The sequence below is a fragment of the Desulfacinum infernum DSM 9756 genome (assembly GCF_900129305.1).
Taxonomy (GTDB): Bacteria; Desulfobacterota; Syntrophobacteria; order Syntrophobacterales; family DSM-9756; genus Desulfacinum; species Desulfacinum infernum.
The window spans coordinates 1-57,541 of the sequence record NZ_FQVB01000024.1 but is presented as its reverse complement, the minus strand read 5'-3'; the positions used below and the strand labels follow the sequence as shown (position 1 = coordinate 57,541).

The following is a 57,541-nucleotide window of genomic DNA, read 5'->3' as shown; positions in this document are numbered from 1 at the left end:
TCGTGGGTGTGCTGGGCGGCGAGGTCTTGCGTCGATGGATCTTTCCGTTTGTCACGCGCTTGAAGGATCCGGCCCTTCCCGGCGTGACAGCCTTTGCCGCCGCGCTGGGCGTCTTCTATCTGTCGAACCGGTTGGCTGAGAACTCCGGCCCCTTGGCGGCGGCCATGGCCGGTTTGGTTTTGTCGGTCAGAAAGGCGCCGGCCATCGAGGACATTCGGCATTTCAAGGAACAGATCTCCATCGTCTTGATCGGAAGCATCTTTGTGATGCTTTCCTCGACCATCGATCCCCTGACCGTCATGGACCATTGGCCCGGGATGCTGGCCGTGGCGTTCCTTTTGGGCGCCGTGGTTCGCCCGGCATCCGTCCTGGCCGGCCTGTCCGGAAGCCCCCTTCCCTGGCGGGAAAGGCTCTACGCGGGGATCGTGGGCCCCCGGGGGATCGTGGCCCTGGCCACGGTGGCCTATGCGGATATTCTGCTGAAAGGCGACCCGGTCATGCCCGTCATTACCAACCTCACCTTTGCTATTATCTTCTTTTCCGGCGCCTTCGCCACCTTGGTCGGACGCCCCCTGGCCTCCCTGCTGGACGTGGCGGTCCCCTCCAGCGGCTTGGGCATTCTCATCGTGGGCATTCATCCCTTGAGCTCGGAGATCGCCCGGTTCGCGTCCCAGCGGATCCCGGTGGCCTTTTTGGATACGAACCCTTCCGCCTGTTCCCTGGCCCAGGGCTTCGGCCACGAGACGGTGTGCGCCGACGTATTGGACAGCCATGTTTATGAGGAGGCGCTGGAACAAGGCTACGGCAGGCTGCTGGCCGTCAGCACCGACGATGCCCTGAATCAGCTGGTGACCCAGGCGGCCGCCGTTCACCTGGGGCCGGACCATGTCTTTCGGGCCCAGGCCGATGCGGCCGGGGACCCCCTTCTCATCGAGACGCCGCTTCCGCCCCGAAAGGCGTTCGGATCCGACTTCACGGTCCGGGAAGCGCTCCGCCGGTTGTCGGACGGAAGGGCGTCGCTGGAAGTGATGCCGGTCTCGCCCGGTTTGCCCGATCGCGTGATGCCTCTCGTTGTTTGGACGGAAGACGGAAAGGGCGTAGAGATCGTTCGACCCGGAAGAACCTTTCGCGGGACCGCCCTCTGCCTTGTGCCGTCGACTCCGGACTCCGTCAGCTCAAAGGACACTTAATCAGGAGGCTTTCGTTGACCTGCATTGGACGATTCTCTCTCAGGGTGCGCTTCGGAAGGGCAGGCATAAAGCACGTCCCTCCAAGATCGCAATGCCCCTCGGGTAGGAGCGGGGTTTATCCCCGCCCGCTCATCCCGCGGTGACAGAAAAACCGATGGGAAAATCGCTCAGTTCAGGTTCCAAGTAAGGCTTACCCTTGTTTGTCTCTGCCTGTCGCGGTGGCGGCGGATGGATGTGGCGGTGTGAACGGAACACCGTGATGGTCAACGGGAAAGAGAAGAGCGCTGGAAGGCCGATGCCGTTCGGAGAGAGGGAGACGGAGATGAGGATTCTTTCGCTGGCGCCCACGCAAACGGAAATCCTGGGCTGGCTCGGCGCCGCCAACGAGATGATCGGTCGTTCGGAAGATTGCGATTATCCGCCCGGGGTCCTTCAAGAAGTGCCCTCCTTCGGCACGTGGGCCTCTCCCGACCTCACCGCCGTTCTGAAGGCGCAGCCGGATCTGGTCTGCACCTTCGGAAAGCACCAGGAAGAGGTGGCATCCTGGCTGGAGGAACAAGGACTGGAGGTCTTTCACAGCGATCCTCCCACCGTGGCCGATTCCCTGGCGGCCATGGAGTCGCTGGCGCGGCGGATCGGGCGCGAAAAAACGGGGGAGGCGGCCGTCCGATCCTTGAAAAACCGACTGGAAAAGGCGCGGGAGGCCGCGGCGAGCACAACGACGGACAGGCGCCGCCCGCGGGTCCTTCGCATCATGCACTGGGAACCACTGATCACGGTGGGGCCCGGATCCTTCCAGCACGATGTGATTAGCATGGCGGGAGGCGCCAATATCTTCGAAGGAGATGACGTTGCCCCCTATGTGCGGGTGGATCCGGAACGGGTGGTTTCCTGGAATCCCGACGTGGTTTTCTTCTGCGAACCCTTCATCCTCAAGGAACTGCAACGCAGCTCGGCCTGGTCCGCCTGCAACGCCGTGAAGCAAGGCCACATCCACGTCTTCGATTGCGGCCTCACCTGCCGATCCGGTCCCCGCATCGTGGACATGGTGGAAGTCTTGGCACAGGTCGTCCAGAACTGGGCTGGGAGATGAGAAATTCCCCCGGTGGTTCGTCCCCGGCCGGTCATCACGGGGAGGACAATAAGACGTGGGAGCGGCCTTGGCCGCGTTTCGGACTGGCTGCTACGAACTTTCGTCCGGGAGCGCCTGGGGCTCCCACGGGCGGGGCTCCAGAGAACAGACGCGACGCCTGTCCGCCAAGACAATGAGGTCCTTGAGGGCCTGGGCGTTCCGTGCGCGGCGCCATCGGCTGTCGAATTTGGGATCCTGAAGAACCTGGGCGAGGGCGGCCACGGCTTTGAGCTGGAAGTCTTTTTCGTCCGATCCCACCAGAAAAAAGAAGAGGGCGTGCAGCGGTGCCGCAGCCCCGGGAAAGGAGATTCCAGCCCGACTGCGCACCAAGACCACGTCGAACACGTCCGGGCGGCTCGCAGCCGCCTCGGCCACCCCGATGCCCTCAAAGATTTCAACAAATTTGACCCGTGGCTCCTCGCCCTCCAGATCCTCGACGCCTAGAGGCCGATCCAACCCCCTTTCCAACAGCGCCGGATTGAGCTCCCGAAGCAACTCCTCGACCCCGTGAATCCGCCCCAGATCAACCACATGGGAGGCCTCGATAATGCGATCGAAGCGGTCCAGGCACATTTCATCGCGCTGGCGAATGATCTCTTTCAGCTCCGACTCCAGGGCGTTGCGCACCACCTTGCGAGCCGACATCCGCTCCAGGATGTGCAAGAGAGCGTATTCCCGTTCCTGTTTCAATCGGCCGTAAAACCAGAAGAAGACGAGACCTGCGCCCACAAAGATCAAGCCGATGAGAAACGTTTGCAGGCCGATCTCGGCAAGGAGGAATAGGATGCCGGCAAGACTGGTGATCTGGAGCCAAGGGTACCAAGGGGCTCGAAAGGTCGGACGGTAATTGTGGATGCGGCTTTCACGAAGGATGATGACGCAAGCGTTGGTCAATGCCTGCGTCAAGAGAATCACCATGGAAGCCATCTTGACGAGGGATTCCAAGGGGACAAAAAAGAGGCCGATGAGGAAGGCCCCGGTGGTGAGCACCGCCGGCACGGGGGTTTGCGTCCCGGGGTGCACACGCCCGAAGAATGTGGGCAGCAGCTCGTCCCGACTGAGGCTCAGCAGGTAACGCGAAGCCGACAGAATCCCTGCGTTGGCCGTTGTGAGAAAGGCCGTCATGGCGGCGATGGTCAGGGCGATCTCCCCGGTTTTCCCCATGACAAGCGCCGCCGCATCGCTGATGGGGGTGAGGGAATGGTCCAGGGATTCGGATCCCAGAACTCCGGACGTAACGAAGACCACGAGGCAATACACGACCACCGTGGACAGGAGGGCCAGCAGCAGCCCCAATGGGATGGTCCGGGAAGGATTCTTCACCTCCTCGGCCAGGGCGGAGATTTTCAGCAAGCCGCCGTAGGAGACGAAGACGAAGGCGGCCGTGGCCAGGACGGAGTTCCAGCCGTGTGGGGCGAACGGCACGAAATAGGACACCTGGACGCGGGGAAAACCGACAATGACATACAGCCCCATGAGACTGAGCAGAAGGACCACGAAGATCGTCTGAAACCGGCTGGATCCCTTGGTGCCCAAAAGGTTGAGCGCGGTGAAAAAGACACCCAGGCCCACCACCACAGGACGGGCATCGAAGGGCAGAAGCTTGTGGGCGAAGGCCCAAATGCCCACCAGCGCGAAGGCGCTCTTGAGGGTCAGGGCGAACCAGCTGAGCAGCCCCAGCACCGTGCCCACCGCCGGCCCCATGGCCCGAGCGATGAAAAAATAGTCCCCGCCGGCTTTCGGCATGGCGGTGACCAGTTCGATGGTGCTGAGAGCCGCCGAAGCCATCAGGCAGCCCGCCAAAAAGTAGGAAAGCAAGACGGCGGGCCCGGCCATGGCGTGGGCGATTCCGGGCAGGACGAAAATCCCGGAACTCACCATGGCACCGACGGCAATGCAGAAGATGTCCAGAACACCCAGGTGCTTGGCCAAACCCCGCCCCGACATGGACCCTGCTGCCTCCCCTTGTGGTGTGGCCCCCAAAAGACCGCGCCAGGATGATCAGACCCGGGGGCAAGAGAATCGGCCCTGGGGCGATCGCCCGTGAATCGTCGGACGACATCCGGATCCGCGGCGGGTCAGGCAACGATCAGGCCGCCGTGTCCCAGGGGGCGGCGGGTACGGTCCCGGCCATGGGCGAGCCGGACATCTTTTCCCGCCACTCGCGCTTGATGGCTTGGATCCGCCTGTCTTTGGCTTCCCAAAGATCGTTCAGCCACTGCTGAAAATGCTTTCTGAATTCCCGGTCGTTGTAGTAGTCGCCAAGGAGCTCCTGACATACCGGAATGGATTCCACGTGGACCCGAATCTCGCGCATCTTTCCGCACAGGAAGGCCCAGAAACTGGGCGGCCCCTCCGGGTAGACGATGGTGACATCCAGGATGCTGTTCAGGCGATCCCCCAAGGCCGCCATGACCAGAGCCGTTCCCGCCGCCTTGGGCCGAAGCAGGTGCTTGTAGGGGGACTTTTGGGCCAGGATTTTGGCCGCCGTGGCCCGGGTGCCCTCGGCGAAATTCATCACCGAGATGGGAATGGTCTTGAACTTTTCGCAGGCCTTGATGGTCTCCCGCAGATCGCGTCCCTTGAGGTGCGGCTTCTTTTTCAACACGGACTTGGGCGTGCGCTTCATGAAGGGAAAGTCCATGGCCCACCAGGCCAGCCCCAGGATGGGCACGTAGATGAGCTCCTTCTTGATGAAGAATTTCAGAAAGGGGATCCGGCGGAGGAAGACCTTCTGGAGCACCACGATGTCCGTCCAGCTCTGGTGATTGGCCAGCACCATGTACCAGCCCTTCCGCTGCAGCCCCTCCAGGCCGGTGACGTTCCATCGGATCTTCTTGGTCAGGGCCAGACCCGCGTTGTTCACGGCGATCCACGTCTCGGCGATGCCGTTCAGGATCCGGTCGCAAAAGGCTCGCCATTGCTTCTGAGGAATGATCCACTTGAAGAAGGCCACCATGAAAAGCGGGGTGCAGCATACCACGGTGTTCACCGACAGGAGTCCCAGGGAGACAAGGCCGTTGAGGGGCCCGGGCAACCAGTGCAGCATGGAATTTATTCCTTTCCTTGTTCTCGATCCGGATCGCGGCCAAGGCCGCTCCTGAAGCCGGTCCAAAGGCCTTCGCTTCTATTGGCGTTCCTTGGCGGTTCCCGTCCGGTCGCAGGCCCGAGCCCTGCGACCTGGAAAATTCGACGTTCAACACCGCCCATCAACCGGCTCCGGAAACGGAATAGCTTTCGTCGATGAACTGCTTCACGAACCGTTCCAGCTCCATATTGATGAGCGAACAGCGGTTACCCGCCATGCACTGCTTCACGTCGTCGATCCCCAGCTTGAAGGATGCGGTGCGGCCGTCCTTTTCCAGGGTCACGTCGTAGTTGTCGGCACCCAGGAGCTTTTCCTTCTTCACCGCAAGAAAAATCCCGAACTTGTCGATGTCCGGATAGAGTTCCCGGATCTTCGCTTCCACGTCCCGCTGTTCAAACATGCCGCTCCTCCTTTCGTTTCAGCTCCGCAACACCTTTTCAATTTCCCGCTTGATGAAGTTGATGCTCTTGGTGACGGGAATCTCCTTGGGGCACACCCTCGTGCATTCGAAATGGTTTCGGCATCCCCAGGCGCCGTCTTCCGTATCCACCTTCTGCAGCCGGTCCTCCTTCTCCCGATCCCGCGTGTCGAAGATGTACCGGAACGCCCACACCAGCGGGGCCGGCCCCAGAAACCCTTCGTTCACCCCCACCACGGGACAGGAACCCATGCAGCAGGCGCACAGGATGCACCGGATCACCTGGTCCAGTTTCTTCCTTTCCGAGGGATCCTGCAACCTCTCCTTCTCCGGATCGCCCTCCCCGGCCAACAGGTAGGGGCGCACCCAGTTGACCTTCTCGAAAAAGGGCTCCAGGTCCACCACCAGGTCCTTGAGCACCCGAAAGGAAGGCAGGGGTTCCACCACGATTTCCGGCTCGCCCTCGTAGTCCTGCACCAGCTTTTGGCACGCCAGAGCGCACCGGCCGTTGAGGCGTACCGCGTCGGACCCGCACACCCCATGGCCGCACGACATGCGGAAACTCAGGCTCCCGTCCTGCTCCCACTTGATGCGGTTCAGGCAATCGAGAATGCGCTCTCCGGGTTCCGCCTCCACCTGATAGGTTCGGTAGTGGGGCTCCGAATCCCGCTCCGGGTCGAATCGATAGATTCTGAAGGTCAATTCCATCTCAGTACACCCTCGGCTTGGGTTGGAAGCGCGTGATGGAAACGGGTCTGGTGGCGTAGCGCACCCGGTCCCCGTCGCGATAGACCAGGGAGTGGCACAGCCAGGCGGCATCGTCCCGTTCCGGAAAATCCTCGCGATAATGAGCCCCGCGGCTTTCCGTGCGCTTTTGAGCGGCCAGGAGCATCACTTCCGCCAGACCCAGGAGCGACTCCAGCTCCAGCGCCTCCATGAGGTCGGTGTTGTACCGGTCTCCCTTGTAGTCCAGAACCAGCCGGGTTCGGCACTCCTCCTGAAGCCCCCGGATGAGGCCCAACGCCTTCTCCAGGCCCCGGGCGGTCCGGTAGACGCCGCAATGCTCCATCATCTCCTGCTGCATCCTCTGGCGAAGCCGGGCCGCCCGCTCCCCGGAGCGGCGCTCCTTGAGCCTCCCGATCCTTTCGCGGCACGCTTCCAGAGCCTCCCCGCCCGCCTCCGTGAACGACAGATCGGAAACGTCCTCTAGGATGCGCCGTCCCGTGCGCCGCCCGAAGACCACCAGGTCCAGCAGGGAGTTGCAGCCCAACCGGTTGGCCCCGTGCACCGACACGCAGGCGCATTCCCCGGCGGCGTAGAGGCCCGGCACGGGATTCCCGGCCGCGTCCAGCACCCGTCCGTCCACGTCCGTGGGGATGCCTCCCATCATGTAGTGGCAGGTGGGCTGTACCGGGATGGGCTGGGTCGCCGGGTCGATCCCCAGGTAGATGCGCACGAAGGAGGAGATGTCGGAAAGGCGTTCTTCCAACCGGTCCTTTCCCAGGTGGGTGAGGTCCAGATGGACGAAATCGCGGCCGCCGATGCCTCGTCCTTCCCGGACTTCGCTCATGATGGCGCGGGATACCACGTCCCGGGCCGCCAGGTCCTTGATGGTGGGGGCGTAGCGCTCCATGAACCGCTCGCCGTCCCGGTTCCTGAGGATCCCGCCTTCGCCCCGGGCCGCTTCGCTGATGAGCACCCCCAGCCCGTAAATGCCGGTGGGATGGAACTGGATGAACTCCATGTCCTGAAGGGGAAAGCCGTGGCGAAAGACCATGTGGGCTCCGTCCCCCGTATTGGCGAAGCAGTTGGAGGTGGTCTTGAAGACCTTGCCGAAGCCGCCCGTGGCCACCAGGACCGCCTTGGCGTGGAAAAGATGGAGTTCGCCCGTGGCCCATTCGTAGGCCACCACGCCGCGGACGGCACCGTCCGTGACCACCAGGTCCATGACGGACAGCTCGGGATAGACCCGGATGCCCTTCTGAACGCTCTGTCCGTAGAGGGTGTCCAGGATGACGCGGCCCGTGCGGTCAGCCGCATAACAGGCGCGTTTCACCGGCGCCTCCCCGAAGTTCCGGGTGTGCCCGCCGAAGGCCCGCTGGGCGATGGTGCCGTCCGGATTGCGGTTGAAGGGAACGCCCATGTGTTCCAGTTCATAGATGGCCCGCGGGGCGTCCCGGGCCAGGACCTCCGCCGCGTCCTGATCCGTCAGGTAGTCCCCCCCCTTCACCGTGTCGAACATGTGCCATTCCCAGGAATCGGGCTCCTCGTTCCCCAAGGACGCGGCAATGCCCCCCTGGGCGGCCCCGGAATGGGACCGGGTGGGAAAGACCTTGCTCACCAGGGCCACGTCGCACCGGCCCGCCGCCTCCACCGCCGCGCGAAGCCCCGCCAGCCCCGAGCCCACGATGACCACGTCATGCTTGTGTCGGATCGCCATGGATCATCCTCTTTTCCGGGAAACCCGTCGTGAGTTTTCGCCACACCTCGTCCACCTGACGACGGGTGTTTTCGAGATCGTGGGAATTGTCGATGACCAGGTCCGCCCAGGCCTTCTTGTGTTGAATGGGAAGTTGAATCCTCAAGGTCTTTTCCGCTTCCTCGCGGGTGACGCCGTCCCGGGCGCAAAGCCTCCGGATTTGCACTTCCGGATGGGCATAAACCAGGAGGACGCAATCGAAGGAGGACTCCAATCCGGCTTCGTACAGCAGGGGGATATCGAAAAGGACCGGCCTGTGAGGGTCGGCTTGAACCGAACGGTCCCACGCCTCCTCCATCTCCTGAAGAACGTGGGGGTGGATCGCTTCGTTCACTCGCCGCCGGAGATCGTCGTCTTCCAGAATCGCCCGACGGAGCCTCCGGCGGTCCAGCTCCCCGGAGTCGGACAGGAAGTAATCCGCCGGCAGGAACTCCCGGAGCCGCCGCCAGGCGGGCTTTCCGGGCTCCACGGCCCGCCGGGCCGCCCGGTCCGCGTCCAGCACGCGGGCGCCCTTGGCTTCCAGCATGCGGGCCACGGTGCTCTTTCCGCTGGCGATGCCTCCCGTCAGGGCGATCCGGCGCGCCCGGAGGTGCCGAACACGCCCGGTATCGTTTCCAACCCGACTATCGTCTGAAGACTTCCGTTCCGGCATACCGGGCCGCGTCCCCCAGCTCCTCCTCGATGCGCAGCAGTTGGTTGTACTTGGCCACCCGGTCCGTCCGGCACAAGGATCCCGTCTTGATCTGGCCCATGCCCGCCGCCACGGCCAGATCCGAGATGGTGGTGTCTTCCGTTTCGCCGGAACGGTGGGAAATCACGGCGCGGTAGCCCGCCTTGGCGGCCATGGAAATGGCCTCGAAGGTCTCCGTCACCGTGCCGATCTGGTTGAGCTTGATCAGGATGGCGTTGGCCACGCCCTCCTCGATGCCCCGGGCCAGGATCTTGGTGTTGGTGACGAAAACGTCGTCTCCCACGATCTGGATCCGGCCGCCCAGCCGCTGGGTCATGAGCTTCCAGCCGTCCCAGTCGCCTTCCGCCATGCCGTCTTCGATGGAGATGATGGGATAGCGGCCGGCCCAGTCTTCGTAGAGGGCCACCAGCTCTTCAGCGGACTTTTCCGGCTGTTTTTCGGCCTTCAACACGTAGCGGCCGTCTTCGTAGAATTCGCTGGCCGCGGCGTCCAAGGCGATGAACACATCCTCTCCCGGCACGTATCCGGCCGCCTTGATGGCGTCCATGAGGAGTTCCAGGGCTTCTTCGTTGGACTTCAGGCTGGGCGCGAATCCCCCCTCGTCGCCCACGGCCGTGTTGAGCTTCTGGGCCTTGAGCACCTTCTTGAGGGTGTGGAAGATCTCCGCCCCCATGCGAAGAGCTCCCCTGAAGGTGGGCGCTCCCGACGGCACGATCATGAACTCCTGGATGTCCAGGTTGTTGTCGGCATGGGCGCCTCCGTTCAGGACGTTCATCATGGGAACGGGCAGGATGTGGGCCGCCACGCCGCCCAGGTAGCGGTAGAGGGGCAGTTCCGCCTCCTCCGCGGCCGCCTTGGCCACGGCCATGCTGACCGCCAGGATGGCGTTGGCTCCCAGACGGCTCTTGTTCTCCGTGCCGTCCAGAGCGATCATGAACCGGTCCAGGGCCACCTGGTCCTGGGCGTCCATCCCCACGATCTTGGGGGCGATCTCATCGTTCACGTTTCGAACCGCGTTGAGAACCCCTTTGCCCAGGTAGCGCTTGTCGTCGCCGTCTCGAAGTTCCAAGGCTTCCCTGGATCCCGTGGACGCACCGGACGGAACCGCCGCCCGGCCCATGACCCCCGTTTCCAGAAAAACGTCGGCCTCCACCGTGGGGTTCCCCCGGGAATCCAGGATCTCCCGCGCCCGTACCTCGATGATCTCACTCATGGCCCCTCGCCTCCTTCCGTGTCCGGTTGCTCGCTTCTTTTAGACCGTACCGTCACCGGGCGGGCATCCACCCCGCCCCTACCTTGCCGTTCTATCGAGTTCCATCCGTCCCTCCACCCGCGTTCATCGGCGGCTCCCTTTCAAACGAGCCGCGTCACTCTGCGGGGAGAACCCGCTCCAGGCAGATCCGTTCCGGACTCACCCTGGCCTGCACCGCCACCACCTGCACCCCCTGGTTCACGGCCCAGCGGTAGCGCTCGGCATAGACCGGATCGATGACCTCGGCCGGAGCGAACCGATCCGCATCCCCGCGCTGCACCACGTAAATCATGGCGGCCCGGTGCCCTTGACGGACCTTGTCCACCAGCACCTCCAGGTGCCTGGCTCCCCGGCTGGTCACGGCGTCCGGAAAGAGCGCCGCCCCGTCCTCCACCAGCGTGACGTTCTTCACCTCCACCCAGAGCGGTTCCCGCTCCGTTTCCACCAAAAGGTCCAGGCGGCTGTGGTTACCCGCCGGCACCTCCCGGTGCACTTCCACCCTGTCGCCGAAAACCGGCAGGGCGCGGAGTTCCGCGGCCAAGGCGGCCAGCTGGTTGGGAATGCCGGTGTTGATGCCCACCCAGCCGCCGTGGATCTGGATCATCTCCCAGGTGTAGGCGGTCTTGCGATTGGTTCCGGGTGGCGCCGGAGTGAGTCGAACGGGCGCTCCCTCCTCCAAACACCCCTTCATGGAGCCGGAATTGGGGCAGTGAACGGTCACCCGGCGGCCGTCTTCCAGTCGCACGTCGGCCAGAAATCTCTTGTAGCGTCGGATAAAAAAGCCCTTTTCCAAGGGCTCGGAAAAAGAGACGCACACATCCCCAAGCGGGTTCTGTTTCATCGCTGTTGATGCTTTCTCCGGTTCGATCCCGTCTTTTCGCACACGTATGCATGCATTATAGGTCCCCGCCCCTTGCGGGTCAATCCGCACAGTCCCTGGACGCCGGTGTCCAGCCGCGCCCGTTTGTCAGCGGGAAAGCCTCCGTGCTATAAGACGGCTTCGTTCACCCGCAGGGAGGGAGCTCATGAACGGACCTTGGATCCGGCGCCTGCCGCCGCCCTTGCTTCCCGTCGCAGGATTTCTTTTCATCATCGTGCTGGGGGCCTCGGCTCTCAAGGCTTTTCCCATGGCAGACGGGGCGCGCCTTCCCTGGATCGACGCCCTCTTCATGGCCACCTCGGCCACGTGCGTCACCGGATTGAGCCTCTACGACATCGGCACCCAGTTCACGGTGTGGGGACAGGGGGTCCTTTTGGCCCTCATCCAGGTGGGCGGTCTGGGCATCATGCTCCTTTCCACCGTGTTTCTCATGGCCCTGGGCCGCAGGATCTCCTTCCGCTCCCGGATGCTCCTGCAGGACACCTACACCCACGGCCCCAGCGCCCACCTGCCGCACCTGCTCCGAAACATCATCGTCTTCACCCTCCTGTTCGAAGCGGCCGGAGCCCTGGTCCTTTTCACCCGATTTTCCCACCGGTATCCGGAACTCCGGGCCTTGTACCTGGCCGTGTTCCACAGCGTGAGCGCCTTCTGCAACGCCGGGTTTTCCCTCTTTTCCGACTCCCTGACCGGGTTTCGAAGCGACGTCCCGGTGAATCTCACCATGGCCGTCCTGATCATCGTGGGCGGCATCGGCTTCCTGGTGCTCCACGAGGCGGCCTTCGCCCTCCGTAAGCGGAAGCGCTGGAGGCTGCTGTCGCTCCACACCAAGCTGTCCCTTTCCACCACGGGCGCCCTGCTGGCGGCCGGAACCCTGCTCTTCCTGCTGAGCGAATGGTCGGACACCCTGGCCCACCTGCCCTTCCAAACCAAGCTGCTGGCCTCCTTCTTCCAGTCGGTCACCACCCGAACGGCCGGATTCAACTCCCTCGATTTCACCGCCATGAACAACGAAACGCTCCTGGCCACCCTGGTGCTCATGTTCATCGGAGCCTCGCCCGGGTCCACGGGGGGCGGCATCAAGACCACCACCGTGGCGGTGCTGGCCGCTCTCAGCCGCTCCCGGCTGGGGGGAAGCCCCTGCGTACACGCCTTCAAACGATCGGTTCCGGACGAAACCCTGCGGCGCGCCTTTTCCGTCTTCGTTCTGAGCGTGGTGGTGGTGCTCCTGGGCACGGCCTTCCTGCTCTGGTCGGAACTGGGCCAAGTGCCTTACATGGAAAGCCGGGGACGGTTTCTGGAGATCCTCTTCGAGGCCACGTCGGCCTTCGGCACGGTGGGCTTGAGCATGGGGGCCACCCCGACCTTGAGCTTCTGGGGCAAATGCATCATTATCAGCCTGATGTTCACGGGGCGCCTGGGGCCGTTGGTCATCGCCATGGCCATCCAGCCCAGGGAGCGCCGGAGCATCTACGAATACGCGGAAGAACCGGTCATGATCGGCTGAAAGGACGATCCATGAAGAGGGTGGCCATTATCGGCCTGGGAAACTTCGGCTACTACCTGGGAAAGGAGCTTTCGGAGCGCGGCTTCGACGTGCTGGGCCTGGACGTTCGAAAGGACGTGGTGCAGAAGGCGAAAAACGACATCGCCGTGGCCGTGGTGGCCGACGCCACGGACAAGGACACCCTCAGGGACCTGGGCGTGGACCAGGTGGACCTGGCCGTGGTGACCATCGGCACCAATATGCTGGCCAGCATCCTGTCCACCTTTCTCCTCAAGGAGATCGGGGTGCGGGACGTGTACGCCAAGGCCCTGAGCGAAGAGCACGAGCGGATCCTGAGGCGCGTGGGCGCCGATCAGATCCTTTTCCCCGAAAAGGATCTGGCCCTCAGCCTGGCACGCCGGATCACCACGCCGAACATGCTAGAGTACCTGCCTTTTATCGAAGAGTACAGCATCTTCGAGCTGGAGCCCCCGGCCAGCTTCGTGGGCAAGAGCCTCAAACAGCTGGACCTGATCAACCGGTTCGAAACCCAGGTTCTGGCCGTCCGCGACGGCCGAAGCCAGAAGCTTATCTTCATTCCCAAGGCGGATTTCACCGTGCGCCAGGGGGACATCCTCATCCTGCTGGGCCCCAACGAGGCGATCCAGCAACTGGCCAAGTTGGAGTGACCCGGGCCCGCGGAGCCTGTCCGACAATGCCGGGGATGACCGCTTTTCCCGTAGCGCAACCCTTCAGGGCTGCGGAGGAGTAATTTCCGGCAACATAGGGACTCCCGCTTGCGCGGGAGTGACGGGTGGGGGAGTTCTCAGACGGCCTCCAGGGACGGAGCCGAGAGCCCGCCGACTGGAAAGAGAAAGGAACGGAGAAGATGATCGAACGCTACACGCGCCCCGAGATGGGACGCATCTGGACCCAGGAAAACAAGTATCGCAAGTGGCTGGACGTGGAACTGGCGGTGTGCGAGGCCCGGGCCGAGCGGGGGGAGATTCCGCCGGAGGCCATGGACGAAATCCGCCGGAAGGCGGCCTTCACCGTGGAGCGGATCGACGAGATCGAGCGGGAGACCCAGCACGACGTCATCGCCTTTCTCACCTGCGTGGCGGAGCACGTGGGGCCGGCCAGCCGATTCATCCATGAAGGGCTCACGTCCTCGGACGTCCTGGACACGGCCAACGCCCTCCTTTTCAAGGAAGCCTCGAAACTGCTCCTGGAGGACATGGATCGCCTGCTGGAGGTCCTCAAGCGCCGCGCCTTCGAATTCAAGGACACGGTCATGATGGGCCGCTCCCACGGCATCCACGCCGAACCCGTGACCTTCGGCCTCAAGTGGGCGCTGTGGTACGCCGAGATGCAGCGAAACCGCGCCCGCCTGGAACGGGCGGCGGAAACCATGCGGGTGGGAAAGATCTCGGGGGCCGTGGGCACCTACGCCAACATCGATCCGGAAATCGAAAGGCGGGTTTGCGAAAGGCTCGGGCTGAAGCCGGCTCCCATCAGCACCCAGGTGATCCAAAGGGACCGGTACGCCGAATTTTTTACGACCCTGGCCATCATCGGAGCGAGCATCGAAAAGATCGCCGTGGAGATCCGGCATCTCCAGCGTACGGAAGTGCGGGAAGCGGAGGAATATTTCGCTCCGGGCCAGAAGGGTTCGTCGGCCATGCCCCACAAAAGGAACCCCATCGCCTCGGAAAACCTATCGGGCCTGGCCCGGGTGCTTCGCGGAAACGCCCTGGCGGCCATGGAAAACGTGGCCCTGTGGCACGAAAGGGACATCAGCCATTCTTCGGTGGAACGGATCATCGGCCCGGACTCCACCATCCTGCTGGACTACATGCTCAACCGGCTGACGAGGGTCCTGGACAAGCTGACGGCCTATCCGGAAAACATGCGCCGGAACATGGAAATCACCGGAGGACTTCTCTACTCCCAGCGGGTTCTGCTGGCCCTGGTGGGCAAGGGCCTCACCCGGGAGGACGCCTACCGGCTGGTGCAGCGAAACGCCATGGCCGTCTGGAACGAAGGCGGGCATCTGAAGGAACGGCTCAAGGCGGACCCGGAGGTCACGGCCCATCTGAGCGAAAGCGAACTGGAAGGGCTCTTCGACCTGGGCTACCACCTGAAGCACGTGGACACCATCTTCCGGCAGGTCTTCGGGGAGTGAGTTCCTGCCGATTTCGGCCGCGCTCCGGTGGACAGAGGCGGTTCCCAAACCGCCTCCATCTCGGCGATCCGCTCTTTCGAGAGGGCGCACCGCAAAGCGCAAGTGGGAAAGAGACCTGATCCTTGCGTGGATCGGCTTTTCGAACCGGGAGGGATGGACGAACCATCAGACGCCTCTTGAAAGCCGTCTCACCCTGAAGATGCCGCTCAAGGCGAGGATTTCAGGGTCACCGGTAAAAAGGACCCCTCCCGTCTTTTCGGCCAGAGAGACGGCAAAGGCGTCGGCATAAGACAGCCGGTGGTTCGCCTTGATCCTTGCGGCAGCCAGGATGTCCGCCTTGGAGGGCACGTGAAGGGTCAAGGGAAGCATTTGGATGTCTTTCAAGACCTCGTCGGCCGTGTTCGTGCCTTTCTTCCGGCCCAACATGTAGTAGACCTCTCCCAGGTTGACCCATGACATGTGAACATGGGACCTGGAAGCATCCTCTTTTTCGAAGATCTCCTTCACCGTGCTCGCCGCCGGTTCCTCCCCGAACACCAAGGCCAGCAAAGCCCAGGCATCAAGCACGATTTTCTCCGGAGATCTCGTTGGCATGTTCCTTCTCCAGTTCCTCCAGAATGCCTTCCCCCGCGTATCGATGGTACAGCCGCTCCAGGGGAGTCGCCTTCAAGGGGGTCAGGATGATCTCGTCCTTTTCGATGCGGACACGGAAGTAGGTGCCGGGGTCGATCTTCAGCCGCTCCCGGACTTCCTTGGGGATCACGATCTGCCCCTTGGACGAGATTTTCGCCGCCAGCATCTTTGCACTCCCCGCCTGTTGGACTCAGGTTGAGCCGAAATAAAACCGATGGTGTCCCTTGGTTTACCTTTCATTCCGATCTTACTTGTGTCTATCGTAAACCGTGCGGGAGGTCAACGCAAGGAGAGGGGCTCTCGCGGAGGCGCTGGGAGGATCCGGGGAAAGATGATATGGAAGGGCTTTTCTTGGTGCCTTGGCGCGAGGTGAAAAAAGCCTCGCACCAAGACGCCAAGACTTGGATACACTCCTCATTCAGCGGTTGTACGACGCGGCGGGGGCGGGCTGGCGCATGGGCCTTCCGGGGCCGCCGTCCGGGCGCCTGCGGGCTCGCTTGCGGGCCCTTCGCGCCAGCAGGTTGTCCAACCAGTCCGGATCCATCTCGGGGACCGACGAGAGCAGCAGCTCCGTGTATTCGTGGTGGGGCGGGGTGAGGACCTCTTCCTTGACCCCTTGTTCCACGATGCGCCCCTGCCACATGACCACGATCTCGTCGGCGATGGCCTTCACCGTGGCCAGGTCGTGGGTGATGAAGAGGTAGGACATCCCGAACCGGTCCTGAAGCTTCTGGAGCAGCTCCAGGACGCCTTCGGCGACCAAGGGGTCCAGGGCCGAGGTCACCTCGTCACAGATGACGAGATCCGGCTGTGCCGCCAGGGCCCGGGCGATGCACACCCGCTGCTTCTCCCCGCCGGAAAGCTCCGTGGGGTAGCGGTCGATGTATTCCGGGGGCAGCTCCACCATATCGAGAAGCTCGATGATCCGGTCTTCCTGCTCCTTGCCCTTCATGCCGAAGTAGAACTCCAGCGGGCGGCCCAGGACGGTGCGCAGCTTCTGCCTGGGATTCAGGGCCGTGTCCGGCATCTGGTAGATCATCTGAAGGCGCCTCAGGCTTTCCCGATCGCGGGCCTTGAGGTCCGCCGGCAGTTCCTCGCCGTCGAAGACGATGGTGCCCTTGAGCGGCGGGAGCAGGCCCGTGACGACCCGGGCCAGCGTGCTCTTGCCGCTTCCCGATTCCCCCACCACGGCCACCGTGGTCTTGCGCTTGACCTTCACGTTGATATCCTGGAGCACCTCCACGCCTTGCCCATAGCTGGCCGAAACGCCGCGGACTTCCAGAAGCACGTCGTCTTTCAGTGCGTGGGCGTTGGAAGGCCTCCTCGTCTTTCGCACGGAAAGGAGCGCCCGGGTGTACTCCTCCTGGGGATTGGCCAGCATCTGCCGGGTCTCGCCCTCCTCCACCAGCTCCCCGTCGCGCAACACCATGATCCGGTCCGCCAGCTGGGCCACCACCGCCAAATCATGGGAGATGTAGATGGCGGCCGTTCGGAACTGGCGGGTGATCTCCTTGATGGCGGTGAGCACCTCGATCTGGGTGGTTACGTCCAGGGCCGTGGTGGGCTCGTCGAAGACAATGATGTCCGGCTGACAGGCCATGGCCATGGCCACCATGGCCCGCTGGAGCTGGCCGCCGGAAACCTGGTGCGGGTAACGGTAGCCGATGTTTTCGGGATCGGGCAGCAGCAGGCGCCGGTAAGTGTCCACGGCCTTCTCCGCGGCCTCCTGGTAGCTCATCAGCCCGTGCTGCACCGGAACCTCCACGCATTGCTTGAGGAGCGTGTGGGCCGGATTGAAGGAAGCCGCCGCGCTCTGGGCCACGTAGGCGATGCGGACTCCCCGGATATTACGCAGCTCGGACCGGGACGCCTTGGTCAAATCCTTGCCGTCAAAGACGATGGAACCCGAAGCGATGCGGCATCCCCCGCGGGTATAGGCCATGGAGGCCAGCCCTAAGGTGGACTTGCCCGCCCCGGATTCCCCTATGAGGCCCAGCACTTCCCCTCGGTTGAGATGCAGATCCACTCCCTTGACGATCGGCTGCCATCGCCTTCCGGAAAGCCCTTCGATCACCACGTTTTTCATTTCCAGTAGATGACTCATATGTCCTCCAAGTATCAGGTTTTATTCTTTCAGGCCGCTGGCCATGTGGAGGAACCAGTCCACCACCAGGTTCACCCCCACGGTGAGGAGCGCGATGGCCGCAGCGGGCCACAGGGGGATGAAGATGCCGAAGGTGATGGCGCCGGCGTTTTCGCGGACCATGCTCCCCCAGTCGGCCGTGGGCGGTTGAATTCCCAGCCCCAGAAAGCTCAGCGACGCCACGAAAAGAAAGACGAAACAGAAACGCAGCCCGAATTCCGCCACCAGCGGCGGCATGGCGTTGGGAAGGATCTCGTGGCGCATGATCCACCAGATCCCCTCCCCTCTCAGCCGGGCGGCCTCCACAAATTCCATCACCTCGATGTCCATGGCCACCGCCCGGGACAGGCGGAAGACGCGCGTGGAATCGAGAAGCGCAATGACCACGATCATGGCCGGAATGGACGTGCCCACCACGGAAAGCACCATGAGAGCGAAAATCAGGGTGGGAAAGGCCATGATGATGTCCATGATCCGGCTCAGGAGCATATCGACCCAGCCGCCCAGGGTGGCAGCGAAGAAACCGCATAACGATCCCACGAGAAAAGAGAGCGCCGTGGTGACGAAGGCGAGAGCGATGGTGTTTCGAGCTCCGTAGATCAACCGGGTCAGCAGATCCCGCCCCAGCTGGTCCGTTCCCAACAGATGGTCAGCGCTCTTGGGGGCCCACACGTCCCCGACGATTTCCGTCTCCCCGTAGGGAGCGATGAGCGGTGCAAAGATCGCGGCAAAGACATTGAGGGCGATGATCGCCAGACCGATTCGAGCACTCCACGGTGACCGTCGTACCAAGTTCCAGAAAGCCATTCTTCAACTATCCCTATCTCTACTTCGGATTTCGGAGTCGCGGGTTGCTGATGATCGCAAGAACGTCCGCCAGCAGATTGAGCAGCACATAGGTGGTGGCAAAGATGAGTCCCGCCGCCTGCACCACGGGGATGTCCCGCTTGGACACAGAATCCACCAGGAGTTGTCCCAGTCCGGGATAGACGAAGACCACCTCCACGATCACCACGCCCACCACCAAGTAGGCCAGGTTCAGCGCCACCACGTTGATGACCGGAGACAGGGCGTTGGGAAAGGCGTGAACCACCACCACCCGGAGGCGCTTCAGGCCCTTCAGTTTGGCCATCTCGATGAAGGGAGCGCCCAGGATGTTGATGATGGACGCCCGGGTCTGGCGCATCATGTGCGCGGTCACCACCATAGTCAGGGTGGCGCACGGCAGAAACACCGCGTAAAGCTTCTCCCACAGGGGCATCTGGTCGTTGATGTTCGAAATGCTGGGAAAGAGCCCCAGCTCGGCCGAAAGGATCGCTATCAGGATGTAGGCGATGAAAAATTCGGGAAACGAGATCATGGTCAAGGTGACCATGGAAATCGTGCGGTCGAAAAGGCTGTTTCGGTAGAGCGCGGCCAGGATCCCCAGAAGGATGGAAAGGGGAACCGCCACGGCCGCCGCCGTGGCCGCCAGAAAGAGCGAGTTGGCGAAACGCCATCCGATGAGGCCGGCGATGGGCCGACCGTTGGAAAGGGAATTGCCGAAGTCCCCCCGAACAAAATCGGAAAGCCAGGCCAGGTAACGCTCGTGCGCGGGCAGATCCAACTTGAGCTCTTTTCGAAAAGCCGCCACCGTCTCCGGCGTAGCGTTTTGTCCCAAGACGGCCTCCGCCAGATCGCCCGGGAGCAGTTCCACGCCTACGAAGATGAGCACGGAAATGACGGCCAGGGTCAAGGCGCCAAAAGCAATGCGTTTGAAAATCAATTCTTTAAGTGGACTCATGGTTCTCCGGCGATCTCATCAAACTTTTTTGACGGCCATGGTTGCCCCGTTGGGGGCGTCCAGGGCAAACGGGTCGCAGGGCGGAGCCATGCGACCCGGGGGTTTGACTTGGCGTGGTGCCGTCCATGCCCTGGGATGCCCGTGCACAGGGGTTTCAGGGCGATCCGGCGATGGCCTCCGTATGGTAGGGGCGGTTCGCGAACCGCCCCTACATCAAAATCGACCTCTCCGGTCCGGGCTCCACCTCGGCTCCAGCGGCAAGGGGGCCATTTCCTTCTGGGAAACCCCTTAAGCAAACCACCAGCGCTCGGTCAGGCGGAAACCGTCCAACTCCCAGTTGACCGCCAGCTTGCCGTGGCGAAGCTTGTCGGTGGCCGCCGACAGGTCCGCCGCGAACATGGGAACCACCACCCCGCCGTCGTCGCGCACCAGTTGCTGCATCTCCACGTACATTTCACGCCGCTTCCTTTCGTCCAGCTCGGCACGTGCGGCCACCAGCAGTTCGTTGAAGCGCTTGTTGTTCCAGTGAGTGTCGTTCCACGGGGCGCCCGCGGCGTAGGCCGTGCTGAACATCATGTCCTCCGTGGGCCGTCCGCCCCAGAAGACCGCACACCAAGGCTTCTTCATCCAGACGTTGCTCCAGTAGCCGTCGCTGGGCTCCCGGACCACCTCGATCTCGATTCCCGCCTTGGCGGCGCTTTCGCGGTAGAGCACACCGGCGTCGATGGACCCGCTGAAGGCCGCCTCGGACACATGGAGCTTGAAGACATGCTTTCCAAGTCCCGCCTTCTTCAGATAGAACTTGGCCTTGTCCGGATCGTATTGGCGCTGCGGCAGTTCAGAAGCATAGTAGCGATTGGCCTTGGCGATGGGATGATCGTTGCCCACCGTACCGTAGCCGCGCAGGATGGTCTTCACCATCTGCTCCCGGTCAATGGCGTGCTTGAGCGCCAGGCGCACGTTGTTGTCGTTGTAGGGGGCCACGTCACACAACATGGCGAAAGTGTAGTGCTTGAACCCATGTTGCTCCATGACCTGGATGCCCGGCATGCGCTTAAGCAGGTGCACCGTCTTGAGTTCGCAGCGGTTGATCACGTCCACCTGGCCCGTCTGCAGGGCGCTGGTGCGGGCGTTGACGTCGTTGATGCAGATGACCTCCACCTCGTCGAAGTGCGCCCGACCCTCCTTGAAAAAGTTGGGATTCCGAACGGCGAATCCCCGCACCCCCGGCTCGTAGTCCTTCAGGATGTAGCCGCCCGTTCCCACACCGTCCAGGAAGTCCGTTCCGGCCGGACAGATGCTCAGATGGTAATCGCTCAGAACGTACGGAAAGTCCGCATTCCCGCCCTTGAGGGTGAAGACGACGGTGTCCTTGCCGTCGGACTTGATCTCCTCGACGGAATCCAACAGCGCCTTGGCCGCCGACTTGCTGTCTTTGCCGCGATGGTGGTTGATGGAGTAAATCACGTCTTCGGCGTCCATGGTCTTGCCGTTGTGGAACTCCACGCCTTTTCGGAGCTTGAAGACCCACTTCTTGGCGTCCGGGGTGGCCTCCCAGCTCTCGGCCAGCTCGGGAATGGCCCGGTTGTCCGCGTCGATCTCCACCAGATTGTTCCGCAGGGACGTGTTGAAGACCTGCATCATCATGTCCGTGATGGTGGCCGGATCCAGGGAATCCGTCGTGGAACCGCCGGAGATGCCGACACGCAGCCGCCCGCCCTTCTTGGGGGTTTCCGCCAGGGCTCCACCCGGCAACAACAGGGGAGATACGGCGGCCGTCAACCCCAGTGCCGAAACCTGCCTCATGAAATCCCGGCGGCTGACCTTGCCCTGAGCCAACAGTTTCTCCAATTCCTTCAGCCTAAACATGAAACCCTCCTTTTGAGTTCTCAGGATCCAACTTCATCGCTCCGGGCTTTCTCGTCATTCCCACCACCGGCACGCCCCCGATTCCCCTCGCCATATTCCTGCATTCCGGGGCCCGACCGGCAACATCCCAGACATCAAACGCCCACCGAGCTTGTATCCATGCGTTATCGCGATATGGAGTGAGGTCCTGAGCGGCGGAATCCACGCCGGACTGGGCAAACCGTGCGATGGTGCAGACAAGGCATAGCAATTTTCTAGTGAAATAGTCAAGGCAGGAAACATCTGTACAGGCATCGTATCAACAACATTTGTTTGCATTCACTAAATTTCCGGGCGGTGGGAAAGCTTGTCCTCGGAAGGAAAGACTCGAAGAGGAGGCAGGATGGGGGACGTACCGGATCAGCCGGCTCCATCCCGGACCGACTCGGAGATTCCGAAACGAAAAAAAGGAAATGCTCCCCATTGGGGGCCGGCGGCCAGGGGGCATGGCCTTGTCTGAATGGGTAAGTATCCTGGATAAATGGAGACCGAACGCGAAGATGGGCCCTTGAAGCGCTTGCCGAAGGATCAGCCGGACCCGAGGCGGAGTGCCGCGCCTATGAGCTAGTCCGAGAACGTTACGGACGACCGTCTTTCTCTTTTTCTCGTAGCGCAGCCCTTCAGGGCTGGGCAAGATCCTCCGGATGTTGGATAGACCATCTCGTATTTCCTGTCACTTCATGGAGTTGCGATGGCCCTTTCCGCGGGGCTGAAGTCCCGCGGGCACGAAGTGAACGGAATTTCCCTTGGGTCATGAGCCGGAAAAAGCATTCTCGGATAAACTCCCAGGCCAGAGGTGAAGACGGTCTGCTGCTTTCGGACAACCGCTACTCGGCCTCCCCCGGAAAAGCCTCCAGGGAGTCGCACAAATTCCCCAGGGCCTCCGCCGTGTCTCCGGTCACATGGAGACGGAGCACGGGGCGGCCTGCCGCCAGAAGCGCCTCCCGATCGCCGTGGGCCTGGGCGGCGATGAGGGTCCCGAAGGTGACGCTGGAAGCGGAGGCGCCGGGAGCGTCGGGAATGGGCAGGTCGTTACGGACTTCGTTGGTTATTTGGACAAAACGCCCCTTGCCGGCGTCTCCCTTGTGGAGCTGGCCCGTGGAGTGGAGAAACCGCGGTCCGTAGCCCACGGTCACGGCCCTTCGGCTGCCGTCGCGAAGCGCTCTTTGCAGGCAGGTCAAAACTCGATCCGTTTCTTCATCGGGAGGCACATAGGCCTGGATGGCCACATAGCCGCCCGCCGAAAGATCCTCCACAAAGCGTTTCAGAGCCTGGGCGGGCGCTCCGGCGGGGGCGTCCCCCAGCACCTGGATTCCTTCCGCTTCAGCCGCCACCGGCAGCCGGGGAAGGGATCCCGATGCCTTATAGGCTTCCAGCATCTTCTTGGCCTGCACCTTGGCGGATTCCACGTTGGGCTGATCGAAAGGATTGACGGCCAGAAGATGGGACGCCACGGCCGTGGCGAATTCCCAAAGGAAGAAAAGCGCCCCCACATCATAGCGGTCTTCCGCGATCAGGTGCACGCAGGGAAACCCGGCCTTCAGAAGATCTTCCAGGCCGTCGGCCCGAGCCGCCCCGCTTTCGTTCACCAAGACGAAAAGCCGGTCGTCCCCGTACACGTCCGGGGGCCCCAAGGGTTCGCCCGCCACGGGAAGGATGCCGCGCCCCTCCTTGCCCGTGCTTTCGGCCACCAGCTGTTCCACCCAGTCGGCCAGGTTGGCGAAAACCGGATCCACCCCCAGAGTCATCTTGTCCCGGCCCGCCCGTGCCGCGGCTCCCAGCACGGCGCCCAGAAACAAGCCGGGATTGGCGCCGGGTGTCTCCGGATCCGAAACCCGGCAGGCTCGGGCCGCCGCCCGCCCCCTGGAAAGGATTTCACCTACATCCGCTCCCGTGAGGGCGGCGGGCACCAGACCGAAATAGGAAAGCGCCGAATAGCGGCCGCCGATCTCCGGATCGTTGAGGAAGATCTTCCGAAAGGCCAGGGAGCGGGCCATGTCCTCCAAACCGCTTCCCGGATCCGTCACGGCGCAGAAACGGCTCCCCACTTCGTGGGAGGGGAAGACGTCCAGCATCAGGTTGTAGAAGTACTTGAAGAGCGAAATCGTCTCCACCGTGCCGCCCGACTTGGTGGCGACCACGAAGAAGGTTCGTTCCAGGTCCAGTTGATCGCGGACCCGGGCGATGGCGTCCGGGTGGGTGGTGTCCAGCACCGTGAGCCGCAAGAATCCGGGCTGAGGGGGAAAGATGCGGCTGAGTACCTCCGGGGCCAGGCTGGACCCGCCCATGCCCAAGAGCACCGCCTGGGTGTAGCCGTCGGAACGGACGTCGTCCACGAAGGCGTTCACTTCCGCCAGTCGGGACTCCATGGCGTCGGCCACGTGGAGCCACCCCAGACGGTTTGTGATCTCCCGCGGCTCGGGCTTCCAGATCGTGTGGTCTTTTCGCCAGATCCTCTCCACGACCCCGTCGCGGGCCATGGCGGCCACGGCTGCATCCACACTGCGGTCCAGCACCCCCGGGAAAAGCTCCAGCTTGATGTCACCTGCCATCGGTCCGACCCCCGTTTCTCTTCCCGGGATTCGCCACCCCGTGCGATCCCGGGCTGATCCAAATGTGCATGTACCCCCAAAACATGACGTCGCGCCTTCCGCCCCTATACACCCTACTCGCGGTCTGTAGGGGCGAATAATCATTCGCCCCTACAATAAATACCGCTCCTAATCTGAGCGATTTTTTCTTCGGGTGTCTCTTACACCGCGTGATTAGCGGGCGGGGGTAAACCCCGCCCCTACCCAATGGGTCCGGGGCTTTTTGTAGGGGCGGGCTTTACGCCCGCCCTTCAGGACCTGTCCATGAGAAAGAACCGTCCAATTCAGGCCGCTTGCAAGAGGTGCAGAGCCGACAGTGCTGCGGAAAGAGAAACTCGGGAAAAGATAGCCGAACCTCGTTCTCAAGGCCCTTCAAGGCGTTCGGATGGTGCGACTCCGCGGGGCTGAAGCCACTGCGGCTACCGACAAAGGACAAATCCTTTTACCAGCTGTCGGATGAAACATGTTTTCAGACAAGGCCCTCAGAGGCTGTCCGAAAACTCCGCCACCCGTCACTCCCGCGCAAGCGGGAGTCCATAACTTACTGAAAATTCTGGATCCCCGCTCCCCGTTCAAGCCGGGGACAAGCTTCGCGGGGATGACCAATGGGCATTGAACAGCGCAAATCAATCGTTCTCGGACAGGCTCCTCAGGAGTCGTCCCCCGGCTCCAGGTGAAGGAACACGGCCGGCATCCTCAGTGAATCGGCGGTGCCCAGCGCTTCCGCCCCCTGGCGGTCAAAACGCCGCCAGACGTCGTCAAGCATTACGTTCGACGGCACCGTGAGCACCATGCGGACTCCGCCCCGTCTATCGGAAAAGCCCGCCCTTTCCAGGGTCGCCCCCACGGCCTCCTCAAAGGCCTCCGCCGCCCGAGCCAAGGCTTCCCGGTTTTCCTCCGTTCCTTCCCGGAGAAAAGCTCCCAGGACCTGGGCCAGATGTTCCCTGGCTCCGGTGTCCTGAAACGCCAGCCTGAATTGCTCGAAATCCTCCGAACCCAGGAGATCCAGGCGCGGCAGTTCCAGCAGACTCCATTCTCCGCGCTCCCACGTCTCCCCGCGCCGTTCCCGTTCCGTCTGGAAGGGATCCAACACCTCGTCCACCACTTCCCGGTTGATGGCGGTGAGCAACACCCGATCCCCCTGGAACGCCAGCCGACTGAAGAGCCGAAACCAGAATCCGATCCGCAGGCGCAACAGATAGGTGAAGTGGCCCCATTCGGGACTGAGCGGGGGATTGGTGGTCTCCAGGGCCCGTTGGAGCTCGCCCGCGTCCTCCTCGTCCGCCCCCAGAGCTTCCAGGAGCTGGTCCTCCAATCGGCTCACCTTCTGGAGGTTTCCCGCCAGCTCCAATTCCCGCTGGTCCAGCTCCCGGCCCAGTTCCAGGAAGACGCACGCCTCCGCCAGGAGCCATTCGGACGGATCGGGAGCGGGCACGCCCATTCCCTTGAGCAGGGTCTGGATGTGGGCGCGGCTTTCCGGGCTTCCGCCCAGGGACCATTCCCGGCTGAGGGCGGCCATGAGTCCGTCTTCCCCGAACTCCGTTCCCATTCGGCGGTATCCCTGAAGCACCACCCGCACGCGCTCCCAGAACCCCTCGTCCCGATCCAGCACATGCTGAATGCAATAGGTCTGAGCCCACTCCGGCAGAGTGGCGGGCTCCACGATCCTCAGACAATCCAGCGGCGACCACGCGGTGGCGAGGCACCGCGCCGCCGGTTCCGACAAGACGCTGTGAGGAAAGAGAAAGAATCTCGTCTTCGTTTCGTTCATGATCCTCTCCGTAGGACAGGCCGTCTTTTCACTCTTCCCGGGAATCCCAAAATAGCGGCTGATTCGGCAGTTGGACGCCGGCCGTGCGGGCCGCCTCCCCCAGCAGGCGCCGAATGGCCCCCTCGCCTTCCGGTCCCACATCCCGGCTGAAATCGTTGACGAAGGTTTCGATATGCCGACGGATGACCTCCGGCTCCATCTCCTGGGCGTGCCCTCGAATGTACGGCCAGGCCTCGGCTTGGTGCCGGCGCGCCCAGTCCAGGCTGCGCACGATGGCCTCATCCACCCGCCGTGCCGCCTCGGGGCCCAGGCTGCGGCGGATGACGATGCATCCCAGCGGGAGCGGCCACCCGGTGGTCTCCTCCCACCACGCCCCCAGGTCCAGGACCCGATGCAGCCCGTAATTCGGATAAGTAAAGCGCCCTTCGTGGATCACCAATCCGGCGTCCGCCGCTCCGGAAGCCACAGCCGGAAGCACCTGTTCGAAGGACATCTCCAGGCGAGGGCCCTCGCAGGCGCCCAGGAGCTCCAACAAGAGATGGGCCGTGGTCATCCGCCCCGGAATGGCCACGGCGGCGTTCCGAAGATCTTCCAGGGCGCAGGGCTTTCGGGCCACCAGCAGCGGTCCGCAGCCTCTTCCCAGGGCCCCGCCGGAACGAAGCAGCCAGTATTGGTCCAGGCAGTGGACCAGGGCGTTGAAGGAGATCTTGGTCACATCCAGGTCCCCACGGCGGGCCTTCTTGTTCAGGGCTTCCACGTCGGCCAGGAAAGGCTCGGGCGTCAGGCCGGACCGGTCCACCCGACCCAGGGCGATGCCGCTGAAGATGAAGGTGTCGTTGGGGCAGGGGGAATAGCCCAGAGAAAGCTCTTGATTCATGGCGAACGTCCATTCCATGAGGGAGGGGCTTCCGTTCCGTTTTCCGTCTCTTCCGCCGGCAGGCCCGCATCGAGCCACCTTTGGAGGACCCGGTGGCAGTGATCCAAGGCCTCCTCCAGTCTCCACCAGGCCTTGTCCCGCACCCCGGCCGGGTTGCTGATCCCCCGACATTGCAGAACCGGTACGCCGTAGCGGAGGCACACCTGGGCCACCGCGCTGCCTTCCATGTCTTCCGCCCACGCATCATAGCGGGAAAACCGCTCCAAGGCGATCCTTTCATCGCCGCTCACCATGCCCACTGTGAGAAGCGGACCGTAACGGATGTGAAACGTCCCGAAGGCGCCCACCGGCGTGATTTCTCGAATCCGCCGGTACCAGGGGCTCCGGTCCAGGGGATATCGACCGAAAAGAGGCTTTCCGGCATCGTGGGCTAGTGGGATCCCGATGGCGCGCATGGACCGAAAGCCCCGGGATTCCCATACCCCCTCATCGCCGGCCACCACTTCCGACGCCACCAGCACATCCCCCACCCGAAGGGGCCCGCCGGAATACGCGCCGGCACTGCCGACCACGCAGACCAGGCTCGGCGCCCACCGCTCCAGAAGACACGCCGTGGCCCCCGCGGCGTTCACCTTGCCGATCCCGGTCACCGCCGCCGTCACCTGGAGATCCCCCCAAAAGCCTTCCCACGTGTCCCCGAACGGCCCGCTCCGGCGGCGCACACGAGCCAGGCGACTCACCATGGGAAAAATTTCCGATTCCACCGCTCCCAGCAGGAGCAGGTCGCATCGGCCGCGATGGTTTCCTGTCATGGATCCGTGCCCCCTTGGTTGGCGCAACCTATCAAAACAGCTTGAGAAATGTCAAACCCGCCGCCCATGAACTAGTGTTCACAAACCTTGACGCTTGGAAGGGCCTTTCTGTATGGTGCACGAGCCCTTGTGAAAGAAAATTGTCGAGGACCTAAACCGAGCGATTTTTTCTTCGGGTGTCTTTTACACCGCGTGATTAGCGGGCGGGGATAAACCCCGCCCCTACCCAATGGGTCCGTGCCCTTTTGTAGGGGCGGCCTTTACGCCCGCCCTTCAGAACCTGTCCATGAGAAAGAATCGTCCAATTCAGGGAGGACAAACCCCTGATGCATCTCTTCCTGGAACAGCTCCTGAACGGTGTGGCCATCGGGTCCATCTACGCCCTGGTGACCCTGGGGCTCACCTTGGTCTACGGCATCCTGCGCATTTTGCACGTGGCGCACGCAGCCGTCTACACCGTCGGAGCTTATCTGGGACTTCTTTTCTTCAAGATGTCGGGAAGCCTGCTGGTGGGGTGCGCGGGCGCTATGGCCGGGTGCGCCGTGCTGGGAATCGCCATCGAGCGGCTGGTCTACTTTCCCCTGCTGAAGTATCCGCCGTACGTGCCGCTCATCGCCAGCATCGCCATCCTGCTGGCTCTGGAAGAAGTCTGCCGCCTGGTGGCCGGCCCCTACATCCTCACCTTTCCGGCCGAACTGCCCTTCCCGTCCCTGAATTTGCTGGGAGTGGACATCCCCTCCTCGGTGATGGGCATCCTTTGCATCACGGCGGGCATCCTGGCCTTTTTGTGGTTTCTCACCACGCGCACGGAAACCGGGCTGGCCATGCGGGCCGTCTCCCAGGATCTGACCATCGCCGACGCCATGGGCATCAACAGCCACGCGGTGGTGAGTTTCACCTTCGCCGTCGGCTCCGCCATCGCCGCCGTGGCCGGGATCCTGGTGGGCATCTATTACAACCAGGTCTATTCCACCATGGGGTCGGTGCCGGCTTACAAGACCCTGGCCATCATCGTGGTCGGCGGCCTCGGTTCCGTTCCGGGCGCCGTGGCGGCCTCGCTTCTTCTCGGCATAGCGGAAACGCTCCTGATCGGCTACGCCCACATCCCCCTTCCTAGGGACGCCCTGGCCTTCCTGGCCATGATCGCGGTGCTCATGTGGCGCTCCGAAGGGCTGTTCGGTTCGCGGTGAGGTTTCCATGAACGCTTACGTCGTCACGGTCGCCACTCTCGTGGCCATTCAATCCATCGTCGCCTGCGGCCTGAACGTGGTGGTGGGCTACGCGGGCCAGATCTCCCTGGGCCACGCCGCCTTCTTCGGCATCGGCGCCTACGCATCGGCCCTGCTCACCACCAAGGCGGGCCTCACCTTCTGGACCGCCCTGCCGCTGGTGATCGCCATCACGGGGTTGGTGGGCCTACTGCTGGGCATTCCCAGCCTGCGGGTCCGGGACGACTTCCTGGCCATCACCACCATCGGGATCAACTTCATCGTGGAGGCCGTCTTCCTCTACGTTCCCTTTTTCGGGGGTGCCCTGGGGATCGGCGGTATCCCCCGGGTGACCTTCTTCCACGTGAAGATGAAGGGCCTGCCCTACCTCTACCTGTGCCTGGCCTTTCTGGCCTTGGTGCTCCTCGTCTGCCGGTGGTTCACCCGAAGCTGGGCGGGCCTGGCCTGCTTTGCGCTCCGCGAAGACGAAACGGCGGCCGCCAGCATGGGGATCTCGCCGGTGCGGTTCAAGCTGCTGGCCTTCGTGCTGGGAACCGCCATGGCGGGCCTGGGCGGGGCCCTCTATGCCCACTTCATGCGATTTATCAGCGCGGGAGATTTCAGCTTTCCCGTGTCGGTCATGCTCCTTTCCATGGTCGTTTTGGGCGGCATGGGAACGCTCTGGGGACCGACGCTGGGAGCGGTGATTCTGGTGAGCCTCCCGGAGCTCTTCCGACCTCTTCTGGAGATCCGGTTTCTCATCTACACGCTGCTCCTGCTCCTCATGATCCGGTTTCAGCCCGGCGGGCTGCTGGGTGAGGCGAGTCTGGTGCGGCGCGTTTTCTCCAGGCTGATGCCCGGGAAGGAGGCGCCCCGATGAAGAAGGTGCTTCTCAGCGTTCGGGATCTGGCCAAGCATTTCGGCGGTCTTCGGGCCGTGGACGGGGTGAGCTTCGACCTCCACGAAAGGGAGATCCTGGGCCTGCTGGGTCCCAACGGCGCCGGAAAGACGGTCTGCTTCAACCTCATATCCGGCGTGTACACTCCCACGGCGGGGGAAATCCACTTCGCGGGCATCCGATCCGACGGCCTGCCGCCCCACCGCATGGCCGCCCTGGGCCTGGGGCGGACCTTCCAGATCGTCAAGCCCTTTTCCAACCTGACGGTCCTGGACAACGTGATCGTCGCCTGCGGGGTCGACCGGTACAGGAGTCTGGCGCGATCCTTCGGGGGCTGGACCGGAGCGGCCGTGAGAAAGAAGGCCGTGGAACTGCTGGAAAGGGTGGGCCTGGCCGATGAGGCGGACCGAAAGGCGGGGCTGCTCCCCCTGGGCCACCTGCGGCGTCTCGAAATCGCCCGGGCCCTGGCGGTGGGGTACCGGCTCATCCTCCTGGACGAATCCTTTTCCGGCCTTCGCGAGGAAGAGATCGCCCCGCTCATGGATCTGGTGGCCCGTATCCGGCAGGACGGCATCTCGGTGCTTCTCATCGAACACAACATGAGAGTGGCCATGAAACTTTCGGACCGCATCGTGGTTTTGGATCACGGGCGAAAGATCGCCGAGGGCCTTCCGGGAGAGGTCGCGCGGGACCCGCTGGTCATCGAAGCCTACCTGGGCCGAGGAGGAAGCTCCCGTGTTGCTTGAGGTGAACCGACTGGAGATCTCCTACGGCGACGTTCGGGCGGTACACGGTGCCGACTTTGCCGTGGCGGAAGGTGAGCTGGTCTCCATCATCGGAGCCAACGGCGCCGGGAAGACCTCCATCCTGAACGGAATCATGGGCCTGGTGCCCGTCCGGAACGGGACCGTTCGGTTTCGAGGCCGCGAGATCACGGCCATGCCGGCCCACAGGCGGGCCCATGAGGGCATTCGTCTGGTTCCCGAGCGGGCCAGGGTCTTTCCCCGGCTGTCGGTCTATGAAAATCTTCTGACGGGGGCCTACGGGCTGAGAAAGAAGATCCCCCTGGAAGAGCGGCTCCGGTGGCTCTACGGGCTTTTTCCCATCCTGGAAGAGCGCCGGGATCAGCCGGCCCAGACCCTTTCCGGAGGGGAACAGCAGCAGCTGGCCATCGCCCGGGCCCTGATCTCGGACCCCAAGCTGCTCCTGGTGGACGAGGTGTCCATGGGGCTCATGCCCAAGCTGGTGGACCAGGTCTTCGATCTTCTGCAGTCCCTCAACCGGGACCACGGGCTCACCATCCTGCTGGTGGAACAGAACGCCCGGGCGTCCCTGGAAATCTCGCATCGCGCCTACGTGCTGGAAACGGGATCCGTGGTGATGGAAGGCCCGGCGGACGATCTCCTGGACGACCCCAAGATTCAGAGAGCGTACCTGGGACTTGTCGAGGAAGAGGTGGAACGGCGACAATGACCGGGGCACGGCCCCGTGAGGCGCCTTGATTTTGGTTGGGCGCAGGACGATTCCAACGTGGAGTGTCTCTAAAGATTGGTGGAGGAGGTGGCAACGATGAAGAGAGTCGCACTTTGGTCCTTGATCCTGTCTTTCGTACTTCTCCCGTTCGGCGCCGTTCAGGCGGCGGACACCCTCAAGATCGGCCTGCTGGCCCCGCTCACCGGATTCGCCGCGGCGGACGGTGCCAGCGTTCTCAATTCGGTGAAGCTGGCCGTGGAGAAGGTGAACAAGGACGGCGGCATCCTGGGAAAGCAGGTGGAACTGGTGGCCTATGACGACCGGGCCGACGGCAAGGAAGCCGTGGGGCTCGCCCAGAAGCTCATCCAGCGCGACCAGGTGGTGGGCGTCGTGGGCGGATCCTACAGCACCCCCAGCCGGGCCGTGGCTCCCCTTTTCCAGGAAGAGGAAATTCCCTTCATCGCCGCCTACGCCGTGCATCCGGACATCACCAAGGCCGGAGACTACTGCTTCCGGAACGGCTTCCTGGGCATGGTGGAAGGCCGGGCGGCGGCCTACGTGGCGGTGAGCAATCTGAAGGCCAAGAAGATCGCCCTGCTCACCAGCGACAACGACTTCGGCCGCACCCTGGCCGCGGGCTTCAAGGAATACCTCAGCAAGAACGCGCCGGAAGTGGAACTGGTTTACGAACAGGCCTATCCCTTCAAGGAAAAGGACTTCAAGCCGTACCTGGCCGCCATCAAGGAAAAGAACCCGGATCTCATCTTCGCCAGCGGCTACTACTTCCAGACCGGCCCCATCGTGAGCCAGGCCCGTGAAATGGGCATCACGGCCACCATCTTCGGCGAAGAAGGGGCCGACTCGCCCAAGTTCCTGGAAATCGCGGGCAAGGCCGCCGAAGGGTTCCTCATCGTGACCAACCTGAACCGGGACGATCCCCGCCCGGAAGTTCAGGAGTTTCTCAAGCAATACCGGGAACGCTACCAGATCGAACCGGACATGGTGGGCGCTTCCGCCTATGACGCCTTCATGCTCCTGTGCGACGCCATCCGCCGGGCCGGAAAGACCGACGGCGCCGCCGTTCGGGACGCCTTGGCGGCCACCAAGAATTACAACGGCCTGACGGGCGTCATCCAGGGCTTCACGCCCGAGGGGGAAGTGGTCAAAGACGTGCAGGTGCAGATCGTCCAGGACGGCGCCTTCCACTACTACGGAGTGGTGAAGGACCCGGCGATCATCACGCCGTAGTCCGTGATGAGTGACGAGTGACGAGTGAGAGAAGGCGCTTCTCCACCGTTCTACAAAGGAGGGTCGGGCCCGGATTCCCTGGCTCCCCCCTTTTTCAAAGGGGGGTTGGGGGGGATTCCCCTCGGGGAAAGGCGCGCCCGGAACTTGGAATGCGCCCACGGTGAGTTCTAGAACCGGAGTTGGACGATTCCTTCCCAAGGGGAGTTCTGGGGGCGGGCGTAAAGCCCGCCCCTACGAAGGCGGCCTGTAGGGGCGAATAATCATTCGCCCCTACAGGGGCTGGCTTCCCCAAGGTGCATTTCATCCTTCGTTGTCGCGGGCCGTCCGTGACGGGGATTGATGTGAAAGGACAGTGCTTTCGGCCCCTTGTGGGAGCGGCCTTGGCCGCGATCCGGGTCGCCGGCAAGCCGGCTCCTACAGAAGATGCTTCTTGGTTGACTCTTTCATCCATGCGGGGTGGCGAGCCCCGCCATGAACGTTAGGCAAAAATGAGTAAGGAGGACCCACTTCATGAGCACCACCCCGAAAGAAAGGCTCCTCAAGGAGCTCCGGATCGGCTGCGGCAAACCCCGGCCGGTCAAGGCGCCGCGCGGCACCGAGCTGCACTGCAAGGGCTGGCACCAGGAGGCGGCGCTTCGCATGCTGTGCAACAACCTGGACCCGGAGACGGGCGAAAAGCCCGATGAGCTCATCGTTTACGGAGGCACGGGCAAGGCCGCCCGCAACTGGGAATGCTTCGACGCCATCGTGCGTTCGCTCCTGGAGCTGGAAAACGATGAGACCCTGCTGGTCCAGTCGGGTAAGCCCGTGGGCATCGTGAAAACCTATCCGACGTCGCCTCGCGTGCTCATCGCCAACGCCAACCTGGTTCCCGCCTGGGCCACCTGGGACTACTTCCACGAACTGGAAGCCAAGGGGCTCATCATGTTCGGGCAGATGACCGCCGGATCCTGGATCTACATCGGCACCCAGGGGATCCTGCAAGGAACCTACGAAACCTTCGCCGCCCTGGCCGAAAAACACTTCGGTGGATCTCTGGCCGGAAAGATCACCGTGACCGGGGGCCTGGGGGGCATGGGCGGAGCCCAGCCGCTGGCCGTCACCATGAACGAGGGCGTGGCCATCTGCGTGGAGGTGGACCGGCACCGGATCCAGCGGCGCCTGGACACCCGCTACCTGGACGTGATGGTGGACGACCTGGAAAGGGCCGTTGCCATGGCGCGGGAGGCGGCCGAATCCAAGAAGCCGCTTTCCATCGGCCTTCTGGGCAACTGCGCCGAGATTCTTCCCAAAATGGTGGACATGAACTTCATCCCGGACGTGGTGACCGACCAGACCAGCGCCCACGATGAGCTGAACGGCTACGTGCCGGCGGGCATCCCCTACGAGGAGGCCCTGGCCCTCCGAAAGTCGGATCCCAAGCGCTACATCCAAATGTCCATGGAATCCATGGCCGTTCACTGCCGGGCCATCCTGGACATGCAGGCCCGGGGCGCGGTGGCCTTCGACTACGGCAACAACCTGCGGGGCCAGGCCCTGAAACAGGGCGTGCAGAACGCCTTCGATTTTCCCGGGTTCGTCCCGGCCTACATCCGCCCCCTCTTCTGCGAAGGCGAAGGCCCCTTCCGCTGGGCGGCCCTTTCCGGGGATCCCCAGGACATCATCGTGACCGACCACGCCCTCATGGAGGCCTTCCCGGAAAAGACCCGCATGGTCCGTTGGCTCCAGATGGCCGAAGAACGGGTGGCCCACATGGGACTTCCCGCCCGCATCTGCTGGCTCGGGTACGGAGAACGGGACAAGGCGGGGAAGATCTTCAACGACCTGGTCCGGAAGGGCGCCGTGAAGGCCCCCATCGTCATCGGGCGCGACCACCTGGACTGCGGCTCCGTGGCCTCCCCCAACCGGGAAACGGAAGCCATGAAGGACGGCTCCGACGCCGTCGCCGACTGGCCTCTCCTGAACGCCATGGTCAACACCACCTCCGGGGCCAGCTGGGTGAGCTTCCACCACGGAGGCGGCGTGGGGATCGGCTACGCCCTCCATGCCGGCCAGGTGACGGTGGCCGACGGCACCGACGAAGGCGAAGTGCGGGTGACCACGGTGCTCCGGAACGACCCGGCCACGGGCGTCATCCGCCATGCGGACGCGGGCTACGAAAAGGCGATTCAGGTGGCTCGCGAACGCGGCGTCAAGCTTCCCATGATCAACATGTTCCCGTAGCCCCCGCCACGGGGAATCCCTCCTGCCTCCCCTTTGGAAAAAGGGGGATTCCCCGTGCCCCCCATCACCCATCACCCATCACCCATCACTCATCACGGATTACGGTACGTGCTGCCACCAGGGAATCCAGCGAATAGCAGGCCAGGGCCAGCCAGATGAGGCCGAAGGTCCAGATTTGGACCGCCGTGATGGGTTCGTGAAAGCGAAAGACCGCCAGCAGGAAAAAGGAGCTGGGCGTGATGTACTGCAGGAATCCCAGCGTGGCCAAATGGATCCTGCGCGCCCCCAGGTTGAAGAGAAGCAGGGGCACGGCGGTAAAGAGCGCCGCGGCCATGAGAAGCAAATCCATTGCCGGGCCGTTCCGGAGAAAGGCTCCCCGGCCGCTGTGGTACAGGTAGGCCAGGTAGGCCGCCGCGAAACCGGAAAGCAGACACATCTCCACCGCCAGCCCCGTCAGGGCGCTCACGGCCACCTTCTTGCGAAGGAGTCCGTAGAAACCGAAGGCGAAGGAGAGCGACAAGGCGATCCACGGGAAGCGCCCGTAATCAAGGGTGAGATACCCGACGGCCGCCGCGGCCAGCACCACGGCCACCACCTGAAGGCGTCGCAGCCGCTCCTTGAGGAAGACCACGCCCAGAACCACGTTCATGAGCGGGTTCATGTAGTAGCCCAGGCTGGTCTGGAGCACCTCGCCGTGGTTCACGGCCCAGATGAAGATGAACCAGTTGCAGCCGATGAGCGAAGTGGTGAGCACCAGGGTGGCCACCACCTTGGGAGAGCGGAAAACGGCGGCGAATTCCTTCCAGCCCCCCAGGACCGTCATCACCGGAACGAGAAAGAGAAAGGACCACACCACCCGGTGCATGACGATCTCCAGAGCCGGAAGATCGCTCAGGCACTTCCAGTAGATGGGACTCACTCCCCAGATGAGAAAGGCCCCCGCCGCCAGAACCCCTCCCAGGCCCGACGAATCGGTGGGAGCCCATCTTGCTTCGCCTTTTAAAGTACCATTCATCGGACACGATCCACTTGCGGAAAAGGTAGCGAAATGATAGGCAAAGGCCCTCTCTCAATTTGAAAATCGCGGACCAGCGGGCATTATGAACAGCCCCACAACCCTTGTCAAAACCATCGCTCCTAAGGAAGGGACGGAGATCATGGCACGGATCATCGAATGTGTACCCAACTTCAGTGAAGGAAGGCGCCCGGAGGTTATCGAGGCCATCGTGGAGCCTTTTCGGCGCCGGCGGGGCTGCGCCCTTCTGGACTACCGGGCCGATGCGGACCACAACCGGCTGGTGGTGAGCCTGGCGGGAGCCCCGGAACCGATCCAGGAGGCCCTGCTGGAAGCGGCCAAGACGGCCGTGGAGCACATCGATCTCAACCGGCACCAGGGTGGCCACCCCCGCATGGGGGCCGTGGACGTGATTCCCTTCGTGCCGCTTCGAAACATCACCATGGAAGAATGCGTGGCCCTGGCCCGTGAATTCGGGAAGCGCTACCATGAAGAGACGGGCGTTCCGGTCTATTTTTACGAGGAAGCGGCGCTCCGACCTGAGAGAAAGCGCCTGGAGGTGGTCCGAAAGGGCCAGTACGAAGGGCTGAAGGAGTCCATCACCCAGCCGGAAAGGCATCCGGACGTGGGAGAGCCGAAGCTTCATCCCACGGCGGGCGCCACGGCGGTGGGAGCCCGAAAGATCCTGGTGGCCTTCAACGTGAACCTGGGCACCTCGGACGTGAACGTGGCCAAGGAGATCGCCAAGGCCGTGCGCTCATCCAGCGGGGGGCTGTGCCATGTGAAGGGCATCGGGCTGGCCCTGGAAGACCGCGGCCTGGTGCAGGTGAGCATGAACGTGGTGGACTACGAAAAGAACGCCCTCTACCGGGTGACGGAACTCATCCGCATGGAGGCCAAGCGGTGGGGGGTTCCCGTGGTGGAAACGGAAGTCTACGGCATGGTGCCGGCCGCCGCGCTGCTGGAAAGCGCCGCCTACTATCTTCAGATCGCCGACTTTTCCCCCGACCAGGTGATCGAATTGAAGATGCTGGAAATGCTGGGGGGAGATGCGGAATGATCGACAAGGTCTTTCGGAACGCCACCCTCTTCACCCCCGTGGATCGGGGACGCCCCCAGGCGGGCCCGGACCAGGGGGCGGTCCGGGTGGTGGAAAAGGGAGCCATCTGGTGCCGGGACGGCCTGATCCAAGCCGTGGGCCCGGAAGAAGAGGTGCTGAGAAGCCTTCATCCGTGCGTGCCGGATCAGGAAACGGACCTGGAGGGCCGCTGCGTCATACCGGGATTCGTGGATCCCCACACCCACCTGTGCTTCGCCGCCACCCGCGAAAGGGAATTTTCCCTGCGCCTCCAGGGGGTGGAATACCTGGAGATCCTGCGGCGCGGAGGCGGGATCCTCTCCACCGTGCGCTCCGTGCGGGAAACGGACGAGGAGGAGCTCTTTCTGGCCACCCGCCGACGGGCCCTTTCCGCCCTCCGATTCGGCACCACCACGGTGGAAATCAAGAGCGGATACGGCCTGGACACGGAAACGGAACTGAAGATGCTGCGCGTCATCCGCCGGATCGGCCGGGAAACGCCCCTGGACGTGGTTCCCACCTTCCTGGGGGCTCACGCCGTGCCGGAAGAATACCGGGATCGCAGCGACGCCTTCGTCGACCTGGTCATCGAAGAAATGATCCCCGCGGTGGTGCGCCAGGGCATCGCCCGGTTCTGCGACGTCTTCTGTGAAAAGGGGGTCTTTTCCGTCGAACAGAGCCGAAGAATCCTGCAGGCCGCCACCGCCGCCGGCCTCGGGGCGAAGATCCACGCCGACGAGGTCCACGATCTGGGCGGAGCGGGACTCGCGGCGGAAGTGCGCGCCGTCTCGGCGGAACATCTGCTGGCGGCGTCGGAAGCGAACCTCGAGGCCATGGCCCGGGCGGGCACCATCGCCGTGGTGCTTCCGGCCACGGCTTACAGCCTGCGAAAGCCCTTCGCTCCGGCCCGAACCATGATCGAGCTGGGCGTTCCGGTGGCACTGGCCACCGACTGCAATCCCGGATCGTCCTACACGGAATCCATGCCCTTCGTTTTCGGGCTGGCCGTGCTCCTGACGGGCCTTTCGGTGGAAGAGGCTCTGACCGCGGCCACCCTGAACGCCGCCTACGCCGTGGGCATGGCCGAAAGGGTGGGCAGCCTGGACGTGGGGAAACAGGCCGATTTTCTGGTCCTGGAAGGAGAAACCCCGGCGGTCATCGCCTATCATGCGGGCGTCAACCCGGTGGTCCAGGTGTATAAGAAGGGGGAAAGGTTAAAGGTAAAAGGTTAAAGGTGAAAGGGGCAAGGATGGGAGGTGGCAGGACCTCTGGTGAAAGAGTCGCGGGCCGGAGCCCCGCGACCAGATAAGGGGCGATCTTTTTATCCATCGCGCGCTTGGCGGGCGGGGATCAACCCCGCCCCTACCCAAGGAGTGGATGCGCTCTTGTAAGAGCGGGCTCTATGCCCATCCCCCATTCCCCTTTCGCCTCCAACCTTTCACCCTTTACCTTTCACCTTTAGCCTTTAACCTTTCCCCTTTCACCTCATCCCAGGGAGGATATTCATGAAAAATCTCAACCAGTTGACGGTTACGGAATTTCTCGAGGAACTGGCGTCGGAGAATCCCGTTCCCGGAGGCGGAAGCGTGGCCGCCCTGGCCGGAGCCCTGGCCGCGGCGCTCACCACTATGGTGGCGCGGCTCACGGTGGGAAGGGAAAAGTTCCAAGACCGCTGGGAAACCATGGAACCCATCGAAAAGCGGGCCGCGGAACGGATCGCTCTCTTCCAGTCCCTGGTCCAGAAAGACACCGAGGCCTACCAGAAGGTGGTGGACGCCTTTCGCCTGCCCAAGGAAACGGAAGAAGAAAAACGATCCCGCCGGGAAGCCGTTCAGGAGGCTTTCAAGGAGGCCGCCCGCGTTCCCCTGGAAACCCTGTTGGCCCTGAAACAGTTGGCCGAGGATGCCCTGGAAGCGGTTCGTTCCGGCAATCCCAACGCGGCCAGCGACGCCGGGGCGGCCGTGCAGATGATCCGCGCCGGGGCCACCGTGGCCGCCTACAATGTCTGGATCAACCTGGGATCCATCAAGGACGAAGCCTTTTGCTCGGAAGCCAAAGAAAAGGCGGACGCCGCTCTGGCGAGAATCCGGAAGGCCGAGTCCCAATGCCACGACCTTCTGGCCAAGGAGCTGCTGTGAGCCTTCGGATCGGCACACTCTCCGTGGACCCGCCCCTCGTCATGGCCCCCATGGCGGGGATCACCGACCGGGTCTTCCACCGGGTCATGGCCCGTTTCGGGGCCGGCCTGGTGGTGACCGAAATGGTGAGCTCCGAAGGGTACCGCCGGGGGGATCCGGCCAGTCGCCGGCTTCTCGTTCGGGACCCTGAGCTGGGCATTCCCGTGGCGGTGCAGATCTTCGGCCGGGACCCGGAAGCCATGGCGGAAATCGCCCGCGCAGCCGAAGCTCACGGCGCCGCTCTGGTGGACATCAATGCGGGATGTCCCATCCGCAAGGTGGCCCGCCAGGGAGCCGGCGCGGCCCTTCTCAAGGAACCCGACCAGCTCCTTCGGATCGTGGAACGGGTCAGGGAGGCCGTTTCCGTCCCCGTCACCGTGAAGACCCGCCTCGGCTGGGACCGGCAAAACCTTTGCATCCTGGAAGTGGCGAAGAAGCTGGAAGAGGCCGGAGCGGACGCCGTCACGCTCCACGCCCGCACCGCCCGTCAGCTCTACGGGGGCCGCGCGGACTGGAGCTGGATTCGTCGGGTAAAGGAAGCGGTTTCCATACCCGTCATCGGCAACGGGGACGTGGTCTTTCCGGAAGATTTTCACCGGATGATCCAGGAAACGGGCTGCGATGCGGTCATGATCGGTCGGGGCGCCCTGGGAAACCCGTGGCTCTTCCAGGTGATCGCGGGCGAACTGGGCCGGCCTCCCCGCGTGCCTCCCCGCCCCGACTGGGAGGACTTCCGGCGCACGGTCCGCGATCACGCCGTGGAATTCATCGAAGAAAAGCCCCGGGCCGTGGGCATCCTGCGAAAACTCCTGGTCTGGTATTCCAAGGGGTGTCCCGAGTCGTCCGCCCTCCGCGGGAGGATCATGGCCGCCCGGGACGCCCGGGAGATGCTGTCGCTTTTCGATGCCTGGGTGGCGGAGCAGGCCGAAAAGGGCCTGGATTTTCTCCATTGCAAGATCCATAAGCGGCCCATCCTGAAACAGATCGACCTGGAAGGGCTGCCGGGACGTCACGACCTGCCTTCGGAAAGGATGCCCGCATGAAAGTACTGGTGGCGGAAACCGCCGGCTTCTGCCGCGGCGTGCGCACGGCCCTGGAGATGACCCTGGAAGCGAGCCGATCCAAGGCCGGGGAGCCGCTGTGCACCTTCGGGCCGCTCATCCACAACCGCCAGGTCCTGGCCATGCTCCAAGAGCGGGACGTCAGCGAAGCCCGGGACCTGGAGGACTGCCGGGACAAGTGGATCATCGTTCGGGCGCACGGCATCCCGCCCGATCAGCGCCGTCGGCTCAAGGACGTCGGCCGCGGCTTGATCGACGCCACGTGCAAGCGGGTGGCCCGCGTGCAGGCCATCATCCGCAAACACGCGAGAAAAGGCTATCACGTCGTCATCGCGGGCGACGAGGACCACGCCGAAGTGATCGGCCTCATGGGGTACACCGAAGGTCGGGGGACGGTGATCCAGAAGCCGGAACACGTGGACGCCCTTCCCAACTGGGACCGGGTGCTCCTGGTGGCCCAGACCACCCAGAACGAGGAGGTCTTTCGGGCCATTGTGGAGAGGTTCCGAAAGAAATTCCCCCTCGGGATCGTGGAAAACACCATCTGCGGCGCCACCCACGACCGCCAGAGAGAAGTGCGGGAACTGTGCCGACGCGTGGACGCCATGGTGATCGTGGGCGGCTACCACAGCGGAAACACCGTGCGGTTGGCGGAAGTGGCCCGGGAATGCGGGGTGCCCACCTACCACGTGGAAACGGAAAAGGATCTGGATCCCGGCCGCATGGCCCGATACGCCACGGTGGGGGTTTCCGCCGGGGCCTCCACCCCCAATTGGATGATCCGGAACGTGGTGCGGTTCCTGGAAGGCATCGAACCGGAGATGGAGGACAAGGGGGCGGGATGGAAGCGGCGGCTGGAGCTCTTCGCCTACAACAACCTGGGCTGTTCCCTGGCCGCGGGGCTTCTGGTGGCCGCCGTGTCGGCCCTCACGGACCTTCCGGTCCGGCTTTCCCACATGATCATGGCCGCCGCCTATGCCTTTTCCATGCACACCCTGAACCGCTACCTGGACCACGAGGCCCTCAAGCTCAACGATCCCGAACGGGCGGCGTTCTACCAGAAGTGGCGGAAGGTCTTTACCGCGGCCAGCGCTTTTTCGGCCGTGCTCGCCCTCCTGCTGGCCGCATCCCAAGGCCCGTTCACCGCCGTCGCCCTGCTGCTGCTCCTGGCCTTCGGGTCCCTCTATGCGGTCCCCATCTTTCAGCGCCGATTCTTCACGGAACGAAACATTCTGACCATCAAGGACATCCCCGGATCCAAGACCTTCATGGTTCCGCTGGCCTGGGCCTGCGTCACCGTCTGGCTGCCGCACCTCAACCATCTGGGAGACGGCTTCGGGCGGCTTCTCTGGGCGTTCCCGCTGGTTTTCCTCCTGGTGCTTTTGAGAACGGCCCTTCTGGACTGCCTGGACATCCAGGGAGACCGGCTGGTGGGTCGGGAAACCATCGTGGTGCTGCTGGGGGAGCAGAAGACGATCCGGCTCCTGCTGGCCGCCGCCCTCACCCTGGCCGTCCTGCTCATGGCGGGTCTATGGACGGGCCTCACCACCCCGTTCGCCCTCTTCTGGCTCCCGGCCGCCGCGGCCTACGGCGTCTTTGCCAAGGTTTCCCGGGGAAAGCGGCTGCGGGATGCTCCCATGCTGGAAACCCTCATCGAAGGGGTGATCGTGGCGCTGGGGATCCTGGGAGCCTTCTGGCTTTGGATGGAAAGCCTGTAGACGGAAAGTCATGGTTCCCGGCCTTGTGAGCGTCATCATCCCCACCCATAACCGGGCCCGCATGGTCCGGGAGGCGGTGGAATCCGTCCTGGCCCAGAAAGATGCGCGCTTTGAACTCATCGTGGTGGACGACGGCTCAACGGATGAGACGCCGGAAGCCCTGGGCCCCCACCGGGACCGCCTCCGCTTCATCCGCCAGGAAAACCGGGGGGTGAGCGCCGCCCGCAACCGCGGCATCCAGGTCGCCCGGGGGGAATGGATCGCCTTTCTCGACTCCGACGACCTGTGGCTTCCGGGAAAACTTCGAGCCCAGCTTTCCTTTTTTGAAGAGCACCCCGATCTGCTCATCTGCCAGACGGAAGAAGTGTGGATCCGAAACGGCCGGCGATGGAATCCCAAGAAATATCACGCCAAACCGTCCGGGTATTGTTTCGGGAGGCTCCTGGAGCGCTGCCTGGTGAGCCCGTCGGCGGTGATGATTCACCGGAGGGTTCTGAACGAGGTGGGGCTTTTCGACGAAACCCTTCCCGCCTGCGAAGATTACGATCTGTGGCTCCGAATCGGATGCCGCCGCCCCATCGGCCTTGTGCCGGAACCGCTGGTGATCAAGCGGGGCGGCCATCCGGACCAGCTTTCGGCCACCGTCCCGGCCCTGGATCGGTACCGGATCCGCGCCATCGCCAAGATCCTGGAAACCGAAGACCTTACGGCGGAACTGCGGGTTCAGGCCGTCGCCGCACTCCAGGCCAAGGCGCGGATCTACGCGCAGGGATGCCTCAAGAGGGGCCGGAGCGAGGAAGCGCGGGCCGTCCTTTCCCTGGCGGCCCGCTACGGCACCTCGAACAGTCATGGCTCTCCTTGCTCCAACCCGCGCGGATGAAAGAGCGGCTCGGGGCAAGGGCCTTTTGTGGGAGCGCCGCCAGGCGCGATTCTCTTGGCGTCACCACGCGGCTGTTGGATTGCCGGCCACGCTCATCGCGGCTTGCGCCGCTCCTACACACCGGTCACTTCCATTTGCGTCGATTCGCGTTCATCCGCAGTTCTCTTTCGGATGAACCGATGAATGAACAGGGGCCGGCGGGCGGGGATAAACCCAGCCCCTACACAAGGAATCAAGGCGTCCCTACAGGGAAGGGCTTTATGCCCGCCCTTCAGGACCGCACAAAATGGAAAGATCGGCCCGTCGTCCCATGATGCCGCACCGGCTGGAACGAATCAGAAGGCCTCTCGGATCTTCTCCAGCACGGCTTCCATCTCGCCGGGTCCGTACTGCTTGGCGGGCCAGGGGACCTTGAACCCGTCCCCGGTCTTTCGGGGCATGAGATGAAAATGGACATGGAAGATCTCCTGCCCCGAAATCTCGTAATTGTTCTGCAGAATGTTCATGCCCTCCGCGTCCATGCCCTTGAAGACGGCGGAGGCCACCTTCGGGAGGGCCGCGCCGCAGGCCGCCGCTTCCTCGGGGCTCATGTCGAAGATGGTTTCGGCGTGTTTCTTGGGAATGAGCAGCGTATGGCCCGGCATGAGAGGGTTGATGTCGAGAAAGGCCAGCACATGGTCGTCTTCATACACCTTGGCGCAGGGAATCTCTCCGGAAACGATCTTGCAAAAGATGCATTCCGACATGTCCTCTCCTCCTTCCATGGTTTTCCTTCAGCCGATCGACCGTACGGGGCCCCGGGACGTTGCCCCGCCGAAGCTCCCTTTCTATAATCGGGCCGCTTTTCACCATACGATGAGACCCTCTTTCTGACAACACGTTTGAAAACACCTCCGGGAAAGGAGTTGGAACATGTCTCGGAAATCCTACGGCGCGCCGGATTTCACCTTGGAAGACCTCTACGCCATGATTCCGGAAATGCAGTGCATCGACGGGTGCACCGAATGCTGCCGGCGTTTCGGCGTCCCGTCCCGCACCCCCTTGGAAGACGCCCGAATCAGGGAGTATCTGGCCTCCCAGGGCAGGACTGTTCTGCCCGCCCAAGGCACCACCTGCCCGTACCTGACGGATCGCGGCTGCACCATCTACCCGGTCCGGCCCTTCACCTGCCGCCTTTTCGGCACCTCGCCCAACTACCTGTGTCCCCACGGCGCCCGCCCCCTGGAGCTCCTGCACGAAGACCTGGAAGCCGAGATCTTTGCCAGATATCAGGACTTTTTTCACCGCGGTGCCTGAAACGAGCCCGGCCCGCTCCCCAGGGCTCAAGCCTGGGTCATCGCCGGGCTGAAAAGCCCCCCACCCCTTCACCCTTCACTCGTCACTCGTCACTCATCACCCATCACCCATCACCTTATCCCTTGACAGGGGGGCCTTCTCCTGTATGTTTGAATGTCGATTTATTTGCTTTTCTAATTTCCTGCAGGAGACTTTCAGTGGTTCAAGTCGACACGCCTCTCGAACAGGCCCGCTTCATCTTCACCACCGGCAAGCTGATCCGGGACCGGATCAACCGCATCGTGGCCGCCCGCCAGGCCCAAGGGGGCGCTCTCGCCCGGTTCGGCGACATCTCGGTGGCCCAGATGCACGCGCTTTTCTTCATCCACAACGCGGGCAAGATGACCATCAAGGAACTGGCGGAAACCCTGAGCGTTTCCGCCCCTTCGGCATCCACCATGGTGGACCGTTTGGTGGAAAAAGGCCTGGTGGTGCGCGAGCCGGACCCGGAAGACCGGCGCCGGGTCCATGTGCGGATCTCTCCGGAAGCCGGCCGGGACATGGTCCATCTGGAGGAGACGATTCTCCAGGCGTTCGTGAACCTGGTGGAGGAGTTGGGACCGGAGACGGCCCGGGAATGGTGCCGCATTTTGGAAAGGGTTCATTCGGTCCTCACCGATGAGACGAAACGGCTGGAAAGATTGCCGTAGGCGGGAAAGAAATCATGTCGGAACCCAAGAAGTCGATCGCGACGAACCGCCGAGTTCTTTTTCGAATCATTGTCTGTGCGGTCCTTCTGGCCGGCGGGGTATTGGCCATGACGGCCCTTTCCCGGCTCAAGAAGCCCCCGGCGGAGGCGGTGGAAGCGGAACGCGTTCTGAAGGTCCAGGCGGTGCGGGCCGTCTATGAAGACGTACCCGTCGTCTTGAGGGGCTACGGCACCGCCGAACCCGTCCGCACGGTCACGATCTCCCCCCAGGTGTCCGGCACGGTGGCTTATGTGCATCCCCGTCTGGACGTGGGGGAGATCCTTCCCGCCGGGGACGTCCTTTTCCGCATCGATCCCCGCGATTATGAATCGGCTCTGGCGGAAGCGCAGGCCATGGTGGAGCAATGGAAGGGCACCGTGGAGCGTCTCAAGCGAGAATATGCCCGGGAACAGACCCGGCTGGGACCTCTGGAGCGAAGCCGGGACCTGGCCCGGGCCGAGTTCGAAAGGCTCCGCCGACTTTACGGCGAAAGCAAGGTGGGCACCCGAAGCGGAGTGGAAGCCGCCGAGAGGGTGTATCAGCAGGCGGTGGACCAGGTGAACGTGCTGCAACGATCCCTGGCGGTCTACCCCCAGCGGATACGGGAAGCGGAAAGCAGCCTTCGCGCGGCCCAGGCCCAGCTGGAGCGGGCGCGGATTCAACGGGAGCGATGCGAGGTGAGGGCGCCCTTCCAGGGGCGGGTCACGGCCTCTTCCGTGGAATACGGCCAGTTCCTCTCCCCGGGAGCTCCCGCCGTGACGCTTGCCGACGATTCCGAGCTGGAGATTCTCGTGGCCCTGGACAGCCGCGATGCGCAACGTTGGCTCCTTTTCGACACCCCCGCCGCCGCCAGGGAAGCGGCCTGGTTCCAGAACATCCGGCGCGTTCCCTGCACCGTGTGCTGGACGGAAGCTCCCACCTCCCATTCCTGGCACGGCGTGCTTCACCGGGCGGTGGACTACGACCGGAACACCCGAACCCTCACCGTGGCCGTTCGGGTCTCGGCCCGGGAGGCGTCGCGCACCGCTTCCGACGGCCTGCCCCTGGTGGCGGGCATGTTCTGTTCGGTGGACATCCCGGGCCGAACGCTGGAGCGGGCGGTGCGCCTGCCGCGCTGGGCGGTCACCTTCGACGACAAGGTCTATCTGGCCCGGGACGGCCGATTGAAAACGGTGGACGTCCAGGTGGCCCGCATCCAGGGAGATGAGGCCTATATTTCCCAGGGAATCGAGGAAGGGGAAACGGTGATCGTCACCCGGCTCGCCAGCCCCCTGGAAGGCATGCTCCTGGAGGTTCAGATGGTGGACGGGAAAGCGGAAGCCGAAGGTGAGGACAAGAGGTCATGAAGCGGATCCTCGCGGCCTTCGCCCGCAACACCGTTTTTGCCAACATCGTGCTGGTGCTCATCTTCTTTGCCGGGATCACGGCCGCCATGTCCATGATCAAGGAGATCTTTCCCGATTTCTCCCTGGACATGATCACCGTGACGGTCCCCTATCCCGGGGCGGATCCGGAGGAGGTGGAAGAGGGGATCTGCCGCAAGATCGAGGAAGCCCTGGAGGGGGTGGAAGGGATCAAGCAGATCACCACCACGGCCCGCGAAGGCGTGGGAACGGCCCTGATCGAAGTGAGGGAGAGCTTCGACCTGCGCGTGGTTTTGGACCGGGTTCGGAGCAAGATCGATTCCATCTCCACCTTTCCCCTGGACGCCGAGGAGCCCATCATCACGGACCTGACGGTGCGAAACCCCGTTGCCCTGGTCTATCTGGCGGGCCGGATGAGCGAAGCGCGCCTCAAGGAGTGGTCCGAGCGGGTCAAGGACGAACTCCAGTTGCTTCCGGAAATCTCCCAAGTGGAAAGCTTCGGCACCCGCGACTACGAGATCGCCATCGAAGTCTCCGAGGAAGCCCTGCGCCGCTACGGGCTGACCTTTTCCCAGGTGGCCGACGCCGTTCGCCGCAGCAACCTGAACCTGGCCGGCGGAACCATCCGCACCAAGGGAGAAGAAATCCGCGTGCGCACCGTGGGGCGGAAGTATACGGGGGAGGAACTGGCGTCCATCGTGCTTCTGGCCACTCCCGACGGGGACATGATCCCCCTGGATCGCGTGGCCCGCATCGTGGACGGGTTCACGGAAGATCCCATCCGGGCCACCATCAACGGCGATCCCGCGGCTATGCTCATCGTCTTCAAGACCTCGGAGGAAGACGCCCTCAAGATTTCCCGGGCCGTCCACGACTACGTGGAAAGGGCGCGGAAGCAACTGCCCGACACCCTGAAGATCAAGATCCTCTACGACACCACGGACATGCTCCGGGCCCGCATCAACCTGCTTTTGAAAAACGGCCTCTACGGCCTGGTGATCGTGCTCCTCACCCTCTGGCTCTTTCTGGACGCCCGGCTGGCCTTCTGGGCCGGCATGGGCATTCCCGTGTCCATCGCGGGCGCCCTGGCCATCGTGTGGGCTCTGGGGGGCACCATCAACATGATCTCTCTTTTCGCCTTCATCATGGTCCTGGGGATCGTGGTGGACGACGCCATCGTGGTGGGGGAAGCCATTTTCGTCCACAGAAAGCGGGGGGAAAGCGCCTTGAGCGCCGCCGTGGAAGGGGTGAGCGAGGTGGGGCTTCCCGTGATCGCCGCGGTGACCACCACCGTGGTGGCCTTTCTTCCGCTGGCCTACGTGGGCGGCATCATGGGAAAGTTCATTGCCATCCTGCCGGAGGTGGTCACCGCCTGCCTGCTCATTTCCCTGGTGGAGTGCCTGCTGCTTCTGCCCGCCCACCTGAGCCACCTGCCGGATCCCAATCACGCCCGTTCGGAAAAAAAAGGCCTCTTGGGGCGCGTGAGCCGGCTTCAGCAGTCGGTGAGTTCCGGCATGGAATGGTTCGTGGCCCGCGTGTACGCGCCCTTTCTCAGCACCGTCCTTCGCTGGCGCTACATCGGGCTGTGCACGGCCGTCTCCGTCCTCCTGGTGAGCATAGGCCTCATACGGGGCGGGATCGTCAAGTTCGTGGTCTTTCCGGAAATCGACGGCTTCATTGTGACCGCCACGGTTCAGTTTCCCGAAGGCACCCCGGTGGAGGTGACTCAGGAGGCGGTGGACCGCCTGGAAGCTTCGCTCCTTCGACTGAACGACCGGATGAAGACCCTTTCCGGGGAGCCCCTGGTGGTGGACCGGCTGGCCTTGGCCGGCCAGTCCATCGGGGACATCCCCAGCTACGGACCCCATTACGGAGCCGTGCAGGCTATCCTGCTGCCTTCGGAACGGCGCGGGATTCATTCCAAGGACATCATGGTGGAATGGGAAAAGGAGACGGGCACCCTTCCCGGCGTGAAGTCGCTCACCTTCGAAGGCATGGAGGCCGGCCCGCCGGGCGCTCCCATCGAGATCTGGATCCAGGGCTCCCGGATGGACCACATCCTGGCCGCCTCCCACGACCTCATGGAGCGCCTCCGCCGCTTCGACGGGGTCTATCAGATCCGCTCCGACTACTCGGCGGGCAAACGGGAACTGCGCCTTCGCCTCAAGCCCGAGGCCAGGACCTTGGGGCTGACCGTGGATGACCTGGCCCGGCAGGTCTATGCGGGCTACTACGGCCAGGAGGCCCTGAGGATCCAGCGCGGGCGGGACGACATCCGCATCAAGGTCCGGTACACGCAGGAGGAACGGCGCGACCTTTCCCGCCTGAACGACATCCGCATCCGCACGCCCCGGGGCGCGGAAGTGCCCCTCCGGTCCGTGGCCGACTTCGACTACGCCCCCGGGTTTTCCGTCATCACCCGCACGGACGGCATGCGGCGCGTGGCGGTGAGCGCCGCGGTGGATACCGAACGGGCCAACGCCAACGAGATCTTCCAGGAGCTGTCGGCGAGTTTCTTTCCTCAGCTCCAGCGGAAGTACCCCGACGTGCACGTGGCCCTGCAGGGAGAAAAGAAAAAGATGCGCGAATCCCTGGACAGTCTGAAGATCGGCTTTCCCATGGCGCTTTTGGGCATCTTCATCATCATCGCCACCATCTTCCGAAGCTACATCCAGCCGGCGGTGATCATGACCACCGTTCCCTTCGGACTCATCGGCGCCGTGGCGGGCCACCTGGTCATGGGCTACGACCTTTCCATCATGAGCCTTTTCGGCATGGTGGCCCTTACCGGCGTGGTGGTCAATGACGCCATCGTGCTCATTGAACGTATCAACGAAAACCTGGCGGAGGGCATGCGCTTTTTCGACGCCATCATCGAGGGGGGAAAGCGCCGCTTTCGGGCCATCGTTTTGACCACGGTAAGCACCGTGGGAGGGCTCACGCCCATGATCCTGGAAACGGACTTCCAGGCCAAGTTCCTGATTCCCATGGCCCTGGCCCTGGCGGCGGGTGTCCTGTTCGCCACCGTGCTCACCCTGGTGCTGGTTCCGAACCTCTACACCATCCTGAACGACGTGCGGCTGCTGGGATTCCGTCTCCGTCACGGCAGATGGCCCGAGAGCCGCGAAGCCGTGGAGCCGGCCCGGCTCCGCAAAGTGGACCTGATGACCGGGGCGGCCGACGAGGACAAGACGGCCCTGGCCGCCTAGGAGGCTAACCGAAAACGCTGGGGATGACCGGTTTTCTCGTAGCGCAGCCCTTCAGGGCTGCGGAAGAGCGCCGGACACCGGAGGGACCATCGGGTATTGCCGGTCACTTCATGGGGTCGCGATGGCCACTTTCCGCGGGGCTGAAGCCCCGCGGCTACGAAAGAAGTCGGGCCCCTCAGCCGGCCGGATGAGGTTTTGCGAAACTTCCTTTGAAAGGGACGTGGCGTGATACAAGGAGTGCTTTCCATGCGCTTGCGGAAAAATCCCCCGCAGAGAACCGCCGCCGGACCGATGCGGACCGTGGCGTCGGCGGCCTTGATGGCCTTTCTCTTGTTCCTCTCCGTTCCCCATCAGGCCCTGGGGCAGACCCCGTCCGTCAACCCGCCGGCGTCCCATGAGGTGCCCGCCGTTCTGGATCTGGAGACCGCCCAGCGAATCGCCCTGGAATGGAACCCGTCTCTGGCCGCAGCCGCCGAGAGGGTGGAACAGGCCCGCCAGCGGATCCGCCGGGCCTGGGCGGGCTATTCGCCCCGGCTGGAAGCCTCAGCGGGTCTCACCCACACCAAATACCCGGAAAACGCGACTGCAGGCAGTGCGCTCTCCGGGACCGGTACCGGAGCGTCTTCCTTCTCGTCCCTCTCGGCTCCGGAAAGGGAAGACATCTACAGCGCAACGCTTACGGCCACCTGGACCCTTTTCGACGGATTCCGTCGGGAATTCGCCCTGGCCGCCGCCCGGTTCGACCGGAACCGCACCGAAGCCGCGCTCCAGGAAGCGCGGCGACTCCTGCTGGCCGCCGTCTCCTCCAGCTTCCACGGGGCCCAACTGGCCCTGGAGAACGTGGCCATTGCCGAAGCGGACGAGGCGTTCAACCAACGTCAGCTGGAAGACGCCCGGGCCCGGGAGGAGGCAGGAGCCGGTTCCCTGAGCGATGTGCTCAACTTCCAGGTGCAGGTGAACCTGGCGCGAGCCCGCAAGATCGAGGCGGAGCGCGATTACCGGGTGGCTCTTTCCGGTCTGGCGGCTCTCATGGGCCTGCCGGAGGGGGCCCTGGGGCCGGGAGTGCGCCTGGCGCCCTTGAAGGAAGCGTCCCCGGCCCTGCTCACTCCTCCCAAGGCGGAAGAAGAGGTGGCGTACGCCTTGGATCACCGCCCCGACGTGAAGGCGGCCCGGATGGCTCTGCTGGCGGCCCGGGCGGGCGTGGGATCCGCCAGGGCGCGCTTCTATCCTTCCTTGAGTCTTTTCGGAAGCCTGGAAGGAAACCGCTACGGAGACGCCCACCTGGAAGAAGACGACTTCGCCTCTTCCGTGGGGGTGCGCATGACCGTTCCGCTCTTTTCCGGTGGAGAGGACCTCGCGTCCTACCGGGAAGCCCGACACGCCGAAAGGGAAGCGGACCACGCGCTCCGAAACCTCCTGGCCGAAGCGGCATCCCAGGTGCAAAGCGCCGTGGCACGCGTCCTGGCGGCCCAGGAACAGCTTCGGCTCCAGCGCCGGAACGCCCGGCTCGTTCTGCAAACGCGGGATCTGGTGCAAAAGGAATACACCGCGGGCCAGGCGTCCCTGGTACGGCTCACGCAGGCCCAGCGGGACCTGGTGCAGGCCCAAAGCCAGCTGGCCCAAGCCCGGCACAGCCTGGAAGACGCCTGGGTGCAGCTTGACGCCGCCACGGGAAAGATTCTGGAACGGTAGAGGAAGGAAAAATTCAGACGGCCGACTTGGCCCGAAGTTCGGCGTATTGCTCCTGGAGCCTCAGCACGTGGCTCTTGATTTCGGATACGTCTTTTTCATAGACGACCTTCGCGGTCAACTCATCCAGGCGCCGGTTGGTTCCGTCGATTCGCCCTATGAGGTCGGACCGGAGCTCATCCATCCGCTGATTGGTGTAGTCAATCCGCTGGTTGGTGCGGTCCATGCGATCCGTGAGCTCGACACGCAATGCATCGATCCGCTGGTTCGTCGCGTCGATGCGCTGAGTCAGTCCATCGATTCGTTGGTTCGTCGCATCGATTCGCTGGTTCGTTTGGCCGATCTGCTCCGCGAGCTCTTCACGGACCTGATCGATCCGCTGGTTCGTCACGTCGATGCGCTGAGTCAGTCCATCGATTCGTTGGTTCGTCGCATCGATTCGCTGGTTCGTTTGGCCGATCTGCTCCGAGAGCTCTTCACGGACCTGATCGATCCGCTGGTTCGTCCTGGCGATCTGGTCCGAAAGTTCCTCACGAACTTGGTCGATACGGCGGCTTTGGTCGATCAGGTGGGCTTCAACGGATGTGAGCCGTTCCCGGATGAACTGGTTCTCCTGGCGAATGGCCTGAAGTTCAGGAATCAGGAATTCCTTGATTTTTTCCACGGCATCCATGGCGAATCCCCTCTGCTCGCCATCTGAAAACGAAGGGACTTGTCAGAGGCACCATAACCCGGCACCCGTCAGAGATCAAGGCGGCGCCGAAGGCCGCCTCCACCGCCCCCTTTCACCTTTCACCTTTCACCTTTCACGTTTTACCTTTCACCTTTTACCTTTCACCTTTTACCTTTCACCTTTCACCTTTTACCTTTTACCTTTTACCTTTTACCTTTCACCTTTCACCTTTTACCTTTTACCTTTTACCTTTTACCTCCTCCCAATTGAGACAATGGGGAGGTCGGCGCCCGGCCAGGCCCTCCAGAAGATTCTCCACGGCCATCTCGGCCATGCGGGTACGGGTTTCCACCGTGGCGCTTCCCACGTGGGGCAGGAGCACCACGTTCTGGAGATCCGCCAGGCCCGGCGTGAGCTCCGGTTCGTTCTCGTAAACGTCCAGGCCGGCTCCTCGGATGCCCCCGCCTCGGAGCGTTTCCACCAGGGCCTTTTCGTCCACCACGGGCCCGCGGGCCGTGTTGATGAGGAAGGCGGACGGCTTCATGAGCGACAGTTCCCGGGCCCCGATCAGGTGGCGGGTTTGGGGGGTAAGCGGGACGTGGAGCGACACGAAGTCGGATTGCGCCAGGAGCTCCTCCAGGGGGGCGAATCGAACGCCGAGGCGTTCCTCCTCTCTCTTCTCCAGCGGTTTTCGAGCGGTGTAGAGCACCTGCATGTCGAAACCCCGGGCCCGGCGGGCCACCGCCTTCCCGATCCGCCCGAACCCCACGATCCCCAGCGTCTTGCCGCTCACTTCCGTACCGAGGAAGTGAAGGGGCGCCCAAAACCGGAACTGTCCGGAACGGGTCCTCCGGTCCCCTTCCACCACGCGCCGGGCCACGGCCAGGATGAGTGCGAAGGCGAGGTCCGCCGTGGCGTCGGTGAGCACGTCCGGGGTGTTGGTGACCAGAATGCCTCGACGGCCGGCTTCCGCCACGTCGATGTGGTCGAATCCCACCCCGTAGTTGGCCGCGACGCGAAGCCCCGGGGCCTTGTCGAAGACCTCCCGGTCGATCCGGTCCGTGATGGTGCACAAGAGCCCCTCCGCCCCTTCCACCCGGGCCAGGAGTTCCTCCCGGTTCATGGGGCGCACTTCCCCGTGCCCGTCCACATCGCAGCCCGCCAGGATCAGCTTGCGGACCGCTTCGTCCGGCAGTTTCGCCGTCACAAGCACTTTCATTTCCAAGGTCTCCTTCATTGAACGGCGGAAAATTACGGGACGAAAGATTCAAGGCTTTTCGTCCCCACCCGGCACGTCTCCGACGGTGCGGTGTCCGTCGGTGCAGGAATCCGTCTCCTTTCGTAGCCGCGGGGCTTCAGCCCCGCGGAATGGGGTCATCTTGCCGCTCCGCCCGGCGGTCTCACAGGCCGCCGAAGTCCACCCGAAGCTTCTTTTCCAGTTGGTTGGCCAGGCGGATCAGCGGGTAGCAAACCACGAAGTAAAGGATCCCCACCAGGCCGAAGACCATGAGTCCTTCCGGGATGCGCTGCACCGTGAACCAGCCCACCCGGGTCACATCGGTGACGCCAATCACGGAAACCACCGAAGAATCCTTGATGAGGAGCACGTACTGGCCCACCAGGGGCGGCAGGATCGTCTTCATGGCCTGGGGCATGACCACGTAGCGCATGCGCTGGAACCAGTTGAGTCCCGTGGCCTTGGCCGCCTCCGTCTGACCGGGGGGGACCGCCGTGATCCCGCCCGACACGATCTCGCAGATGTACGCGCCGGCGTAGAGCGTGAGGCTCAAGACGGCGGCGGAGAAGGCCTCCAACTGGATCCCCCATTCGGGCAGGATGAAGAAGACGATGAACACCTGCACCAGGAAGGGCGTCCCGCGCATGAAATCCACGTAGGCGAAAAGGAGCTTTCCCAGCACCGGAACCCGGGACGCCCGGACGATGCCCGCCGCAAACCCGATGGCCGTCCCCATGACGAGGCTCAGGCCGGACACGGCCACGGTCATCCACAGCCCCTTGAGGAAGAAGGGAAAGGTCTGCACAAGCTGCTTGAAGTAATAGAGCCACATGATCGGGAACGCTCGCTCCTATGCCGGTTGGACGAAGATGAGCCGCTTCTGCCACCAGGACGAAAAGGCCTTCAAGGCATAATAGATGAGCAGATAGAGCAGGGCCGTGGTGAAAAAGCCCTCGGCGGGCATGAACCGCTCAGACGTGATGATCTGCCCGGCCCGGGTGAGTTCGAAGACGGAAATGAGGGACAGGAGCGCGCTGTCTTTTACCAGCACGATGGCCTGGCCCAGTAGGGGCGGGATCGTGATGCCCAGGGCCTGGGGAAGCACCACGTAGCGCATGCGCTGGAAGTAGTTGAGCCCGTAGGCCATGGCCGCCTCGATCTGCCCCCAGGACACGGAAAGGACTCCGGCTCGAATGATTTCAGCCATATACGCGCCGCTGTTGAGCGACAGCGCCAGGATCCCCGTCTGGTATTCGGGGAGCCGCACGCCCAGGCTGGGAAGTCCGAAATAGAGGAAGTAGAGCTGGGCCAGGAGCGGCGTGGAGCGGATGGCTTCGATATAGGCCCCCGCCAGGGCCGAAAGGATGCGAAATTTAGACAGGCGGGCGCCGCAGGCCACCATGCCCACCAGGAGCGCTCCCGCCAGGGAGATGGCGGAAAGCCAGGCCGTGGCCCACAGCCCCTTGAGAAACAGCGGCATGTAATCAAAAAGGACGCGGAAATTGAAGGCTTCCAGCATGCCGGCTCCGAGGAAAGGAGAAAGGGGAAAGGTAAAAGGCGAAAGGGACAAGGTCAATATGAAACGCGACCTCATTCGGTTCATGCGCGCGGCCTGTAGGGGCGAATAATCATTCGCCCCTACAGGGGCCTACTTCCCAAAGGTGCGTTTCATCCTTCGTTGTCACGGGCCGTCCGTGATGGGGTTTAAAGGGAAAGGCGGGAAGAACCGGCCCATCCGCAAACTCTTCCCCTTCCCCTTGCTCCTTGCCACTTTAATCCTTTAATCCTCTAATCCTTAATCCTCTGCTAATGGTCTTTCTTCCAATCCAGGGACTTCACCCAGTAGTTGATGTTCTGGTCGTAGCGGCCGTCTTCGCGGACCCACCGGAAGAAGAGGTTGATCCACTGCAGAAGGTGGGTGTCTTCGGGACGCACGGCGAAGGCCAGGGGCTGCTTGGAAAGGCGAATGGGCAGGATCTCGATGCTGTTCGGCGGGAATTCCTGCATCTGGCCCACCACGGCGGTTTCGTCGTTCACGCCGATGTCCGCGTGCCCCGCCAGCACGGCGTTGATGAGCAGCGGCCCGCCGCCCTTGTAGGACTTGATCTTGGCCTTGGGAAAAAACCGCTTGGCTTCGGCCTCACCGGTGCTTCCCAGGAGGACCGCGATGGTCACGTCTTCCTTGTTGCAGTCTTCGATGGTCTTGAAGGCGCTGCCCTTCTTGGCGAAGACCACGGCTCCCGTATAGTAGAAGGGATCGGTAAAGGACACCTTGAGGGCCCGCTTCAGGGTGGCCGTCATGTCCGCGGCCAGCAGATCCGCCTTCTTGGAAAGGAGCGCCGGGATGAGCCCGTCCCAGTCGTAGTCCAGGAATTTCACCTGGACGCCCATTTCCTGGGCCATGAGCTTGCAGAATTCCACGGAGCTTCCCGTCCGTTCACCGTTCTTGTCCACGAAGCTGAAGGGAGGCCCCTGGGTCTGGACCGCCACGCGCAGCTCCCCGCGCTGGATGATCTCCTGCAGGGTGTCGGCCGCCGCCGGAGCGCTCAGGCCGAACAGGAACGCCGCCACCATGCCCAACGCACAAAGTGTTTTTGCCCATCGTCCCATGACTGCCTCCTCGCTAGGGTTTGGGAAACAATGCAGCCGGTCGAAAAGACCGGCACCATCCGGCGGGATCGTTCGAGGGGGGAAAGCCTCTTTGCCTGCTTCAATATTCTTTCGTCATCCCCGCGGAAGCGGGGACCCGGGATCTGCAGCGCGTTATGGGCTCCCGCCTGTGCGGGAGCGACGGGTTGACGGGCTCTCGGGCAAGCTCCCGGGAGTTTGTCCGAAAACACTGGAGATGATCGCTCTTTTCGCGGCGCAGCCCTTTGGGGCTCCGACCCGTCGATCGAATTCGGGATCTTCACGCCGGCCAAAGCCGTTCCAGGGCCTCATGGGGCGGCATCCAGGCCCGCTTCTGGAACGTTCCCGCTTCGTGCCACGTGAGAATCCCGCCCACGGCGGTCACGCCTTCCAGGAGAGCCGGGCTGCGTCGGAACGCCTCAGGGATACCACGATCGGCCAGGACCCTCAAGTACGGAAAGATCTCCAGCGCCAGGGCCCGGGAAGCGGTCCGGGCCACCGTCCCGGGAATGTTGGTGACCGCGTAGTGGATCACCCCGTCCACTTCCCAAACGGGATCGGAGTGGGTGGTGTAGCGGTCGACGGTTTCCACCGCCCCCCGGAGGTTGGCGGTCACGTCCACGATGACGCTTCCCTTTTTCATCCGCCGCACCAGGTCCCGGTCGATGAGGTGCCGGTCGCTGTGGGGCGGCACCGTGGCGGTGTTCACCACCATGTCCGCGGCGGCGACGTAGGGGGACACGTCCACCACGTGGGCGTTATGGATCTGGACATTGGCCGGAGCCGTCTCGGCAAAGGCGCGGATGGCGCGCTGGTTGATTTCGAAGACGTGAACCCGACACCCCAGGGCCGCGGCCACCCGGGCCGCCGGACGGCCCGCCTCGCCCGCGCCCAGCACCACCACCACGGGCGCCTCCAGCCCGGGATAGGCCACGAGGCTCTTTCCCACGCCGCCCCGGTGGTTCCACAGAAACTGCATGCCCTGGAGCACCGCCTGCTGCCCCGCGATGACGCTCATGGGCCGAAGCAGCGGAAAGGACCCGTCCGATTCCCGCACGTTTTCGAAGGCCACGGCCGTAAGCCGCCTTTCCAGAAGCATGTCCACCAGCTTGGGACGCGTTTCGCTGTGAAGGTAGCAAAAAAGGATTTGGCCTTGGCGGAAGATTTCGAACTCCTCCTCCACCGGTTCCTTCACCTTCACCAGAAGGTCCGACGCTTCGCTCACTTCCGCCGCCGTAGGCGCCAGGCGCGCCCCGGCCTCCCGGTAGGCCTGGTTGGAAAACCCGGCTCCCGCCCCCGCCCCGCTCTCCACCGTCACGGCGTGCCCGGCCCGCACCAGCTCCGAAACGTTTTGCGGCAGCACCGCCACCCGGTACTCTTCCGGCTTGATTTCCTTCACCACTCCGATGTTCATGACGAGTCCGTCCCCCTTTCCGTGCGCCTTTTTTCCTGGCTTTCCCTTTCGCTGTATAGCAACCAGCTGCATCCCTCGCAACAGACTGGTTCCGGGAATCCCCTCGGGAGATCGCCGAAGAAAGAGTGTGCAACGAAAGAAACAGATTGTGCAGCCGAATCCACACCTAAAACGAACTTTATTTCACACACTATCCAACCCGCTAACTCGGTCGGGGTTTTCTTATGCGTTATATCAGGATATTATGAACACCCTTTGATCGGCTTTCCTTGGCACGAATTTTGATTATTCATAGAACGTTTCTTCTGGGACAGGGAGCAGAGGCCTTTTCAAAAACTCGCGTAAAAGGGCCCTGAATCCCTGAATAAAAAGCTGGCAGACTGACGGTGGAGCATTCGGAATCCTTTTCGGAGGCTCATGACGTCCGGTCGCGATCCTTCCGGCATCATCCGGACTGTCAGCAGCAGGAAAGCCGCTTGCCATGGGGATACCATACGCCTCACGAGACATTGGTAGCCCTTTAAAACCTTGCGGTCAGCCCGCTTGCGTGCTCTTGAGGAGGCCCGGGCTATGCCGGGCAGGACCTGAGATACACACTGCGAAAAGCACGAAAGGCCGGACAGTGTCTTCCGAACTGCAACTTCAACCGGCGCCCTGTTCGGATCACTCGGGCCGCCAGGCACATCAGTTCCTGGATCACCGTCCGTACTCGTCTACGCTTCGCCGGATGGCGGACCGGCGAAAATCTCCCCAAAAGTCCATTCTGCCCAAGAATGCGAAGGATATTGTAGGCAAATCCACCGAGCGTCAGCACCAGGGCATTGGTGGCGAACTTTCCGGAGGGCAATCGTTCCAAGTCCAGATCGGATTTGATCTCGCTGTGAAACTGCTCGCTCAGGCCCCGCTTTTCATACAAGGCAATCACTTGATCTTCTTCCACGGAAAGGGACGTCCACCAGCCCTCCAGTTCCAAGCTGGGCCGGATCAGCATTTGGCCTTTGGCGT

General features: G+C 63.1%; 49 protein-coding genes (1 of these 49 cut by a window edge). 22 read left to right on the top strand and 27 right to left on the bottom strand.

Annotated elements, in window-relative coordinates:
* A protein-coding gene (locus tag BUB04_RS12390; protein ID WP_073039961.1) for a cation:proton antiporter crosses the window boundary here: on the top strand, positions 1-1,190 show its 3' portion. 589 nt of this gene lie to the left of the window's left edge; 1,190 of the gene's 1,779 nt are visible here — the last part of the coding sequence; the start codon falls outside the window, past its left edge; it ends in the stop codon at positions 1,188-1,190.
* 322 nt (positions 1,191-1,512) lie between these two features.
* Positions 1,513-2,283, top strand: coding sequence for an ABC transporter substrate-binding protein (locus tag BUB04_RS12385; RefSeq protein ID WP_178371983.1), 771 nt, complete (start codon positions 1,513-1,515; stop codon positions 2,281-2,283).
* A gap of 90 nt (positions 2,284-2,373) precedes the next feature.
* Here the strand turns inward: BUB04_RS12385 and BUB04_RS12380 are convergent, their stop codons facing one another.
* From BUB04_RS12380 to sfsA, 8 genes are all read right to left on the bottom strand, one after another.
* Positions 2,374-4,269, bottom strand: a complete 1,896-nt coding sequence (locus tag BUB04_RS12380) for an amino acid permease (RefSeq protein ID WP_073039957.1) — start codon at positions 4,267-4,269, stop codon at positions 2,374-2,376.
* Positions 4,270-4,411: 142 nt separating this feature from the next.
* Complete coding sequence (gene yihG / locus BUB04_RS12375; protein WP_073039955.1) at positions 4,412-5,371, bottom strand: 1-acylglycerol-3-phosphate O-acyltransferase, YihG family; 960 nt, start codon at positions 5,369-5,371, stop codon at positions 4,412-4,414.
* A 160-nt stretch (positions 5,372-5,531) separates the two neighbouring features.
* Positions 5,532-5,810, bottom strand: coding sequence for a hypothetical protein (locus tag BUB04_RS12370; protein WP_073039953.1), 279 nt, complete (start codon positions 5,808-5,810; stop codon positions 5,532-5,534).
* 18 nt (positions 5,811-5,828) lie between these two features.
* Positions 5,829-6,536: a succinate dehydrogenase/fumarate reductase iron-sulfur subunit gene (locus BUB04_RS12365; RefSeq protein WP_073039951.1), complete on the bottom strand. Its 708-nt coding sequence runs from the start codon at positions 6,534-6,536 to the stop codon at positions 5,829-5,831.
* A gap of 1 nt (position 6,537) precedes the next feature.
* The gene (sdhA, locus tag BUB04_RS12360; protein WP_143156471.1) at positions 6,538-8,262 is read right to left on the bottom strand and encodes a succinate dehydrogenase flavoprotein subunit; all 1,725 of its coding nucleotides are present in this window, start codon (positions 8,260-8,262) and stop codon (positions 6,538-6,540) included.
* Positions 8,246-8,959: a dephospho-CoA kinase gene (coaE, locus tag BUB04_RS12355; RefSeq protein WP_084076456.1), complete on the bottom strand. Its 714-nt coding sequence runs from the start codon at positions 8,957-8,959 to the stop codon at positions 8,246-8,248. The genes sdhA and coaE overlap by 17 nt, the downstream gene beginning before the upstream one ends.
* The gene (gene eno, locus BUB04_RS12350; RefSeq protein ID WP_073039947.1) at positions 8,931-10,211 is read right to left on the bottom strand and encodes a phosphopyruvate hydratase; all 1,281 of its coding nucleotides are present in this window, start codon (positions 10,209-10,211) and stop codon (positions 8,931-8,933) included. The genes coaE and eno overlap by 29 nt, the downstream gene beginning before the upstream one ends.
* Positions 10,212-10,365: 154 nt before the next feature.
* On the bottom strand, positions 10,366-11,091 hold the full coding sequence (gene sfsA, locus BUB04_RS12345) for a DNA/RNA nuclease SfsA (RefSeq protein ID WP_073039944.1): 726 nt from the start codon (positions 11,089-11,091) through the stop codon (positions 10,366-10,368).
* Between the two features lie 184 nt (positions 11,092-11,275).
* Between sfsA and BUB04_RS12340 the strand changes: the two genes are divergently transcribed.
* The 3 genes from BUB04_RS12340 to purB all read left to right on the top strand — a co-directional run bounded on the left by BUB04_RS12340 (position 11,276) and on the right by purB (position 14,801).
* Entirely contained in the window at positions 11,276-12,637 is a 1,362-nt protein-coding gene (locus BUB04_RS12340; protein ID WP_073039942.1) for a TrkH family potassium uptake protein, read from the top strand.
* 11 nt (positions 12,638-12,648) lie between these two features.
* Positions 12,649-13,305 carry a potassium channel family protein gene (locus BUB04_RS12335; RefSeq protein WP_073039940.1) on the top strand — a complete coding sequence of 219 codons (657 nt, stop codon included), beginning with the start codon at positions 12,649-12,651 and terminating at the stop codon, positions 13,303-13,305.
* Between the two features lie 200 nt (positions 13,306-13,505).
* Positions 13,506-14,801 (top strand): adenylosuccinate lyase, encoded by a 1,296-nt coding sequence (gene purB / locus BUB04_RS12330; protein WP_073039937.1) that lies wholly within the window; start codon positions 13,506-13,508, stop codon positions 14,799-14,801.
* A gap of 165 nt (positions 14,802-14,966) precedes the next feature.
* Here the strand turns inward: purB and BUB04_RS12325 are convergent, their stop codons facing one another.
* The 10 genes from BUB04_RS12325 to mqnB all read right to left on the bottom strand — a co-directional run bounded on the left by BUB04_RS12325 (position 14,967) and on the right by mqnB (position 27,319).
* On the bottom strand, positions 14,967-15,368 hold the full coding sequence (locus BUB04_RS12325) for a type II toxin-antitoxin system VapC family toxin (RefSeq protein WP_178371982.1): 402 nt from the start codon (positions 15,366-15,368) through the stop codon (positions 14,967-14,969).
* Positions 15,361-15,600, bottom strand: a complete 240-nt coding sequence (locus tag BUB04_RS12320) for an AbrB/MazE/SpoVT family DNA-binding domain-containing protein (protein ID WP_073039933.1) — start codon at positions 15,598-15,600, stop codon at positions 15,361-15,363. The genes BUB04_RS12325 and BUB04_RS12320 overlap by 8 nt, the downstream gene beginning before the upstream one ends.
* Before the next feature lie 252 nt (positions 15,601-15,852).
* The gene (locus tag BUB04_RS12315; RefSeq protein ID WP_084076455.1) at positions 15,853-17,538 is read right to left on the bottom strand and encodes an ABC transporter ATP-binding protein; all 1,686 of its coding nucleotides are present in this window, start codon (positions 17,536-17,538) and stop codon (positions 15,853-15,855) included.
* Positions 17,539-17,559: 21 nt separating this feature from the next.
* Entirely contained in the window at positions 17,560-18,384 is an 825-nt protein-coding gene (locus BUB04_RS12310) for an ABC transporter permease (protein ID WP_073039931.1), read from the bottom strand.
* A 19-nt stretch (positions 18,385-18,403) separates the two neighbouring features.
* Entirely contained in the window at positions 18,404-19,360 is a 957-nt protein-coding gene (locus tag BUB04_RS12305; protein ID WP_073039929.1) for an ABC transporter permease, read from the bottom strand.
* 288 nt (positions 19,361-19,648) lie between these two features.
* A complete protein-coding gene (locus BUB04_RS12300) occupies positions 19,649-21,229 on the bottom strand; it encodes an ABC transporter substrate-binding protein (RefSeq protein ID WP_073039926.1) in 1,581 nt (526 codons plus the stop codon).
* Between the two features lie 866 nt (positions 21,230-22,095).
* Entirely contained in the window at positions 22,096-23,820 is a 1,725-nt protein-coding gene (locus BUB04_RS12295; protein ID WP_073039924.1) for a phosphoglucose isomerase-related protein, read from the bottom strand.
* A gap of 688 nt (positions 23,821-24,508) precedes the next feature.
* The gene (locus tag BUB04_RS12290) at positions 24,509-25,630 is read right to left on the bottom strand and encodes a hypothetical protein (RefSeq protein ID WP_073039922.1); all 1,122 of its coding nucleotides are present in this window, start codon (positions 25,628-25,630) and stop codon (positions 24,509-24,511) included.
* Positions 25,631-25,658: 28 nt separating this feature from the next.
* Positions 25,659-26,525 carry a 1,4-dihydroxy-6-naphtoate synthase gene (locus BUB04_RS12285; protein ID WP_245795187.1) on the bottom strand — a complete coding sequence of 289 codons (867 nt, stop codon included), beginning with the start codon at positions 26,523-26,525 and terminating at the stop codon, positions 25,659-25,661.
* Positions 26,504-27,319: a futalosine hydrolase gene (mqnB, locus tag BUB04_RS12280; protein ID WP_073039920.1), complete on the bottom strand. Its 816-nt coding sequence runs from the start codon at positions 27,317-27,319 to the stop codon at positions 26,504-26,506. Before mqnB ends, BUB04_RS12285 begins: the two co-directional genes overlap by 22 nt.
* A 326-nt stretch (positions 27,320-27,645) precedes the next feature.
* Here mqnB and BUB04_RS12275 point away from each other — a divergent pair, with 326 nt between their 5' ends.
* The 6 genes from BUB04_RS12275 (at position 27,646) to hutU (ending at position 34,369) form a co-directional block, all read left to right on the top strand.
* Positions 27,646-28,509 (top strand): branched-chain amino acid ABC transporter permease, encoded by an 864-nt coding sequence (locus tag BUB04_RS12275; protein ID WP_073039918.1) that lies wholly within the window; start codon positions 27,646-27,648, stop codon positions 28,507-28,509.
* Between the two features lie 7 nt (positions 28,510-28,516).
* Positions 28,517-29,407, top strand: coding sequence for a branched-chain amino acid ABC transporter permease (locus BUB04_RS12270; RefSeq protein ID WP_073039916.1), 891 nt, complete (start codon positions 28,517-28,519; stop codon positions 29,405-29,407).
* On the top strand, positions 29,404-30,171 hold the full coding sequence (locus BUB04_RS12265) for an ABC transporter ATP-binding protein (RefSeq protein ID WP_073039914.1): 768 nt from the start codon (positions 29,404-29,406) through the stop codon (positions 30,169-30,171). The genes BUB04_RS12270 and BUB04_RS12265 overlap by 4 nt, the downstream gene beginning before the upstream one ends.
* A complete protein-coding gene (locus tag BUB04_RS12260; protein WP_073039912.1) occupies positions 30,161-30,898 on the top strand; it encodes an ABC transporter ATP-binding protein in 738 nt (245 codons plus the stop codon). The genes BUB04_RS12265 and BUB04_RS12260 overlap by 11 nt, the downstream gene beginning before the upstream one ends.
* A 96-nt stretch (positions 30,899-30,994) precedes the next feature.
* Positions 30,995-32,146: an ABC transporter substrate-binding protein gene (locus tag BUB04_RS12255; protein WP_073039911.1), complete on the top strand. Its 1,152-nt coding sequence runs from the start codon at positions 30,995-30,997 to the stop codon at positions 32,144-32,146.
* A gap of 510 nt (positions 32,147-32,656) precedes the next feature.
* Positions 32,657-34,369, top strand: coding sequence for a urocanate hydratase (gene hutU, locus BUB04_RS12250; RefSeq protein WP_073039909.1), 1,713 nt, complete (start codon positions 32,657-32,659; stop codon positions 34,367-34,369).
* Between the two features lie 85 nt (positions 34,370-34,454).
* Here hutU and rarD read toward each other — a convergent pair whose 3' ends face one another.
* Positions 34,455-35,384, bottom strand: a complete 930-nt coding sequence (rarD, locus tag BUB04_RS12245; protein WP_073039907.1) for an EamA family transporter RarD — start codon at positions 35,382-35,384, stop codon at positions 34,455-34,457.
* Between the two features lie 142 nt (positions 35,385-35,526).
* On the opposite strand from rarD, the gene ftcD reads away from it, so the two are divergent.
* From ftcD to BUB04_RS12215, 6 genes are all read left to right on the top strand, one after another.
* Positions 35,527-36,444 carry a glutamate formimidoyltransferase gene (gene ftcD, locus BUB04_RS12240; RefSeq protein WP_073039905.1) on the top strand — a complete coding sequence of 306 codons (918 nt, stop codon included), beginning with the start codon at positions 35,527-35,529 and terminating at the stop codon, positions 36,442-36,444.
* The gene (gene hutI, locus BUB04_RS12235) at positions 36,441-37,694 is read left to right on the top strand and encodes an imidazolonepropionase (RefSeq protein ID WP_073039903.1); all 1,254 of its coding nucleotides are present in this window, start codon (positions 36,441-36,443) and stop codon (positions 37,692-37,694) included. The genes ftcD and hutI overlap by 4 nt, the downstream gene beginning before the upstream one ends.
* 273 nt (positions 37,695-37,967) lie before the next feature.
* A complete protein-coding gene (locus BUB04_RS12230) occupies positions 37,968-38,600 on the top strand; it encodes a cyclodeaminase/cyclohydrolase family protein (RefSeq protein WP_073039901.1) in 633 nt (210 codons plus the stop codon).
* Positions 38,597-39,682 (top strand): tRNA dihydrouridine synthase DusB, encoded by a 1,086-nt coding sequence (gene dusB, locus BUB04_RS12225; protein ID WP_073039899.1) that lies wholly within the window; start codon positions 38,597-38,599, stop codon positions 39,680-39,682. The genes BUB04_RS12230 and dusB overlap by 4 nt, the downstream gene beginning before the upstream one ends.
* Positions 39,679-41,418: a 4-hydroxy-3-methylbut-2-enyl diphosphate reductase gene (gene ispH / locus BUB04_RS12220; RefSeq protein WP_073039898.1), complete on the top strand. Its 1,740-nt coding sequence runs from the start codon at positions 39,679-39,681 to the stop codon at positions 41,416-41,418. The genes dusB and ispH overlap by 4 nt, the downstream gene beginning before the upstream one ends.
* Positions 41,419-41,428: 10 nt before the next feature.
* Positions 41,429-42,298, top strand: a complete 870-nt coding sequence (locus BUB04_RS12215; protein WP_073039896.1) for a glycosyltransferase family 2 protein — start codon at positions 41,429-41,431, stop codon at positions 42,296-42,298.
* Positions 42,299-42,633: 335 nt separating this feature from the next.
* On the opposite strand, the gene BUB04_RS12210 is transcribed toward BUB04_RS12215, so the two are convergent.
* Positions 42,634-43,044 (bottom strand): HIT family protein, encoded by a 411-nt coding sequence (locus tag BUB04_RS12210; protein WP_073039983.1) that lies wholly within the window; start codon positions 43,042-43,044, stop codon positions 42,634-42,636.
* 166 nt (positions 43,045-43,210) lie between these two features.
* On the opposite strand from BUB04_RS12210, the gene BUB04_RS12205 reads away from it, so the two are divergent.
* The 5 genes from BUB04_RS12205 (at position 43,211) to BUB04_RS12185 (ending at position 50,587) form a co-directional block, all read left to right on the top strand.
* Complete coding sequence (locus tag BUB04_RS12205; protein ID WP_073039894.1) at positions 43,211-43,594, top strand: YkgJ family cysteine cluster protein; 384 nt, start codon at positions 43,211-43,213, stop codon at positions 43,592-43,594.
* Positions 43,595-43,791: 197 nt separating this feature from the next.
* On the top strand, positions 43,792-44,283 hold the full coding sequence (locus BUB04_RS12200) for a MarR family winged helix-turn-helix transcriptional regulator (RefSeq protein WP_073039892.1): 492 nt from the start codon (positions 43,792-43,794) through the stop codon (positions 44,281-44,283).
* A gap of 14 nt (positions 44,284-44,297) precedes the next feature.
* Positions 44,298-45,668: an efflux RND transporter periplasmic adaptor subunit gene (locus BUB04_RS12195; RefSeq protein ID WP_073039890.1), complete on the top strand. Its 1,371-nt coding sequence runs from the start codon at positions 44,298-44,300 to the stop codon at positions 45,666-45,668.
* Positions 45,665-48,895, top strand: coding sequence for an efflux RND transporter permease subunit (locus BUB04_RS12190; RefSeq protein WP_073039888.1), 3,231 nt, complete (start codon positions 45,665-45,667; stop codon positions 48,893-48,895). The genes BUB04_RS12195 and BUB04_RS12190 overlap by 4 nt, the downstream gene beginning before the upstream one ends.
* A gap of 246 nt (positions 48,896-49,141) precedes the next feature.
* Positions 49,142-50,587: a TolC family protein gene (locus BUB04_RS12185; RefSeq protein ID WP_073039886.1), complete on the top strand. Its 1,446-nt coding sequence runs from the start codon at positions 49,142-49,144 to the stop codon at positions 50,585-50,587.
* A gap of 13 nt (positions 50,588-50,600) precedes the next feature.
* On the opposite strand, the gene BUB04_RS12180 is transcribed toward BUB04_RS12185, so the two are convergent.
* The 7 genes from BUB04_RS12180 to BUB04_RS12150 all read right to left on the bottom strand — a co-directional run.
* A complete protein-coding gene (locus BUB04_RS12180) occupies positions 50,601-51,257 on the bottom strand; it encodes a hypothetical protein (RefSeq protein WP_073039884.1) in 657 nt (218 codons plus the stop codon).
* A gap of 238 nt (positions 51,258-51,495) precedes the next feature.
* A complete protein-coding gene (locus tag BUB04_RS12175; protein ID WP_143156467.1) occupies positions 51,496-52,476 on the bottom strand; it encodes a 2-hydroxyacid dehydrogenase in 981 nt (326 codons plus the stop codon).
* 181 nt (positions 52,477-52,657) lie between these two features.
* Entirely contained in the window at positions 52,658-53,326 is a 669-nt protein-coding gene (locus tag BUB04_RS12170; protein WP_143156466.1) for an amino acid ABC transporter permease, read from the bottom strand.
* An 18-nt stretch (positions 53,327-53,344) separates the two neighbouring features.
* Positions 53,345-54,013, bottom strand: coding sequence for an amino acid ABC transporter permease (locus BUB04_RS12165; RefSeq protein ID WP_073039981.1), 669 nt, complete (start codon positions 54,011-54,013; stop codon positions 53,345-53,347).
* Between the two features lie 287 nt (positions 54,014-54,300).
* Positions 54,301-55,104 carry an ABC transporter substrate-binding protein gene (locus tag BUB04_RS12160; RefSeq protein ID WP_218588443.1) on the bottom strand — a complete coding sequence of 268 codons (804 nt, stop codon included), beginning with the start codon at positions 55,102-55,104 and terminating at the stop codon, positions 54,301-54,303.
* A 298-nt stretch (positions 55,105-55,402) separates the two neighbouring features.
* Positions 55,403-56,536, bottom strand: a complete 1,134-nt coding sequence (locus tag BUB04_RS12155; protein ID WP_178371981.1) for an alanine dehydrogenase — start codon at positions 56,534-56,536, stop codon at positions 55,403-55,405.
* Between the two features lie 568 nt (positions 56,537-57,104).
* The coding region (locus BUB04_RS12150; protein ID WP_178371980.1) for a transposase at positions 57,105-57,541 on the bottom strand (437 nt) is incomplete at its 5' end.

Excerpts from the sequence above, each read along its gene's own strand:
- BUB04_RS12385 (WP_178371983.1), top strand. The coding sequence starts at position 1,513 with ATGAGGATTCTTTCGCTGGCGCCCACGCAAACGGAAATCCTGGGCTGG.
- BUB04_RS12380 (WP_073039957.1), bottom strand. The coding sequence starts at position 4,269 with ATGTCGGGGCGGGGTTTGGCCAAGCACCTGGGTGTTCTGGACATCTTC.
- yihG (WP_073039955.1), bottom strand. The coding sequence starts at position 5,371 with ATGCTGCACTGGTTGCCCGGGCCCCTCAACGGCCTTGTCTCCCTGGGA.
- BUB04_RS12370 (WP_073039953.1), bottom strand. The coding sequence starts at position 5,810 with ATGTTTGAACAGCGGGACGTGGAAGCGAAGATCCGGGAACTCTATCCG.
- BUB04_RS12365 (WP_073039951.1), bottom strand. The coding sequence starts at position 6,536 with ATGGAATTGACCTTCAGAATCTATCGATTCGACCCGGAGCGGGATTCG.
- coaE (WP_084076456.1), bottom strand. The coding sequence starts at position 8,959 with ATGCCGGAACGGAAGTCTTCAGACGATAGTCGGGTTGGAAACGATACC.
- eno (WP_073039947.1), bottom strand. The coding sequence starts at position 10,211 with ATGAGTGAGATCATCGAGGTACGGGCGCGGGAGATCCTGGATTCCCGG.
- sfsA (WP_073039944.1), bottom strand. The coding sequence starts at position 11,091 with ATGAAACAGAACCCGCTTGGGGATGTGTGCGTCTCTTTTTCCGAGCCC.
- BUB04_RS12340 (WP_073039942.1), top strand. The coding sequence starts at position 11,276 with ATGAACGGACCTTGGATCCGGCGCCTGCCGCCGCCCTTGCTTCCCGTC.
- BUB04_RS12335 (WP_073039940.1), top strand. The coding sequence starts at position 12,649 with ATGAAGAGGGTGGCCATTATCGGCCTGGGAAACTTCGGCTACTACCTG.
- purB (WP_073039937.1), top strand. The coding sequence starts at position 13,506 with ATGATCGAACGCTACACGCGCCCCGAGATGGGACGCATCTGGACCCAG.
- BUB04_RS12320 (WP_073039933.1), bottom strand. The coding sequence starts at position 15,600 with ATGCTGGCGGCGAAAATCTCGTCCAAGGGGCAGATCGTGATCCCCAAG.
- BUB04_RS12315 (WP_084076455.1), bottom strand. The coding sequence starts at position 17,538 with ATGAGTCATCTACTGGAAATGAAAAACGTGGTGATCGAAGGGCTTTCC.
- BUB04_RS12310 (WP_073039931.1), bottom strand. The coding sequence starts at position 18,384 with ATGGCTTTCTGGAACTTGGTACGACGGTCACCGTGGAGTGCTCGAATC.
- BUB04_RS12305 (WP_073039929.1), bottom strand. The coding sequence starts at position 19,360 with ATGAGTCCACTTAAAGAATTGATTTTCAAACGCATTGCTTTTGGCGCC.
- BUB04_RS12300 (WP_073039926.1), bottom strand. The coding sequence starts at position 21,229 with ATGTTTAGGCTGAAGGAATTGGAGAAACTGTTGGCTCAGGGCAAGGTC.
- BUB04_RS12295 (WP_073039924.1), bottom strand. The coding sequence starts at position 23,820 with ATGGCAGGTGACATCAAGCTGGAGCTTTTCCCGGGGGTGCTGGACCGC.
- BUB04_RS12290 (WP_073039922.1), bottom strand. The coding sequence starts at position 25,630 with ATGAACGAAACGAAGACGAGATTCTTTCTCTTTCCTCACAGCGTCTTG.
- BUB04_RS12285 (WP_245795187.1), bottom strand. The coding sequence starts at position 26,525 with ATGGAATGGACGTTCGCCATGAATCAAGAGCTTTCTCTGGGCTATTCC.
- mqnB (WP_073039920.1), bottom strand. The coding sequence starts at position 27,319 with ATGACAGGAAACCATCGCGGCCGATGCGACCTGCTCCTGCTGGGAGCG.
- BUB04_RS12275 (WP_073039918.1), top strand. The coding sequence starts at position 27,646 with ATGCATCTCTTCCTGGAACAGCTCCTGAACGGTGTGGCCATCGGGTCC.
- BUB04_RS12270 (WP_073039916.1), top strand. The coding sequence starts at position 28,517 with ATGAACGCTTACGTCGTCACGGTCGCCACTCTCGTGGCCATTCAATCC.
- BUB04_RS12265 (WP_073039914.1), top strand. The coding sequence starts at position 29,404 with ATGAAGAAGGTGCTTCTCAGCGTTCGGGATCTGGCCAAGCATTTCGGC.
- BUB04_RS12255 (WP_073039911.1), top strand. The coding sequence starts at position 30,995 with ATGAAGAGAGTCGCACTTTGGTCCTTGATCCTGTCTTTCGTACTTCTC.
- hutU (WP_073039909.1), top strand. The coding sequence starts at position 32,657 with ATGAGCACCACCCCGAAAGAAAGGCTCCTCAAGGAGCTCCGGATCGGC.
- rarD (WP_073039907.1), bottom strand. The coding sequence starts at position 35,384 with ATGAATGGTACTTTAAAAGGCGAAGCAAGATGGGCTCCCACCGATTCG.
- ftcD (WP_073039905.1), top strand. The coding sequence starts at position 35,527 with ATGGCACGGATCATCGAATGTGTACCCAACTTCAGTGAAGGAAGGCGC.
- hutI (WP_073039903.1), top strand. The coding sequence starts at position 36,441 with ATGATCGACAAGGTCTTTCGGAACGCCACCCTCTTCACCCCCGTGGAT.
- BUB04_RS12230 (WP_073039901.1), top strand. The coding sequence starts at position 37,968 with ATGAAAAATCTCAACCAGTTGACGGTTACGGAATTTCTCGAGGAACTG.
- ispH (WP_073039898.1), top strand. The coding sequence starts at position 39,679 with ATGAAAGTACTGGTGGCGGAAACCGCCGGCTTCTGCCGCGGCGTGCGC.
- BUB04_RS12215 (WP_073039896.1), top strand. The coding sequence starts at position 41,429 with ATGGTTCCCGGCCTTGTGAGCGTCATCATCCCCACCCATAACCGGGCC.
- BUB04_RS12210 (WP_073039983.1), bottom strand. The coding sequence starts at position 43,044 with ATGTCGGAATGCATCTTTTGCAAGATCGTTTCCGGAGAGATTCCCTGC.
- BUB04_RS12205 (WP_073039894.1), top strand. The coding sequence starts at position 43,211 with ATGTCTCGGAAATCCTACGGCGCGCCGGATTTCACCTTGGAAGACCTC.
- BUB04_RS12195 (WP_073039890.1), top strand. The coding sequence starts at position 44,298 with ATGTCGGAACCCAAGAAGTCGATCGCGACGAACCGCCGAGTTCTTTTT.
- BUB04_RS12190 (WP_073039888.1), top strand. The coding sequence starts at position 45,665 with ATGAAGCGGATCCTCGCGGCCTTCGCCCGCAACACCGTTTTTGCCAAC.
- BUB04_RS12185 (WP_073039886.1), top strand. The coding sequence starts at position 49,142 with ATGCGCTTGCGGAAAAATCCCCCGCAGAGAACCGCCGCCGGACCGATG.
- BUB04_RS12180 (WP_073039884.1), bottom strand. The coding sequence starts at position 51,257 with ATGGATGCCGTGGAAAAAATCAAGGAATTCCTGATTCCTGAACTTCAG.
- BUB04_RS12175 (WP_143156467.1), bottom strand. The coding sequence starts at position 52,476 with ATGAAAGTGCTTGTGACGGCGAAACTGCCGGACGAAGCGGTCCGCAAG.
- BUB04_RS12170 (WP_143156466.1), bottom strand. The coding sequence starts at position 53,326 with ATGTGGCTCTATTACTTCAAGCAGCTTGTGCAGACCTTTCCCTTCTTC.
- BUB04_RS12165 (WP_073039981.1), bottom strand. The coding sequence starts at position 54,013 with ATGCTGGAAGCCTTCAATTTCCGCGTCCTTTTTGATTACATGCCGCTG.
- BUB04_RS12160 (WP_218588443.1), bottom strand. The coding sequence starts at position 55,104 with ATGGGACGATGGGCAAAAACACTTTGTGCGTTGGGCATGGTGGCGGCG.
- BUB04_RS12155 (WP_178371981.1), bottom strand. The coding sequence starts at position 56,536 with ATGAACATCGGAGTGGTGAAGGAAATCAAGCCGGAAGAGTACCGGGTG.